Raw genomic sequence first — 57,671 nt, 5'->3', positions numbered from 1 at the left:
GCAAGTAGGCGCAAATGAAACTATAGTGATTCCTACGTTTCCCGGAGCTACGTATGATTATAGAGTAGATTGGGGAGATGGAACTGTAGTGAGCAATCAAACAGGCGATGCTACACATACCTATACCAATGCAGATGTATATACAGTAAGTATCAGTGGAGTATTTCCAAGAATTTATTTTAATAATGACCTTTTAGTAGACAATGTAACGCCTCGTCCAAACGGATCAAAAGACAAGTTGTTAACGATTGAACAATGGGGGCCAAACCAATGGACAATCATGCACAGAGCTTTTCAAGGTTGTAGCAATCTAGTATTAAATGCAGATGATACACCTGATTTTAGTGGAGTGACAACTATGGGCATTCACCAAATGTTTCAGGGCGCTACCAATTTTGAAGATTTAAAAAATCAAATAGGAAATTGGAATGTAAGCAATGTTGTCAATATGTATGCAACCTTTGCGGGATGTGAAGTATTTAATGAAGATATAAGTAGTTGGAATGTTGCCAACGTGAGTAATTTTCTTCAAACATTCGTAGGTGCACTTCGATTCAATCAAAACATTAGTGGTTGGAATACCAGCAGCGCGATTACCATGTCTACCATGTTTGCCAATACGGAGGATTTTAACCAAGATTTGAGTGGTTGGAATGTGTCTTCTGTAGAACAAATGCAATACATGTTTGCCAACACAACTGACTTCAATCAAGATATAAGCACTTGGGATGTATCTGCTGTACAACGAATGAACAATATGTTTCAAAACGCAGCAGCATTTAATCAAGATTTAAGTAATTGGGATATTAGTAGTTTAGGAACTAGTGTAACGTTTACGGAAACTGCTGAAAATATGTTTCAAAATGCAACCGCATTCACTTCAGAAAACTATGATGCATTGCTCATTGGTTGGGCTACGGATAGTAGTGGGAATGCAACTGACGGAGATGACGATATTCCGTCGGATATTGTTTTTGCCGCAGCACCAGAATATTGTTTAGGTCTAAGTGCAAGGAACATACTTACCAGCACAACGTATAATTGGATAATTACAGATGGCGGACAAAATTGTGATTTTACAAATGCTTTTATGACTACATGGGAAACCACCACAGCGAATGAAAATATTACGATTCCAACCACAGGATCAGGATATAATTATGTCGTAGATTGGGGAGATGGAACCATCGAGTCTGGATTTACAGGAAATGCAACACATAGTTATACAACAGCTGGAATTTATACAGTAAGCGTGATCGGAGACTTTCCAAGAATCTATTTTAACGGTTCTGGAGATAAAGACAAAATAAAATCTATTGAACAATGGGGATCACAAGAATGGACTTCTATGAAAGAGGCTTTTCGCGGTTGTGAGTTTATGGCAATCAATGCAACAGATAGTCCTAACTTAAGTCAAGCTACAGATTTATCTAGAATGTTTGTGATTTGCAAACAAATCGAAACCGCAGATCTTTCCAATTGGGATACGTCTACCATTACAAATATGTCGGCGATGTTTAACCTTTCTCGTTTTAACGGAAATATTTCAACTTGGGATGTAGGGAATGTAACCAATTTTAAAGGAATGTTTAAGAGTGCAACACGTTTTAATCAGGATATTTCACAATGGAATATTGGTGAATTTGTGACTGGTTTTATTGATATGTCTGAGATGTTTCAATCTGCTCTTAATTTTAATCAATCCTTAAATACTTGGGATGTTAGTAAGGCAGATCGAATGCATTTTATGTTTGATAGAGCATTAAGATATAATCAACCTATGAACAATTGGGATGTATCTAATGTCATCTTTATGAATGAAATGTTTGATGGTGCCCGTGATTTTAATCAAGATTTATCTTCGTGGGATATTAGCACTGTAGATACCTTTGTAAATTTCTTAACAGGCTCAGCAATGTCTCAACAAAATTATGACAATACTTTAATTGGTTGGGCTACTATTGATGCTGGAGAAACGGGCCTACAAACAAATGTACGATTCGATGCGGATGCTACCTATTGTTTAGCATTTGATGCCAGAGAAACACTAACATCAGCGCCATATAATTGGGATATTACGGATGGCGGACAATCTTGTGGAATCTTTCTAGCAGCAAAAGTATATTTACAAGGAGCCGCTTTAAATCCAAATACAGGAGAAGAAAATCTCATGAGAGATGATTTACGTGTAGCAAGTTTACTACCAACAACTTCACCATATGCAGACGGATTAACCTGTGATGCAAGTGTTTTTAATACGACTGGAACAAATGCTATTGTAGATTGGATTTGGATTGAATTGAGAGACAAAAATGACAATACTAACATTCTATATAGTACTTCTGCATTATTACAAAGAGATGGAGATATTGTAGCCACAGATGGAGTTTCTGTACTGTCTTTCAATGCTGGTGTAGACACTTATTTTATAGCTGTAAAACACCGTAATCATTTAGGAATTATGACATCAACAGCGATATTGATAAATACAACTTCTGTTGATTTTACAGATGCAAGTAGTCAAATTACCTTTGGAAGCAATGCACAAACGACTTCTGGAATGCCAAGTGGAATAGTAGCAATGTGGTCTGGAAACGCTAATGAAGATACAGTTGTTCAATATTCAGGAACTACGCCAGATACGCCAGCAATTTTATCAGAAATATTAAACGATCCTGGAAACTTCTTAAACTTCCCAACGTATGCAGTGAGTGGATATAATACGAATGATGTAAATATGAATGGAAGTACACAATATTCTGGAACAAGTCCTGATACGCCGCTCATTTTACAAAACATATTAGCACATCCTGGAAACTTTTTAAACTTTAGTACCTATCAAATTATTGAGCAATTGCCTGAAAATTAGATTGTAAGAGTAAAATATAAATAAAATCTTCAAGAGCTATCCCTTTTGAGAATAAAGAGATAGCTCTTGACGTATATAATTATAAAGTTTTAAAAGGAAGTAATAGAAAATGTTTCATCAAAATTATTGAAAAATAAAGTAGTTAACTTAACTCTATAATCAATTTTTCGATGATTTCAACACAACGATCTAGTTGTTCTTGAGTTACAAATTCATTAGCGCGATGCGCTTGATCTATACTACCCGGACCGCAAATAATACTTTCGTATCCAGCTTCATGAAACTGTCCAGCTTCAGCTGCATACGCAACAGTTTTCCAACTATAGTTTCCTGTTAGCTTTTGTACTAATCCAACAATACTATCAGTTTCTTTGGTGTCTAGCGCTGGAACTGGTGGATGCACCAATGTATTTGTTATTTTAAATGAAGCAAACTTTTTACGAACTTCTGCTTCTCTTTCCGCACAGAAAGCAAAATAATCTTCAAATATTTGGTGAATATCATCTTTTGGAATCACACGAATATCCCATTCAAAGCAGCAATAATCAGCCACAATATTGGTAGCTACGCCGCCTCTAATTTGTCCTACATGAATGGTGGAATGTGGCGGATTAAAACGATCATCCACAGAAGTAGTAGCAATTGTTTTCATTTTATTTTCCAACCATACTATTAAACGTGTACTTTCATGAATAGCGCTTATTTCTTTATGAATTCCGCTACTATGTCCAGCTGAACCATTTACTTCTGTTTTTACATAACACACTCCTTTTTTACCAATAACAGGTTCTAACATAGATGGTTCACCTATAATTGCATATTTAGGAATTTCTGTATATGTTTTTTGGATGTGCTTGATTAAATCGGGAGCAGCTAAACATCCTATTTCTTCATCATAGCTAAACGCAAAATAGATCGGTTTTTTTAAATCTGCCTTTACCATAGCTGGTAATGTTGCCAAACAACAAGCTACAAACCCTTTCATATCACAACTTCCGCGTGCGTACAATTTGCCATTCTTTTCGGTTAGTGTAAAAGGATCTGTATCCCAAGTCTGTCCTTTTACGGGCACTACATCTGTATGACCAGAAAGAATAGTGCCGCCATCAACAGCAGGACCAATTCTACAGTGCAAAGAAGCTTTTGTATGCTCTTCGTTTGGAACAAGTGTTGTCGATACTCCATGAGATTCAACATACGCTTTAATCCAATGAATAATACTCAAATTACTTTCGCCTCCTAATACAGGAAAACTTACTAAATGACTTAATATTGTAGTTACGTTCATAGTTAATTATAGCCTATTAATACTGCTATTACAAGTGTGATTGCTGAAAGAATAAATACCATTAAGGCGACAGGAAATATAAAACGAAACCAACGATCTATAGGCACACGGCACATGCTAAGCATGGCAATGAGTCCGCCAAGTGTTGGGTTGATTAAATTAGAAACTCCATCTCCTATTTGAAATGCCAAAATAGTTGTTTGACGTGTTAATCCGATAACTTCTCCAGACGGAATCATAACAGGTAAAGTTGCCAATGCTTGTCCGCTTCCAGAAGGGATAAAAAAATTGATAACACTTTGTGATATGGACATACCGACAGCAGAAACATGTAATGGCAAATCTTTTAATAATTCTGATAAGTGAAATGAAATGGTATCACTAATATGTCCCATTTCCAATAATATTTTTATAGTGGTTGCAAAACCTACCATAAAAGCGCCTGGCGCTACATACGCTACTGATTTTAATAGTGTGTCACTAAAAGTATTGGTATCCATTCTACCTATAATTCCCGCAGCAATAGCGACCATTAAAAATACAGCAGAGATTTCGTTGAGGTACCATTTCAGGTTAAAAACACCATATAAAATGGATGCTAAACCTAGTATAAAAACAGAAATTACGAGCCAGTTATTTACTGATATTGTATACTCTTTAATAGGTTTGGAAAGTGAAATACCATCTATGTTTAACCCTTTTCCAAGACCTTTTTCTGGGTTTTTAGTGATCTTTTTTAAATATCGAACATTATAAAAGGCTAAAAAACTAAGTGCGCTCAAACATAAAATACTTCGTAACAAAGCGCCAGAAAACAAAGGAAGTTCTGCAATCTTATGTCCAACACCAACTGTATAAGGGTTTATGGGCGACAGTCCAAATCCAATAGTGATGGCTCCAACTGAAATTCCAGCGGCCAATATTAAATCGCCACCAAGTGCTAATGAAACTACAGCAGCAATAGGAACCATAGCGATGTTGTGTTCATACCCTACAAAAACACCAAGAGCTCCATAAATAAAGGTCATAATGACTACGGCAAGATATTTCTTTTCCTGTCCAAGTATCTTTACAAAGGTTCCAACGGCATTTTCAATCGCTTTGGTACGTTCCATAATACCAAACATAATACCGCCAGCAAAAACGACAAACATTACTTCAATGGCTGCCTTAAAACCTAAAGGAATGGCTTTAAACATGTCTAAAAAACCTATGGGTGTATTTGGAATAGTTGTGAATGAATCTGGAATCACACGATTACGACCATCAACTACCATACGCTTAAACTCCCCAGCAGGGATAATATAACTAAGCAGTGTTACAAAAATTATAATTAGGAATATAATTACTACAGCATGAGGAATATGTTCATACCATTTTTTCCTGTTTTTTAAAGTCGTATTCAAAAGTTGGTTATGTTTGAAAATAAATAAAAGTGTAATGTAATCAAAAACTCAAATACTTTCGATTTTTCAAGGAAATAAAATGAAAAGAACTCCAGAATTACTAACTATATATAACATATAAAATGATGGTTAGTATAATTGCTAAAATAAAGAAGTAAGACCAAAATAAGGTACTACAACTATAGCCATCTCTTATTTTATCAGATAATTTATCTCTGTATGTACTCATAGCTTTCGTTGTATATATTTTTATGATAAAGAAATGAAAAAAGAACTTATAAAAACACCGTTAAAAAGCCCTATTTATTTAGAGAAAACACTTGAATAGTTACTATTCTTAAAGTTTTGGTTGAATGTGAATTACGTTGAACTACTGTTAATTACGGTCTTACCGTAAGCAATTCATGAATCGTTTCTATATTTTTTTATCTAACCAAAAACTTTATATCATGTTAAAAAACATTTCAAACCTTAATGGAGTTAAGACACTAGACAAAAAAGAGCAAACAGAAATTAACGGAGGTATTGTCTGCGCTTGTATCTATTGGGGTGATTCCAAAGGATGGTGGGCATGTTGTTAATATGTATTGCAAACTAATCTTATAGAATTTTAAACTACTGATTCGTTTTTTAGAAAGAGCATCAGTAGTTTTTTATTTTGCTACATCAAAATTCATAATAAACATCTTCTAAAGTAATGCCAGTAATAATTGATAGATGTGATGCTTCATGAACAATGATTTCGTCTCCAATATTGATGTCTTGATATACATTTTCGGGAACTGAAATAACCTTATAAGATGTTGTTATTGTATTCTTTTCATGCTTTCCTTTACTGTTTGAAATGGTTGTAAAGAGTTTATCAGTTACCTCTGTACTAATAAGTTGTTTTCTTCCGCTATCTATCGATTTTTTAAAATTAAAATACAGCACTACAGCTTTATACACTTGCACAAGTACAATGATTGGGATAGGAAAAAGAAAGAGAACAAATATGAGCAATCCATTATAAATCAGTCCAAAAACGACTGCGCCTAAAAGTCCAGCAACAAACAATCGAGAACGCATTTTTGTATCGTAAAATGCACGAATAGCATTTTTGTCTTTTCGCGTTAAAGGTGCTTGTCTAATTCTTGAATCAGGATAATTGCTTCTTTTCGATCTATCAATAACAGATGATGAAATTGATGCAGCACTTTTAAGTACTTCATAAAATAGAATCACATGCGATTTTGGCGCGATTTCAAAATAAACAGTATCGCCAACTTTCACATTTCGATACATAGCATATTCTATTTTGTGTTCTATACCATCAATAGTGATATAATAATAGCGTTTTGTGTTGGTTTTACGTCCGCTAGAACTTCGAACGCCAGAACTTCCCGTTCTTGAAGTACTTTGTTTAATATCAAGCCTTTTATCTTCAATAATTCCTTCAAAGCAATCTTTAACTCCTGCACTCAAATCAGTCACAAAAATTGAAATCATATACGCAATGACGCCAATAAAAAACAATCCAAAAACGCCAAAAATAATTAGTGGAATGTATCCGAAACCATCCGTTTCTTGGAAAGAATCACGCAGCGCAAAAAAATAGATAGCTGAAAAAATGCCAATAAAACACAGCACTAAAGCTGCCATAAACCATAATTTCTTCTTTATCTTTTTCCGATCTTGATTTGTAAGTCTTTTTTGCATAGTAGAGGTGACTAAATTACGTTTCAAAAATTGAATTTTTCAGAATAAATAACAATACGAAGAATTGCGTATTTTTTGTATGTGTGAAAATATCATACTTTTTAATTTGATTTTGTATGAAATTCTTTTAGTAACTTTAGAACAATCAATCCACAGAATTATGACAGCAAATAAAGCAGGTATTATTCCGACAATTCAATATAAAAATGCAAAAACAGCCATCGAATGGTTATGTGCAGCATTCGGATTTAAAAAGCACCTTGTTGTCCCTGGAGAAAATAATACAATTATACATGCACAACTGACATATGAAAATTCGATGATTATGTTAGGTTCCGAAAACGATGGCGAATACGGCAAATTGATAAAAACACCCAACAGTTTGAACGGAATGAATACGCAAGCACCTTATATAATTGTTGAAGAAATTGATGAACATTATAAGAATGCTGTTGCCCAAGGTGCAAAAATACTTTTAGACATTAAGGATCAAGGTTATGGAGGTCGTGGCTATACATGCAAGGATATTGAAGGACATATTTGGAATTTTGGCTCATATAATCCTTGGAATTAGCATAAATAGGAAAACAATACACAAACAGCGTTACCAACCATTAAAAGAAAACAATCTTATGCACATTAAACAATTAGAAAGCGTATTCAATCTTGAATCGAAAGAACGTTATGGATATCTGATAAGAAAAATTGCGGATTTTGAAGAAGTTTTTTTGATTGCTGATAAAAAGGGGAATTATGTAACCTTAGGGAGTGACAATGAAACGGTTATTCCTATCTGGCCAGAATTAGAATTCGCTCAAGAATTAATCAAAAAGGAATGGAAAAAATGTGTCATAAAAAAGGTTGATCTGTATGATTTTATGGATTGGATGGACAAATTAGAAACTGAAGATTATCTTATTGGTGGATTTCCAAATCAAAAATTGAATTCTATTGTTGTGAAACCAACCGAAATTAAGAATCATTTGATATTCGAATGCCAACAATACGAATAAATACTCGTGAAATAATAACTAAAAGAAAATTATCATCGCTTTAGTGTAAAATGTCCTGTGTAAATTGTTCCTATCATTGGTCTTTCTACTTTAAACCAATAATCGCCAGAAGGCATTTTTTTGCCATTATAATTTCCATCCCAACCTTTAGATAAAGGATGTAAAGTCGTAATTCTTTTTCCATAACGATCAAAAATGTAAATTTCTAGTGTAGGATCGCTATCGGAAGCAATAATTTGCCAATTGTCATTGAAACCATCATTATTTGGCGTGAAGAATCGCGGATAGTTTAGTAGATACACTGGCTGCGTAACAATTCCGCAATCGTTTTTATCTCTCACATACATTGTGTATTCGCCTGCGAGTAAATTTTCAAACAGATTCAAATCGGTATAATTAATACCATCTAACGAATATTCGTAATCACCCAAACCTTGTACAACAACGGCAATGGTATTTTGGTAATTAGTCCAATCGGTAATAGTAACATCAATACCTGTAGCTGGACCAGATTCTATGACAGTAAACGTTTTTGTATTGCTGCAATTTTGTTGTTCGCCAAAAACAGTATAGCTATTTCCAACTTCAACAGTATAGGTTCCTGCGGTATCTACAATAATACTTTCGGTACTTTCTCCATTAGACCAATTATAAAAATCGGCAGGAACGCCAGAAGACAATACAACAACTCCATCTGTACACAAATACAACGTTTCATTTTCGTTTATAATAGGTGTTGCGAGTACATTAATCGAAAAGTCTATAATATCAAAACAACTTGCATTCGTAGTATCTTCTATACGTACGTAGATTTGCTGCGGATTGGTAGTGTTTGTATGTGTACTACTAATCGGATCTACATTCATCATTGCATTTTGCGGACTTAGATGATAGGTAATAGCATACGTTCCAGTAAGACCGTCTAAAATTTCATCATTTTGTGAAGCTAAATTAAACGTTGCCATATTTGGATTGTCTAAAAAACTACACTCAAATAAATCATTTACTTCATTGGCAATAATGGCAGGAGTAATGGTAATTTCAAAATCGGTTGTATCAAAACAGGTCGCATTTCCTGCGGCTTCAATTCGTACAAAAACTTGCTGCGGATTGTCTGTAGTTTGAAAATTAATAGGCAATGCACTAATATCATCATCTGCATCTTCTTGCGTTAAATGATACGTAATTACAAAGTCACTGGCATCTTGATTTAATAATACAGCACTATCAAATTGAGTTGTCGTAATAATTTCAAAACCATCATTACTTTGATCGTCACAAATATCATAATCATCAACTGTATTTGCTACAGGCAAAGGATTTACGATAAGCGTAAAACTCGTAATATCATGACAACTAGCTTGCGCTGAATTAAATACTCTTGCAAAAATTTCCTGATTATTAGTTGTATTGTCAAAAGACAACGGCAATTGATTTTCGTTATTTTCTGCATTTTCTAAGGAAGCATAAAAGGCTACATTAAAATCTACATCAGACTGTCCGCCAAGTGCTTCACCAATTTTTGTAGAAAGGTCAAAATTTTCTATTTCATTATTAGAAATATCATCACACAAAAGATAATCAGAAACTGGATTGGCTGTTGGCACTGTATAAATCGTAATCTCTCGCGTGGTTACTCTTATTTCTCCATCAACAGTAATGGTAACAGCTACTTCATAAGTTCCAGTATTTGCATAGGTGTGACTAGGATTCATTAGATCAGAAGTACCACCATCTCCAAAATCCCAAGCAATGGAAGTGATATTTTCTTCTGTAGTATTTAAGGTAAAATTAGTTTCATCGCTCAAACAGACATTTTCAAACTGAATACTCCCCACAAAGAACGATTGAATAAAAGTGGGAAGTCCAAACCTAGATTGTCTGCCTTGTAAATTAATTTCTTGATTTAAATACGTGGCGGCAGTACCAATTTCATTAGGAAATTCTATAACGTCAAGAAATGGATTTCCTGTATTTGCCAAATATAACTTTTCGTCAACAGCTAACTGAATCGCACCAATAATATCAGATCCTTGATATAAAATTACATCTGAATTTTCAATATCTGCTTGATTCCCCAAAGTAATATTAAACTGATGTACAGTACTTTCAATGGAAGAACCAAAGCTTAAATCTGAAACATAAAGCAATTCGGCATTTGGAGAAAACTCAAGTCCGTACGCGCCATTTTGTGCTCCAGGGTAAAAAACGTTTTCTAATTTTATGGGATTGGAAATAATTCCTGTAGCATCGTCAAAATCAAAAATTTCTACAAAGCTACCCGAAGACCATTGTGCAATTGCTAGTTTATCTCCCGTAGAAGAAGTTTTCATATAGCCAATTGTTTTGCTACTATCGCCACTATGATCTGAACCGATATTTTGTACAGTTGCAGTTTCATTAACACCTGCCGAAGTCACTTCGAATATCAAAAAACCATCGCCGCCCCAAGCGTGACTTAATACCCAAAAATCTATACCATTGGCATGTTGAATAGCTGTAATTTTCTCGGCAGTTGGAGTCCAAAGCGGTACATTTTTAAAAGTGGTTACATCACCATTCCCGCCGTTTAAGGTAAGATCAAATTCAGAATAACGAAGTCCATCATTGGCAGCTTCATTATCTACCGTAAAAATGTAATAAATGTTAGGATCGTTTGGTTTTGGAACTATAATAGCCGATTGAGTACTAGAACTATCGCCCGTTAAACCTGTACCATTTGGAGTTATTTGATGATTTCTGTCCCAAACAGATCTTCCATCAGTATAAAAAAGTAACTGACCAGATTCACTTGAAATGGTTGCTACACCTTCATTAGTTTCTAAAGCGCCATCTGTGAGTGCAGTAGGAGGCGAGGTATTAAAGTCTAAGCCTGCAGTGGAACCAAAATACCAATTGACACCTTCCCCTTGTCCAAATGCAACATTTAGACAAAAAAAGAACACACCAAAAACAAATTTGTAATATTTCTTCATACAATTTTATAGATAAATAATACTAATTTCAATTTAAAATAACTGGGCAAAATAGTTCGTTTTTACGCTGTAACTTGCAAGGAATAATGGTTTTAGGCTGAACCATTTTTTCTTGGTGTAATGAAAAAATCATTTTCTGTTACAGTTATTTTAAATTTATCTTGGGGAGATTTTCACCTAAATATACAAAATACTGTTATACGGAGATTGTTTTTTAGCTAAAGATCGGATAGAATTCGTGGAATTATCGTTTTTTATTGCAAACTATTCAATTCAGTTTCCAACTCATCAAGCGAAAACTCTTTAAAATTTGTGAGTTCAAAATTTTCAGTATCAGTCGTAGCCGTTTCTACTGACAATGTTGGTTTTCCGTTTGCATAACTAATTCCTATCACTTTAATCTCTTTCTCTTTCGGGATGTTTTTAAAAACCAAAACGCCATTTTCATACGTTCCAGTCATAATGCTTTTTATGTCTTTAAAAATGATTCGAATTTTGGTTTCTTTCGGATTCGTTGTTTTGACAATAAAATCGGTTTTTTCATTTGCATCAACATCCCAAAATCGATCACAATTTATCCAACCCATTTCTGTTGCTGAAAACATATAATATTCTAAAGCATTTGGGTCAATTTTTTCAATAGCCGTATTTGTGTAATTGGCATATTTTTCTCTAAATTTTTGTTTAAACTTTTCTTTATTAAGCATACGCTTAGAGCTAATACCTAATGAAAAACGCCAATCGCTGTTACTCTCGTCTAAGTCAATAAGAGGAAGCGATTTAAACAATTCAGTTGTTATTTTTATCGCTTGTTCATTATATTTTTCATCAGAATAAAATCTTGGCTTGAAATTATGCATTTTGCCATTTTTATCAATATTGAAATCTAAATTAATGTACCAATTATTTTTGTAAAATAAATAGGCGTCTGTGCTGTCAATATCTTTAAGAGTCTCAATATAATCAATAATGGTTTTATTAGTTCCCTTAAATTGTATACGATCAAATCTCGATGTCCATGTATAAGGTGAATATCCGTAATAATATAAATCGTCAGTCATTTCAATTGGATATTCAATGTTATAAAAACTATCTCCTTCTCCATCTGTAGTATTTGCTGCCCTTTCAGCAGTAAACTCAAATAATTCATAATTTGGAATCCAAGTTTTAGTACTGTCATTCAATTGTACTTCATAAAATAAGTCCATTTCTTTGTCAGCATTTTTCTTAGGAAATCCTATAACAACCGCTTTTCCCTCTTTAACAGAAAGCTTTTTTCCATTCGATTCTGCATTCAAATAAATCATTCCATTTGTTTCAAGGATTTGATCTTTTGAAGTCGTTTGCAAATCTTCAAAAATCATGTCTGTAAGACTATAACATTCTTTGATTTCAATAGTTACAGCAGCAGTTGGCGTAGTTCCATCTTCAAATTGAAACGTATTTGCAGGAATATAAATAGAAGTTCCTTTTTTTCCTTTCAAAATGGTTTCTTCGTTTACTTTTACTTCAAATTTTTCTACTGTAGGTGAAAGTACAGTGGTAATTTCTGCAATAGAATTGACAGGAATAGTTCTCTTCTTTTTTTCGTCTGATGCGCAATTAGTGAATACGAACGAAGTGATTAAGATTCCTAGAATTAATTTGAAAGTGTTTGTCATAAGTATTTCTTTTTCAAAACATTATATATAAAAATCTAAATGTTAAGGAGTTGATTTTTAATTTTTTATGATTCTTTTTAAATGCCCGAAAAAATAATTCTCACCATCAAAAGGACGTGTTTTTATAAACTGTAACCAATCTTTTGCAGCTTTTAAAAAGCTTGAAAGTGGAATAGTACCTACTACATTTTTAACTTCATAGTCAGTTATTTCTATTCCGTTCTCGATAATAAAAAAGCCTCCAGATTTTGGACTTACATATATACAAGAATCTTCTTTTTCAAATGAATTCCAGGACTTATCTTGTGCTTTTTTTATAGAATCAATTATTTCTTCTATTTCATCAGCTGTTTTAAGTGCTGAAATTATTTTGAGTGAATAACCATAATCTGTTTCACCATTTGTTTCTACAGTCTTTTTGATAAAACCTCTATCATACTTATTTTTAAGAACTATTTTTTTACTCATTTTGTGTATGCTAACATGTCAATATATGGCTCTTCGTATTTAAAATTGAAGTTAGCAAAAAAAGAAGTATGAATATAGAACATCTTCAAAATTTCCCATATCAAAAAATCATTCCAAAACCGAATAATATTGTGTTATGAAACGCACATATACATAGGCTGTATCTGCTTGTACTTTGAAACGCAATTGTAAATTTTTCTCATCATTCTTAAAAACGGTAGAATCTCTTTTATAACTTTCTTCACCACCAAAAATCTCTTGCATAATTCCTTCTTGATAACGCTTATTGTAAGTCCAAACAATCCAATCGTCGTCAGTAGCTATTTTTGTAAACTTTTTCGGTTTTTCAGCTTGCCATTTGTTCAGAATCACCACTAAACTATCTTTTTTCATTTTCAGAATAGTTCGGTTTGCTTCAAAAGCAACATCTTCATTGAGTTCTATATCACTCTTTTTAATGCTATGACTCCAAATAACCCAAACGCCTACCGTAAATGCTACAAGGACAACTATTCCTAGTACTTTGAATATAGGATCTATTTTTTTAGTTCTCTTTTTCATCAGTAATTTTTTATTTTATGAAATTTGTCAGATAGATGACTCATTTCATAAATCATAATACAATTTAAAGGATTCTGAGTTTACAATTAAGTCAATGAGTTTTCGCTGTTTTGCCTGATATTCTGAGTTTTTTACACTATTAATCGTCAATAGCATCGTGTACAATTTAGGTTCAGTTTCATAAGTAGGCAAGGTTAAATCGACATCACTAATAATGACTACCAACGATTTATCATTGACTTCATTTCTCTTGCTATTATGCGTTCCTGTTTTGGCATATATATAAAACGTGACTTCTTCTTCTGTTTTTGTGTTTTCAACTTTAAACGTATTCTTGTATTTAAACACACCTTGCGCAGTTCCTTTTTTAGGAACATTGTGCATTGTTTCATAAATGTTTTTCTTTACAAAATCTTTATAGGCAGCATCTGTCCAATCATTTACGGCGAAATTTACCTTTGTATATGTGCTATCTTTTTGTTCTTGTACAGAAGCTTTTACATTTGAATTTAGTTTGTACAAGCGAACAACATTTTCTAGCATTCCTAACTGTGTCAACTCAAAAGGACTTCCACCTTTGGCAGGATTGATTATGTTGTTTCTTAAATCTTCTCCAGCAATATTAGTAGAGTTTTTAATAAATGCTTGCTTTTCAGGAAAAACCCATTGATAGTTAAAGTTACTATTTCGAATGGCTTTGCTAAATAACTCTTCCGTTTTGTAAAATGTATTGATTTTATTTTCACTATTAAAAACCACATACGAAGAATCGGTGCGTGTATTTCGCTTCTCGCGAGACGTATCAAAACTAAAATTATTAATTAGTCCAGATCGCAATACATAATCGGTGCTATTCAAGTCTCTAGGAAGCTTATCGTAAAAATCTTCCGAAAGCACATAATGCCTTTTTCCAATTAAAAGTCTCGGGAAACGTTCGCGCATTTTAATCGTATCTGAATCTGGTCGTAAAATTTCTTTTTTATAATTTTTAAGTCTTTTGTTGGAGTAACTACCTAGTAACATCATAATTCCGTTATACGCGTTTCTAGATTTTAAAATATAGGTTTTGTTGTCTATTTCTCCTTTAAACTCACCAGTAGCTTCCAGCCAAGGTGCCACCAAACGTTTGTTCCCAAAATACTTGACTTGTTCGCCTTTTAAACTTTTCTTTTTTGGAGCAGAATAAATTTCATCACTATACATATTGTTTAGTTTGATAGCATTCCAATCAAGTTTCTGCTGTGAAGTAACTGCGCTGTATACAATAGGTTTTATGGTAGATCCAAATCCTCCAGAAGCATTCATTTTACGAATATTTCTTGTGCCTAATGTTAAATCTTCTTGTCGTGTATTAAAGTAGATTTCTTCATAAATCTGACTCAGTTTTCTATAATCATTTGGGTTGATTTTATAGTTTTCTTTCCCACGATTGTAATCAAACATTGCACGCACATGTCCTTCGCCATCCATCACCGTTAAAAAGAAATCGTCATGAATTTCTTTATTAATTGCTAAATCGTATAAATCTTGTTGCAATTGATAATCAAACGTAGCTCTTTTGGCTTCTTTTGGCGGCGTTTTTTCATAATTTTTCTCTAATAATTTTGAATAATTATATGCCCAAATCATCCCTTTTCCTAACGGATAGAAGAAACGCTGCTTTCCATTATAATTGTAGTTTAAGGCTAAGTAACTCTCGGAGTTATAGCTCACGCGTAATGGTCTGTAATCTTCAATTTTGAAAATATCTCCATTATTCAGAATGAAATCTGAAAAGCTAGTCGTATTATCTTTTTTGTAAATGCGCGTTCTGTTTGAAAGTGTAACGCCTTTTACTTTCTTTTCGTTGCTAATTTTTGCTACAATAGCGTCATCGTCTGTAAAGAGCCATTTGCTCGGCACACGATATAGTTTGATGAGTTTCGATTTTGCAAACGCACTTCCAAACAACTTTCTATCCAATGCAATAGGTTCATAATCTTTGGTACGCCTGTTAATGAGTTGTCCACGTTTAAAAATTGAATCACGCTTTTTCTGCTGTACAGGTTGCAAATAGTATTGATTCGGAGTTTCCATCGCTAACAAATCGCCACGCCAATCTGGATTTTCCTTCGAACTTTCAAAAATAGGTTTGATGCGGTAATAACTACTATTCACTACAAATTCAAACTGATCTGAATAACGTTTTTTACGAATGTGTAAAATATGTTCTAAATTTTTAGCTTCGTTCATGTCGAAACTTTTTAGTGCCGATTTTAAGTAGTTTGCGTCTCGTGGTTGCTTCACGTAATTGTTCACCATTGTGTCAATTTTCTTAAATCGAGCTTCTTCAGTATCGCCCAAGTAAGTATCTAAAATTTCAGGAATATGCTTGTAATTTAAACTTCCCAATCGCTTGGAACGTTTGTATTCTTTTTGAATGGTTTTAAAATCCGAATTCATAATATCTACAAAGCCTTTCAATCGCTCAACAGGCTGTGTTGCTTCATGCGTAATCATATTCGGGTCGTCCATGGCGCTCACTGCACTCCAAACTTTTCCACCAATGATAAACGTAAGTACAGTTGTTAAGACAAAAGCAGGAATTCGAATGTTTGCAGGTGCTTTTTGTTGTACGTTTTCAATGTTTTTATAATTCAGATGAAAGATCAAATATCCAATTAACACAAACGGAATTACAATGGCTGCTTTTCCTGTTAAGGTTAAGAATGGAAAATCTTGCCCAATAAAAATGACACTATTGATACACACCAAATACATGATGATGCTTAAAATTAGAAACAGTGAAACTGCGCCTAAGGTTTTAAAGTAGTCAATTGGATCTGCGTGCTTTTTCGGATAATAATAATAGCCTACAACGAGTAATAGAGCTAAAAAATGTGCGATTAATAAGATTGGCAACCAAATATTATGTTCAAAAATTAAATAACGTAAAACGACAAATTCTCGTGTTTGCACCGTAAGACTCACACCTCTAGAATTGTACTGCGTACGAATATTTGGAAAATGATACCCAGCTTTGTTTTTTACACGTTCATACAAATGGTTGTTGGCAAACCAATGACTTTCAGAAGCCCACAAAATACGTCTTGCTTTGGTCGAATTAAAATCTGCATCCAACAGCATTTCTCCAGGTGTTGTGTAAATAATTTTTCCTCTGGCGGCAATTCGCCCATTACTTGCATTTTTTAAACCTGGAATTTGCGGAATGATGTAATGTGCAAAGAATACACAGAAAAATACGAACAAATAAAACCCTGTGAGAATCGCATATTTTTTACGTCGCCACGGTTTCTGTTTCAATAAGAAATACGTGTTTTTTATCAAAAAGTAAAAAGAACCAATGGCAAGTGCAATCAAACAAAACCCTGCATCAAAGGCCAAGTAGATTCCAACATAAATTCCGAAATTAATCAAACGTTTTCCAAACATTGTCCAAATAGAATCGTTCGGATCTTCAGGAATTTTACTGTCAATATATATAAATGTAAATAACGGCAGTAGGATGGAAGCCAAGATGAATACAAAACCGATGGCAACTTTTGCTATAAATAAAAAGGTGAAAACTGCAATCCAAATTCCGAAAAGGATTCCAATTTTAACGTATAACGATTTTAGGTTGATTTTATCTACAAATGCTTCTAGCAAATGCGTAAAAGGAATTGGAATTTCTTGTGTTTTTATATAGAAATACGCGAATCGGAATACTAAGAATCCAATCAATGCAATGATGCTCCATGTAAAAGAAGCCATGTTTTGAAGTTCTTGAAATTCAAAGAAGGTAATGTCTTCCAATGGCGGAAACGCGTACATTCGCCACAATAAATAAATACGAACGGTTAAGAAAACCGTAATGACCCAATAGATAGTGTATTCAATTTTGAGCGCATTGAGTAATTTACTTTCAGAAGCATCACTTTTCCCTGAAAAGCCAATGCTTTTTCTCCATTTGTGAATTAGAAAGTAAAAGAATAGCGCCGCAATACACAAGATGAAAAACGGAATCCAATACCAGCTTGTCAAGGTGTTGTTATTGTAGTTTTTGACTTGCACGATATAATCAACCGCTTTGGTGTTTGTTTTGAGTACAAACGGTTGGTTTTCTTGAATTTCTTCTAGTTTGAGATCGCCCGAATTGTTATCAATTTTAATCGCGTTTAATTGTGTTTGTCCATCTTCAATGGCATATTTTAAAGACGCGTTGATGTGATATCGATTGTTGAAGGTGCTTCTTCCTTCAAAATTGATGACTCCGCTGTATTCGCGCGAACTTTTTATGATATCATCTACAGAAGTGGAAATGAGCAATTCTGCCGTAGCGATAGAATCATTGAAGTATAACGGATAACGAACAGGCGATTTATGATTGAGTCGCGAACGATTTGGTTGGTAGTGTACTTGTAACTTTTTACTTTTATTTTGACCAATTCCGATGTAGAAATAGCTTTTGTCTTTCAGTATAATTTTTTGCTGTTTCGGAAGTGGTTGTAGCGTTTGCGAATTTAAACGTACGTTTTTTACCTTCTCTAACAATTTCCCTGTGTACAAGTGTAAAGGTGCAGCCGTTTTTCCGCTAGGATTGCTGTAAATGGTATGTCGTACAATATAAGTTTCCTCTAAAGTTTCAATTTCCGATTCGGTCAATTCAATGTCAAAACTAGCTTCTACCATATCCAATATCGGATAGCCAATAGTAAGTTTGCTGCGTTTGATTGTATCGATTACTTGTTCTCCATTTTTGATGTTTTCATTAAATTTAAAAATGAAAAAATGCTCTTTTTTGTCGTTTAAATAATAAGAACAAGATAATTTTCGATTGCTAGAAAACGGAATGTCTAAATCTTGTTGTGGATTCCAAACAGGAAGTGATTCATTCGCGATTTTATAGTTTGTTCCTGCATCATTTATAGAAACCAACAACGGTTTTCCTAAATCTTCATAGGTGAGTTCAAAAGGTGTTTCTGTATTTGTTGAATCTACTTTGATGGTAAATTTCCCTTGTTCTTCATCAAATAAGGCGTTTGCAGGTTTGTCTGCATTCATCAAATTTAACTCGTGTGTATTGGAAAAATCGTAGCCTAAATGTTCTATAGCATGTGTTTCTACATTTTTATAGAACTCTGTATCGCTCGATCGAATATAACGCGCCAAAACCCACACGCTTACTATTAATAATGCTGTAAGCGAAAACAGCATGATCTTTTTTCCGTTGTTTTGTGACGACGAAAATAGCAAGACTGCAAGCAAGCATACAATACTGAAAAGTAAATAAAAACTGAGCATGGGATTTCCTTTTTTTAGTGTAAACCTTTCAATTCTTCGTTGATGTCAATTCCGTCAATCAAATGTTCAATTTCGTTGACGCCGTTTTTGTGGAGAAACGCCACAATGGTGTTTATATAACTCGTTGCCGTATTTGGATCAAAGTTTTCTTTTGGAACTTCTGTAAGCGATTCTCTCTTTAAAATTCGTCGAATATTACCTTCTGTTTTGTTGTCTGCACTCCAATTATCATTGACAAATTTTGCCAAATCCATCGCGTTAAACGCAATAAAAGCTAAACGTTTCGTTAATTCTGCATTGTCAAAATCGCGTGCTTTGTTTTGGAATTCTTTGATATGCGGATCGTACAAGTTTGCAAAGTACTTTTCGGCTAATTTATTGTTATTGTCAGTCGCTTTCTTAGAAACTTCCAACGCTTCATAGGCTTGTTTTGCTTGCGATTTGATAGTTGCAATTTGATCGGAAGCGGTTTTTTCTGCCATTTGAATTTTGTCTGCGGAAACTTTTTTTACAGCTTCAACTTGTTGTAAACTGTCTTGTTGCAGTTTTTGTTTTGTTTCTTTTAGTAGCGATAACAATTTTTCGGTGTTCTTTTCTTTTCCGTTGAAAACCAAATTGTATGCTTCTTCAATCTTATGTAATTTATCAGGCGTGTTACTTTCTGTTTGAACTGCTTGTTGTTTTTTAGAAATATCGTCAATGACAGGTTTCCATTTAGAATCTCTATTACTAAAGGATTTATACCAAGTATTTAGGTGTTGCAGCAACTCACTAATAGAATTCGCTTTGTCGGCACCGTTTCGTAAACTCGAATTACTACTCAACGTAGCAGTAATAATTGTATCAATTGAATCGTTCGGATATTTTTCTTTCAGTTTCAATAATACTTCTACATCTTTTTTGAATTTCTTGTCTTGTTCCAGTATTTTCAATGCTTCTGCAAATGTTTTAGCATTGTCAATAGATTCATATTTAAAACCAATTTCTAATAGATTTGGCAATCCTTTAATGACTTCTTTTTTCTTTTTTAAGAAACTTTTGAGCTCACCTTTATCTTTTATTGAAGTAAATGCATTCCACAATTCAGCATTCTCTTTTTGTGAAGCTAATTTTTCTATTTGTGAAGGATATACTTCTTTTAATGTCTTAAGAAAAGCAGTTTCATCTTTGTCCTTTGCGGAAATTATCTTTTTAGAAGTTTCTTGATGTTCGATTAAAAATCTCAATTCCTTATCTACACCAGATTTCCACGGAAGTTTAGAAACTTCATGCAATGAGTTGATGCCGTTTAGTTTCTGTTGAATGATTTCTGCGTCTGTTTTTGTAGGTTTCGGAGTTTCTGTAACTACCTCACGTTCTTGTACATTTCCAATCGTTCTATCTTCAGTCTCGGCTTCAACTTCGCTTTCAGTTTCAACTTTAGTTTTGTTGAATACATTTTCTTTCACCAATAAAAACAACGAAGTCAAGACTCCTAATCCGAGCAATAAACGTGTGAGTAGCGAATTTCCAACAGTAGAAAGTGTACTAGTAGTTTCATGCGAAATGGTATTGGCTTCAAGCGTTACAGTGTTGTTATTGGTTTCATCTAGCTGAAAAGCAATGGTTTCCATAAAGAAGTCAAACAAATCTTCCGCTTTGTTTACTGCTATAAATTGTTTCCATCTGGAAGTACTAATAGGTAAATCGAGCGCTTGAGAAAATGATTCTTTTTTGTATTGATTTTGGTTCCAATCTTTAAAGGAAGCATTCGTTTTTTTCAAATTCGTTAATATAGGCGCTAAGACTTTTTTTGTAGTTTCTTCAACTGTCGGATCTACTTTTCCAATAGTAGTAATGCTTGTGGCATCGCCTGAACGAATTGGAATTGAAATGGTTTCATCGTTTGCAACCAATGTAAGTTCAGCACCATTTTTTGTAAACACAAAGCTTTTTAAAGTTGCATTTTTGAATTTATCCTTGTAGTCTTTTATTTGTTGTATAGAGTCATTTTTGTGATTGACTTTTGGCTCTTTATGATCAAATTCAAAGAATTCAGAAGTAACAGTATATTTTTCGTTGTCTTTTGCTATTGTGTAATGAAATTTGTCTTTGCTTTCAGATTTCATGTATTCAATCGTACTCCAAAGAAAGAAATGAATAGATTTTGTATTGTTTGCATTTACTTCTGCATTGTTTTGAGTTACTTTTTGTTTACGAAGCGTTTTAAACTTTTCAGCGAAAGCGGCATTCCAACCAAGTAATTTTGGAAAGTTTGCAGAAGCATATTTACTTTCTGTCCATTTGGAATTTGCTGTTAATGCTACATTTCCAATGTTTGAGTTTGTAAGCATGGCAAAATTACCGTTGCTATATTCAGAGAAGTTAAAGTTATATGCATCGGTAGCATTTAATGTTAGTACAATAGGTTGTGTAGCAGTTCCACTATTATCAATTAGTTGTACAGTTACCGTTTTTCCACTTTTTTTAAAGTAGAGCACATTGGTAGAATCGTTTGCTTTTGCTTGTAAACCTGCAACTTCGTTTTGAAGTTCGTTGTATGGTTTTAATTGGAGCTTCTCAATAGCTTCAGCGTTAGATATGCTTTGTTCTGCAGAAGCGGAATTCAGCTGTTTACTTATACTTTTTGACGATCCTGTAAAAATAAACAACAGGATAAAAAGGAGTAAAACTACTGCGTAAAGTATGGTATTTAGCGTTTTTTTATTCATCATCGGTGTATGCTTATTAATTTAATCGTCTAAAAGATCGCCAGAACTTTTCTTATTGTTGCTATCTTTTATTTCTTTTTTTGTTGTCAGTAAGAAGTTTTCAGTACTGTCTTCTTCTTTTCTTTGTTGAGTTTCGGGCAAAATGATTGTTTCTGATTCTTTTTTCTTAGGAATTTCAAATTCGACATTTGTCTGTTTCGATTTCTGTACAGTTTTGTTGATTCCTAAGTATGAGATTTCTTTGATAAATCGGTTGTACATTTCTGGATCAGAAGTCATAGATTTCCCTGGTCCAAAGAGTGTATCATTTAAAAAGTTTCTATAATCGTTGTATCTATCTGCTTGTGCAGGATAAAACGCATTTGCATCACTTTGTAATAAAAAGGCAAAATCCGATTGCATTCCTAAATAGTAAATACTCGTAATTTCATCGTCAGAATGATCTTTGTTTTGACTTCTGTCTGCTGAATAGTGATAATTGAATCGTTTTAACTGATCTTTATCGATGTCTACACCAGAAAATAACGAATTGTTTTCCGATTCATTGTCAAACGTAATCAATAAATTACTGTTTGAGTTCACGGAGAAGTTGGTAATACGCTTTAGGTTTACGGCTTTTTTCTTTAAATCTTTCGAACTCATAAAATCAGGAAAAATCACAGATTTGTAGTCTTTCACTTTTCCTAACCAGTTTTTTATTGGTGTGTATTTGATGCGCTTTTCTAATGTTGTTTGCAGTTGCGATCGGAATAAATCGAATTTCATTCCACGACCACTTAGTACAATATATTTAATGTCAGTTATAAGTGCACCTTGATTTCCTTCCACCAAATTTTCAACGAGTGCTTCTACCAAATGCAGCGATTGTGCTTCAATAAAATCCTTTGGTCTGTCTAAGGTGAAAACCCATGCATTGTCTTTGTCCAACTGATCAAAACTCTTTTGGAGTACTTCAATAGCGAGGCGATCATCAGCATTGTCAATATGTTGTAAAAACTGCTGAAAGAAAGGTTCTTCTTCAATATTTTTATGATATTCTATGGAATAGTTCATTTTTAAACGCTCGTAGAATTCTTCCAAGGCAAGTGCTTGCACCATATCTACACGTTGAATGAATGCACTATATTTTTCGGGACTTCCATATTTTTCGGTAAATAAACTTCCGACAGCTTTTAAGAAGATATTCGTCAAATATTGTCCTGCGCCAGCCATTCCACCACGATCTATACAACTATAGGATTCACTTCCTTGAAATTCTAAAATTGAATAATCGATTGTTCCTCTTCCGGCATCAATGATTAAAAAACGATCGTTGATAGTAATGTCTTCTCGTTTTTTATCGACTCGTAATGAGTTGTTTCGCAAATACCCAATTAAAGAAGCATCACTTTCCGAAATAGCAAAAGCTTCGATGACAATTGGTGTTTTTACCATTTCTATTTTGCCGCGTTTTGTGAAATATTGTTCTATGAATTTTTTATTGAATTTTTCATTCAGACTCCTTAAAATAGTATTCACACGATCTTGATCGTACACATTTGGCATTAATAATAATAAACGCATAAACAAGGCATTTTTTCCTTTCTTCATTTCGCGTGTTCCAATTCCGATCAAAATTTGATAGATATACGAGATGAGTTCTACCAGATTGTCTTCACTTTTGGTTCCGCCTGTCATTCCTTTGCCATCCAACTCAATATTGATACCAGCAGAAGGATCTAAGTACGCGAGTTTCAAGTTGCCAATCATTGTTAAGTTGTCCTGAATTTTTTCAAGATAGGTTTCCTTTTCGTTCAATACGTTTGCAGTTCCTGTGTATTCGCGTTCGTGCGTTTTCCAATTCCAAAGCATTGCATTGTTGGCTTGGTTATAGTTGGCAATACGCGTAGGATCGAGAAATGTACGATCGGACAATAAAGCCATTACACATGAAGGATCGTCATAACTTGGAGATAAAGCTCCTTGTTTTTTATAAATGATTTTCCCTGTTTTGTATAAATCTTCATCCGTTTTGTCACGTTGAATATAATCGGTTTTATGATCACCTACGTTAAGTGCTGCGTATCCTTTTTTGATTTCATTAATGATAGAAATATTTGTTGCCACTGGGCTAATACCTGGCGAATGTTTTTCAATAGGTAAATACGCCATTTGTGTAGCTTCTGATCCTAAATCAATATTTAAACTACCAAATTTGTTTTCTTCTTTGCTTACAATTAAATAGCAAGAACCAAAACGCATTTCTTCGTCTTTTTCTTTATATGTAAAATGTACATGAATTGCGCCCCAATCGGATAAAGTTCGAATGCTATTTCCTGTAAAGTTGAGCTTTAAACCTTGTTTTCGAGCATTATTCGTTTCTCCAGTAAAATACGTACCTATTTCTCCTTGTGCATCTTCGGCATAATCTCCCAAACCAATAGTAACTTCCCACACAGGAACTCCATCAACGTCTAACAGTTGTTCATTTAAAACGCTAGGGTTTAAGGAGGTTTTACGATTTGTTTCTGGAATAATAGACGTTTTTTCAGGAATGGAAAGCAGCAATTTATTATTGCTATTTACCACTACAAACGCTGGATCATACCAAGACTTCGGATCAATACTTAAATTGATCGATAATTCTTTGTTGGCGACTTTAATAGGCAAAAATCTATTATTCATTTGTATATATTGATTTATAAAAATAATCTTGGACGTTTGTTTGCAACGTGTGTCCTTGACATTTTATGATATATTGGTCATTATTTTTTGTCACGTCAAGCGTGATCGTATCTGGATTTCCGATATCTAAGTAATTTTCTCCATTGATCGCATATTCTTTTCTATCGGTCAAATGCATGTCATATACTTCACTGTGCGGATGCCAAAGTAATTGAATAGAATAGGGTTCAATAGTAGCATCGCTTGGTCGTTCCATTTTAATACGCAATGTATTTTTTTCTACAGCTTCTTTGTGATATGTTACTGAATTGTACATTGCTACTTGTACTTTGGTAGCGTAATCTTCTTTAGAACAAAGCGATAAATTTACAGGGAAAAACGGATACTCAATCGCTACTAAATGATTTGAATCGCTTTCTTTTCTATAATACGCTTTCAGTTTTACTTTTTTATGTTGTTGCTGTTTGAATTCTTTTTCTATGGCTGCCAATTCATGATTGATGATTTCTTCTAAATTATCAGTTGTATTCAATTTAATTTTATAGTGCTTTAATACCTGAATCGGTAAAAATGTTTTTAAGCTGTATGGACGAATGACATTTATATATAATAGACTAGTGTCATCGGTTTGAATTTTGTTACACAACAGTATATAATCTGCTGTAGTTGGAATATCATTTTTTAGAAATAAATCGCTAATCATTCGCTCATTTTGCAATGTCTCTAAGCTTTTGTGGACATTTTGCTCAATCACAGCAGCTAGAATATTGTACTCATTTTGAGAAGCATCTTCTTTCATGGTGAAATTTAACACAGTATCAACTGTTGGATATGGAATAAAGTATATCGTATAGTTTTTACCATATCTTTTTCGAATTTCTGTGTGATATTCGGTTTCTACACCTTGAATGTTCTTGGTATCACCTTTTTTAAACACGTGTACTTCTACATCATTTATAAATAATACGTTCTTCTTAGAAATTACTGTAACCCATTTTTTTGAGGATGAAGTATCAACTGCTAACTGTTGGTTTGTTATAAAATGATTTTTGAGTTGTACAGTTGTAATAGTGTCATGTTCTTTGGTGAATCCTGCGTATTGGATTTTTTTCTTCTTTTCAGAACGTTTAAAACCATTTTTAATAATTGTGGTTTCTCCCGATGGACCAATTATAATACATTTTGGTAGATGTAACTTGTAAATGATATATGCAATCCATAATACCAATAATCCTAATAGAATGGCTCCAATTTTATAGAGTGTTGTTCGATTTAGTGGAGAGTTGGCTGCATATACATTAGTATGTTCTTCATGAATGCGTATTTTATGAATGCGCTCACCCAATAAATCATCCCTATACATTTGTTGTCCAATTCCGCGAAGTGAAACTGTGTTGGCAAATACACTATTTAACACGACAGGAATTTTTTGAATGCTATCTTTTTTTAGAACGATAGGATAAGAAAGTGGTAGTAATTCATCATTTACAAGAATAGAATCTAACTTTACCAAATGATTCTTAGTTATTTCTGAATTTATCTTTAATTCGATAGCATCGCTTTCTGGCGTATTAATTTCAATGGCTGAAGTAGTTTGTGCTGGTTGTAACAAACCTTGTCTTGTAGTATATGCATACGCAAAAAGTTTTGGTTTTCCATTTTTTTCAATAGGAGGAAAGACCGCTGAAAACGCACCACGACCTTTACTATTTACATTAAACGGACTGTAAATAAGCGCACTTAATGTACTGTCGATTTCTTTTTGTTTGTTGGGAACAAACTTTCGAATCGTTTTATAATCTTGCAACCATTGATCGGTTTGATCGGCATCATCAGTAATACTGCACAATATGATTTTATTGTAATTGCGTAAATTCAAATCTTTATAATCTTCCAAAAAAGAAGCCAGTGTCAACGGTTGAATTAATGATACAAACGAAGTTGCATACGGAAAGTTTTTAGTATTCCAAACGCCATACATTGCTTTAAAACGTCGTTCAAAAATACCTGCGTTTTCAAATGTATACGGAGTTGATTTTTTAGTAGCTTTTCTAATAAAGCGATCGCGGAAATTGGCACTTCTTCGATTTTCTCCTTTTAAATATGCTGGCACTTTGCTAGGAACAAATGATTTGCCAGGCATATATACAACACCACTATTATAAAAGATAAATTGATCTTTAGTGAAATCTATTTCAGAATAGAGTTTCTTATCTAAAAGTTTCTTAAAAACATAGTCTTTAAAGCCCAAACCTTTATCGGTCATCGATCTGCTTTTATCTAAGGTGAAAATCCACAAATTTCCTAGCGAATCAACATCTTGAGCTTTGCATACAGAAGTAGACATGCAATACACTAAAAGTAAAGCAACTATTCTAAGAGATTTGTACATTAAATTCAGCGGTTTTATAATTTAAATTTTTGGATTAAGAGTTCGCTTATATCTTGTACTTTAGACTTCATGTAATACGAATCTGAACTAAATATAAGAAAATGTTTTTAATGTTAAATTTATTGAGTCATTCGGGTGTATGATCGTACACTTATAACGTAATTAATTAGGATTATTTTATCTCAAATTTAAAACAATTAATACATGAAGTTTTACGGTTTCCCTTATTGAATTTTTTTTAGACTTTTAATAGAAAAAATAGTATTGAGTATATAGCTTTTTTGGAACAAAATTTATTTAGAAAAACTCAAAATATACATTCATTTTATATTTTCAGGTAAAAAATAATTTTAAATTCACGAACTTTTAAGACAAATATGCCTTCTAAAAATGATGGTGTTATTTGGTATAAAAATGACTCATTCTAGTCAATAGAATGCCTTAAAAATAGAAAATAACCTACAAAAATTTTACTTAGTCGAAGAGTTGTAATAATATAACAATCCCTTTGTTTATCGTAAAATAAAGAATGTTATATTTATAAAAATGAGTTTTTTCCTACTTTATTTTTTCGATTTTTTGAAAAAGACTAATTTCTTGTAAAATAATGAGAATTTACATTTAATTCTATTCATTTTTTTGCTAATATTACTAGGTAAAATACAAAAGCTACCCTTTTGTGTAGTGACAGACATTCGGCACGGTATTACCTTTGAAACAAAAATCATCAAGATGAGCGACAGATACTCTAGAAACAGAATCTACTTAACAGAACAAGAGCAAGAAATCATTAAAAATACCCCCATAGTTTTAGGTGGATCTGGTATAGGAAGTGTTATTGCTGAATGTGCATTACGATTAGGATTTGAAAACATTACAATTATTGATGGAGATCATGTAGAAAAATCAAATTTGAATCGTCAAAACTACACAGAAAACGATATAGACGTTGATAAAACAGAAGCTATTAAAAATAGATTATTAGCAATTAATTCTGAAGCAACTATTAAAGTTCACAATACATTTTTAACAGTTGACAATGTTGAAGAATATATAAAAGGTCATAAAATTGCCATTAATGCACTTGATTTTTCAACAGATGTTCCATTAGTGTTTGATAAAATTTGTCAAGAAAATGATATACCTGTATTACATCCTTACAATTTAGGTTGGGGAGGATTGGTAACTGTAATTGCACCAAACGGTTTATTGTTAGATAGTATTAAAAAACCAGATGGAAGTCCATTTAGTGAAGTAAATGTGGTTGAATACGCGTCTAACTATTTGAAATTTTGGGGAACACCACATGTATGGATTGATGAAATTATTGCCAAATATAAAGCGGAAACGGAAATACTTCCTCCACCGCAATTATCAGTAGCTTCTTGGACTGTAGCAGCAATGTGTGCACATATTGCATACAATATTGCAACAGGGAAAGAGTACAAAAAGTTTCCTGAATTCTATTTATCGACAATATTAAATTAAATCAACTTATTATTGGTAGCATAGGCAATTGCCTCAGATATATTTGTAACATCTAATTTGTCAAAAAGTTTTCTTCTGTGAAACTTCACAGTATCTGGAGACACGAAGATCGATTCGGCAATTTCGTTAATAGTATATCCTCTAGTAGAGAATAAAAGAATTTCTTTTTCTCTATTGGTTAACTTTATTCGTTCTGAAGTTCTCCAAAAGTTACCATCTAAGTCGTATCTAAATAATTTGTTATCACCTTTTTTATAAATAGTGATATTTCCTGCTTGTTGTTCGGCAGACAATGAAATGATACATAATGCTTTCCATATTTTACCTTCGTTGGTTAAAAACATGGGAGTCAATTTTTGATTTATTAATATGGTCTTGCCTTCTTGATTTTTAAGATGGTAATCATACGAGATTGTATAATTTTTACGATCCTCTAATGGAATTCGTTCATAAAACTCAAATCCAGCTTCATTAATTTTAAACAAAAGATTCAAATCCTCCTCTATGACATATTTAAAATAGAATGCATATCCCATTTCTTCCACTTCTTTGGCTGAATGGCCACAGAGAAATAGTGGATTGTCGGAAACATATTCAAATCCTTTTTGTTGGTAATCAATAATGTAGATACTTTTGTAAGTGGTTCTGGCAAAAGCCATGACTGGCTCTAAGTAGTTAGCAGTTTTCTGCTGATCATTATTAGAAATATTATTTACAGTATTCCTAAAAGAAAAAAAATCATTAACATCGTTCATAGTAAAATATTTAATGTACTAAAAAGTATACAACGCTATTTTTCGCTTGGTTAGGACGAAGTAAACACGCTTATTTATCATACAACTAATTATATGATAAACATACTTTATAGAACAATTCCCAATCCCTTATTTATTTGGGAAATCTATAATTATTTTATTCTGGTTTTTTTTAGGTTACTTTATTTATTCAATTTTTTAATATTAATTATACATTACTAATTAACCATTAATACGAGCTACGAATATTGGTTAAATATCATAAAATTCTTTTTTCATCATATACTATAAATGTCAATACTACAAAATTTAGTAAGATTTATATGTTTTACGTGAAAAATGATACATAGATGTGATCTTTTTCATGGCTACAATCACAACTTTTCAATGATGTAAAGAAAAAACAATATGGAGGAGTTTGTTATTTTTCTTACAGAATGAAATTCTGTATCAAAACAAATATAGTCATTGCTATTAACATGACCAATTAAACATTTTATAAAGCATAATTTCTTCACTCCTTATAATACCTGGCTTCAGGTTAAAAAACAATAATTTTTTAGAAAATAACAATTACAAAAGTGCGCAAATGCGCACTTTTTTTTATGCCTTTTTTCTGCTTCTAAAAGCCTACACAAAAGGGTAGGATTTCAAGTTTTTTTCAAACCTACCCTAAAGGGTGGTTTTTAGGTAATACGCTAGTTACTACACTTTTGTGTAACGAATTCGGGTGCTCTTAGGGATAGTTTTGAATCAAATATTTAACCATGAATCTTGAAAGAAACTACCCAGAAAATTTAGGAAAAGGACAAATCTTAGACCTAGCAAAATTTATCGTAACTGAAAACTTTAAACATCACTCAAATAATGTTTTGCCACAAAATTATGAGGATGATATTAACTCAATTTGCGACGAAGAAATTAAGTACGCTGAAAACTCAGAAATTTTTGTAGTAAAAAATGATACTGATGATATTACAGGTGCTATTAGAGTGTTAAAATGGAATTATTCTGATGTATTGCCAATTCAGAAAATTTTCGGAATCAATCCGTTACTTGCCATAACGAATTATGATGTTAACGAAATCTATCACATCGGAAGATTTGCCATCCAAAAAGAATCAAAAGACGTAAACTTATTTAAAAAATTAATGGTTTGTGCCATTGCACCAGTTTGTGCGCAAAAAGGAAATATTGCTTTTGCTGAAATAGATAGCAAATTGTTACGCGTATTACGCCTTTTAGGTATCAAAGCATCAGTTATTGGAGAATCTATTGAGTACTTAGGTTCTGAAACAATCCCAGTTGCTTTTACGTATGATGGATTGATTGAATTCTATAATAAAAACAAAGGGTTAGTTTCTGAAGAAACATTGGCATCTAACAGCTTAGTTCCTGAACTACAAGAAAGTGTAGTTTCAGAAAATATTAGCTACAACTACTCTTTAGTGTAGCAGCAACAAGCACAGTAGCTTGTATTTTTACATTGTAATTAGAAAGAATACCAGAAGACCATTATATAGTCAGTTTAGACTTAGGACTTCTAAAAAGATTACCAGGAGGACTTAATAAGTCAATATAGATTAAGGAATCCAAAAAGAATACCCGAAGACCTTACTAAGTCAATATAGACAAAGGAATTCAAAAAAATTGCTAGAAGACCTATAAAAGTCGGTTTTAGACTTAGGAATTCAAAAAACATAAATTTTTAACAAAGAAGCTTCATGTGACTGAGGGAAGCGAAGCTATATTCAAAAACCACTACTTATGAAAACTACATCAAAATCTAAATGGCATGTACTTTACGTTAACTATCGTTGGGAAAAGAAAGTTTACGATCGTATTCAGGAAGCAGGTGTTGAAGCCTTCTTACCATTAGTAAAAAAAGAAAGAGCTTGGAGCGATCGCAAAAAGATTCTTTTAGAGCCTTTATTCAAATCGTATGTATTTGTACACGTTAAGTCGCCTATGGACTTTCACAAAGCATTATCTGTAAATGGAGCTGTAGCTTACATACAATTTGGAAGAGAATATGCAGTAGTTAAAGATCACGAAATTGAACAAATCAAACTTTTAGTTGGAGACGATGAAATCTTAGACCTTACCACTAAGGAGCATTTACCTAACAAAGGAGAGAAAAGAAGAATTATTTGTGGAGCCTTAAAAGGATTAGAGTGTGAAGTACTTCGCGCTGATACAAATAGTAAAATCTTAGTACGTATCGAATCTTTAAAACAAAACTTAGTTGCAACTATTCCATCATTTTATTTAGAAGAAAAAGCATTAACCGCATAAAAATTTACAACCATGAAAAACATAGAAAATAAACTTACCGCAGATTACTGGACACAAAAAGTAAAAAACAGTTCGCCTGTTGCCGAAGAAACATTTGTACCTAAAACTACAGAACGTTTGTTCATCACAAATGAAGAACTTGCTTACTTCCTTAAAATAACCGCTCAAAATCAAATAGCAGAATACACAATATTATTTGCTATTTACAGCGCATTAATAGACAGATATTTTGAAACTTCTGACTTTATCTTTTCTACAAAGCTTGGACAAAACAATATGCCATTGTTATTCCAACAGCCTGAATTAAAGGGGAAAGAATTCAAAGCCTTGTTACAAGAAACAAAATCAGAAATTCAAGAAGTATATAAATACACAAAATTTGGAGAAGACTTCGAATTAAGAAATGCATTTAAAAATTATTCAGCTTTTGGGTTCAACTATGGCGTAACAAACTTTAACCTGCCATTTATGTTGAACGTTGAGAAAGGAAGCAATGGATTTACCATTGGAGTTTCATTCTCAGAAAACTTTACAAAAGATACTATAGCAAACCACTTTGTGCGTAATGTAAGATCGTGGTTGATAAATTTAGAAACAAATATTGCACAAAGAACGGACTTAATTGCTGTAGTATCTGAAGCTGAAGAAGCGTTAATTTTAAATGAATTCAATAATACAGATTTCAACTTTCCGTTAAACGAGACAATTATTGATCTTTTTGAAAGACAAGTTGAAAAAACACCACAAAATACAGCAATCGTATTTGGAGATAGAAGGTTTACGTATGAAGAAGTAAACAGAGAAGCCAATAGATTAGCTCGTTTTTTAATAGAAAACTATAACATCAATACAACAGATTTTATTGGTGTAAAGCTGGAAAGAGATGAAAAACTAGTTATTTCTCTTATTGCAGTATTAAAAACTGGTGCAGCATATGTGCCAATTGACAAAAATTATCCACAAGAACGCATTGAGTACATCGAGAAAGATAGTAATTGCCGACTCGTTATCGATGAAAACTTAGCGTACTTCAACAATAATACAGCGGCTTATGCTGATACAAATCTTGATGTAGTAAAAGATGCTGACGATTTAGCATACATTATATACACATCAGGAACGACAGGAAATCCAAAAGGAGTGATGATTACGCATAGGAATGCTGTGGCAATGATATACTGGGCATTTCAAGAATTTAAAAACACTAACCACGACATTACCTATGCGGTTACATCACATTGTTTTGACCTTTCAGTGTATGAGTTTTTCTATACATTATCAACAGGAAAACACATTCGTGTAATGCAAAACGCCTTAGAAATTGCACAATATGTAGAAGAAGATCAAAACATTTTGATCAATACAGTGCCTTCAAGCATGCGTAATTTATTGGCGAAAGAATGTAGCTTAGACAATGTTGTTGCGATTAACCTTGCGGGAGAACCGTTTCCAGTAGACATTGCAAATACATTATTAGAAACTACCAACGCAGAAGTTCGTAACCTATACGGTCCGTCGGAAGATACTACGTATAGTACATACTATCAATTATCTGAAGGAAATGATTACAGTACAATTCCAGTTGGAAAGCCTTTATTAAATACACAAGCATACATCTTAGATGAAAACTATCAACTAGTTCCAGTTGGAGTAGAAGGTCGTTTATACCTTTCGGGGTTAGGTGTTACAAAAGGATATTTAGGTAGAACTGAATTGACAAACGAAAAATACATTCAAAATCCTTTCAATACATCAGAGCGTATGTATGACACAGGAGATCAAGCAAAATGGATGGCTGATGGAAACATTGCTTTCTTAGGAAGAAAAGATCACCAGGTAAAACTAAGAGGATTCAGAATTGAATTAGAAGAAATAGAAACAGCTATTCAACGTTCATCAGAAGCTATTCAGCAAGTAGTAACGATCGTAAAAACACACTTAAATGAAGAAGTTTTAGTTGGATATTACACAGCTACAGAAAATATAGATAAAGCGGATTTAAGAGCAACGCTAACCTCAAAATTGCCGGGTTACATGGTTCCTAGTTATTTTATAGCGTTGCCTAAAATTCCACTGACACCAAATGGGAAGTTGGACAGAAAAGCGTTACCAGAAATTGACGCTTCTACAGTAGTAAAAGAAAACTTTGTAGCACCAACAAACGAAACGGAAGAAACATTAGTTCGTATTTGGGAAGACATTTTAGGAATTGAAGAAATTGGAATAAAAGATCATTTCTTTGAATTAGGAGGGCACAGTTTAATGATTTCTCAAATGATTAATCGTGTGCACAAGGAAATGGACAAGCGAATTCCATTCAAAATCTTTTACACAAACCCTACGGTAGAAAGCTTATCGCAATCATTATTAGACGAAACGTTTGAAAATATTGCAGCAGCACCAGAAGCAGCAGCGTACGATTTATCGCCATCGCAAACACGTTTTTGGTTGTTACAGAAGATCCAGGGGAAATCGAAAGAATTCAACATTTACAATGCATTCAAAATGCAAGACGATTTAAATCACTCAATGTTCGAAGAAGCATTCAACATTTTTAGAGATCGTCATGAAATATTAAGAACGGTTTTCATTGAAGAAAACGGATTGCCAAAGCAGAAAATCCGAAAATTTGCACCAGTAATCGTACCTTACTATGAAGTGGAAGATGTAGCTACGATCAGAGAAGATATCTTCGATCATGCATTTAGTCTTGACGAGCAACCATTGTACGAAATTGCAGTTGCTAAAGATGCTACAGGAATGTATTTATTCTTTAACATGCACCACATTATTGGTGATGGATGGTCGTTAGAAATTGTCTCAAAAGAATTAATGGACATTTACGATGCATTAATCAACGGAAAAGCACCAAACTTAGCACCGTTAACGGTTCACTATAAAGATTATGCAAACTGGCAAAACCAATTATTAGAAAGCCCAGAATTAAAAGCACAAAAACAATATTGGGAAGAAAAACTTTCAGGAGACATTCCATACATCCAATTACCAACGGATTATGCTCCGAAAGCAAAAACGCCTGAAACTGCATCAGCATTCTATACGGTTCATTTAGATGCTACAATGCAAGGGAAAATCAAGCAATTAACCTCTCAATATAAAGTAAGCGCATTCTCAATATTTGCAGCTTCTTTAAAAGTATTAATCAACAGGTTAACAGCAACTGAAGATGTAGTAGTAGGAATTCCAGCAGCCAACAGAAATCACTATCAATTAAAAGATATGATTGGTTGTTTCTTAAACACGTTGATGTTGAGAGATACGATACGAAAAGAAGCTTCTTTTGAAGAATTTTTACTAGAAGTAAACAACACATTAACAGATGCATTAAGCAATCAAAACTATCCGTTTGAATATGTATTAGAAGATGTAAACGCATCAAAAGATCGCGATCGTTTCCCAATTAGTCCAATATTCTTAAACATGTTAGACTTTGAAGCGAATAGCAATGCTACAATAGAAGACTTTTCGCCAAAAAGCGGATTATTACATACGCCACCAAAGTTTGACTTTGAGTGCTACTTAAAAAGTTTTGCAAACGGATTTGTAATGAACTGTGTATACAACAACGAAATGTTTTCACAAGAAACAATAGCACGTTGGATGGAAGCATACACAAGCATTATCACACAAGTAGTAGAAAATACTGCAATGAACATCAACGAAATTTCAGTATTTGAAAACTATATTGAAACAGAAGCAGAAGCAAGACCAACAAATGACTTTGTAGAATTTAGAGATGAAGACATATTACAAACTATTGTATCACGTTTTGAAAGCCAGGTTAAAACATATCCAAACAATATTGCAGTACATGCAAACGGACGAAACATTACCTACAAACAATTAAACAGCAATGCAAATGCGTTAGCCAATATAATTGTAGAAAACAACACAGGCAATTCCACAAGAGTAGCATTATTACTAAGTCATAATGAAACTTGTGTAACAGGAATGTTAGCGGCATTAAAATCAGGAAACGCGTATGTGCCAATTGATGCAAACAATCCAGTAAACAGAATAGAGTTTATTGTAAATGATGCAGAATGCGATGTATTAATCTGTGATAGAAACACACGTGAAAAAGCATTGGAATTACAAAAGCAAGTTCCAAACTTAAAAGTAATTAAGTACAGAGATTTTGAAAAGTTATCAAACACACCAAACTTAAACATAGAAATAAATCCATTATACGAAGCATACATCTTGTACACTTCAGGATCTACAGGGAAGCCAAAAGGTGTGATTCAAAATCATAGAAACGTATTACACTACATTCGTGTGTACACAAACAATGTGCGAATCTCAGAAAATGACAACTTAAGTGTATTCTCAACCTATACATTTGATGCTTCTGTAAAAGATATTTATGGCGCTATTTTAAACGGTGCAACGGTAAGTATGTTCGCTGTGGCGGAAAAAGGATTAGACAAGTTGGCCAACTGGTTACAAGTACAAAACGTGTCTATCATTCACATGGTGCCAACGGTGTACAGATACTTCATGAGATCACTAGGTGAAAGAGTATTATCTACTGTACGATTGATTGATCTTGGAGGAGAAGCATGTCACAAATCAGACATTACATTATTCAAAAATCATTTTCCAAAACACGCATTCTTGGTAAACGATTACGGACCAACAGAAGCAACCATAGTTTCACAAAAATTCATTTCGCACAAAACGGAAATATTCACCAACAATGTGCCACTTGGAACTTCGGTAACAGAAACAGAAGTATTCTTATTAGATGAAGAAAACCAAGTGCTCGGAATGTATGAAAAAGGTGAAATTACCTTTAAAAGTGATTACTTATCATTAGGATATTTGAATAGAGAAGACCTTACAAACAAAGTATTCATCAACGACACCGATGGAAAACGCATGTATCGTTCGGGAGATATTGGACGCATGCTGCCTACTGGAGAAATTGAATTCTTAGAAAGAAAGGATACGCAAGTAAAACTCAACGGACTACGAATTGAATTGGCAGAAATTGAATTCCAATTAGAAAGAATTTCAGCCATTACAAAATCGGTAGTTGTACTAAAAGAATTGAACGCAAACTTACACATTGCAGCATACATTCAAAAAGAAACTGAAATTTCAAACGATGAAATCTATCAAATTCTAAAAGAACACTTGCCAGCATACATGATGCCATCAGTATTTGTGAGTATGGACGAATTTCCACGTACACGTACAGGGAAAATTGACAGAAAAGCATTGCCTGCATTAGATGCCGCAGATGTAAAACAAACAGAATATATAGCGCCAACAAGCGATGTAGAAAAGCAATTAGTGACATTCTGGTCAGAAACATTACAAATTGCAGGAAGCAGTATTGGAGTACAAGACAACTTCTTTGAACTAGGAGGAAACAGTTTACAAGCCGTAATTCTTGTAAACAAAATAAACCGATTCTTTGAAACATTCTTAACCATTGAATACTTGTATGATACGTTGACAGTAAGTGCTTTAGCTGAACTCATTGAATTCTCAATACAGCAAAAACACATTGACATCATCAACCAAGATGTAGACCAAGACGAATTCATCCTGTAAAACGGAGATCGAAAAAAATCACGAACTCATTAAAAACTAAAGCGTTGAAAAAAACACTCTTACATACCTTAAATTTTCATAATGTTAAATTAAATGTGGTTAACGGTCAGTTAAAAGTCAATGCACCAAAAGGTGCATTGACAACTGATCTTTTAGAGCAGATTAAAAGTAATAAAGACTATTTAATCAATTTACTCACATCTAATAAAAACATTCCAAAAGCAGTCGAACAAGAAAGCTATCCAGTAACGCCAGCACAAAAGCGTTTATGGATTATGAGCAACTTTGATGGAGGAAATCAAGCCTACAACATTACCAATGAATTGGAGCTTACAGGAAATTTCAATACAGAACTTTTCTCAAAAGCATTTCAGTCATTAGTTGCAAAATATGAAAGCTTACGTACCTACTTCAAACAAACTGAAGCAGGTGAGTTACGACAATATATAGCTTCAGTAGAAGCAATGAACACAACTGTTGAAGTTCACGATATTAGTGCGCAACCAACAGGTAAAGCCGAATTAATATCGGCACATTATCAACATACATTCGATTTATCAAAAGCACCTTTATTCAAACTACAAGTAGTAAAAACTGGTGCAGAAAACTTCTTAATACTATTCAACTTACATCACATTATTGGTGATGGTTGGTCGTTAGAATTAATTTCTAAAGAACTAGTAGCAATGTATAACGCATTGGTAAATGGAGAAGCAATCAATACTGAAAACACAGCAATACAATACAAAGATTATGCAGTTTGGTTACAAGAAGACAAACAACAAGAAAAACTAGTAGCTTCAAAAGACTACTGGTTAGAACGTTTTGAAACTGTACCAACATTAGAAATTCCAACTGTAAAAAAGCGTCCTACCATAAAAACATACAATGGCGCAACACTAAGTCATCAGTTTTCAACAGAATTGTACGAAAATGTACAAGCTTACTGTAAAGAACAAGGAATTACAACGTTTATGGCGTTAATGGCGGTAATCAACGGTGTCTTTTACAGATATACCAATGCTTCAGACATTGTATTAGGAACTACAGTTGCAGGAAGAGAGCATCCAGATGTAGAAAATCAAATTGGATTATTCATCAATAGCTTGCCAATTCGTACTACGTTCAATGGAGCTGAAGGTTTCAAAAACTTAGTAAACACACAAAAAGAAACATTAGTTGAGGCATATAAACACCAATCGTATCCTTTTGATGAATTGGTTGCGGAGCTCGACATGAAAATGGAATTATCAAGATCAGCATTGTTTGATGTAATGGTCATTCTACAAAATCAAAAATCTGTCATCAGTAACACGGTGGAAATGGCAGGTAATATTGAACTCACACCGTATAAAAAAGAAAAAAAATACAGTCAGTTCGACATCACATTTTCATTCGTGGAAACGAGCGAAAATTTACAATTAACATTAGAATATAATACAGACATCTATACGGAAGAATTTATACAAAATTTAATTCAACATTTGGATCAATTCATTAAAAATGGAATAGCAGATGACAAGGTACCGCTCTATGCGATTGATTATCTCACATCTGACGAAAAGCAAGAATTGACGAAAGGATTCAATACAACTGATACAGCTTACGACCAATCACAAACGTTAGTTTCACTCTTTCAAAATATGGTTAAAAATGAATCACGTGGAATTGCGCTAGTAGCTGGAGACGTTCGCTATACGTATCAGGAAGTAGATGAAATATCCGATCGTTTGGCAACTTTCTTGCTTGCCGAATACAATGTAAAAACTGGAGATCGCATAGGGATTCAGTTAGAAAGAGATGAATGGTTACCAATATCATTACTCGCTATTTTAAAGACGGGAACCCCTTATGTTCCCGTCGATCCAAATTTTCCTCAAGATCGAAAAGAGTATATCATATCAAACAGCAATTGTGCTTTAATGATCGATGAAACAGTAATAGAAAAATTTAAAAATTATAAAAACGAACCAACCGTACAAAAACCAACCGTACAACCATCAGATACATGTTATGTAATTTACACTTCAGGTTCAACCGGAAAACCAAAAGGAGTAATGTTATCACATCAAAATGTAACATCATTCTTAGCCAACGCAGAAACCACTTTAGGATTTGGCGGAAGCAATAGAGTTGCCGCAACAACCAATGTAGTATTTGACATATCTGTATTAGAAATTTTTGGAGCGCTTTGCAGCGGAAGAACGCTCGTCCTCTTCTCTTATGACGAATTAATGTCTTCGGAATTATTCTTAGAAAAACTAGAAACAGAAGCAATTGAAGTGTTACAACTAACACCATCACGTTTTAGCTTAATAGCTGATCAAATTAGCAAAAGAAACTTTCCAACATTAAAAACTATTTTAATCGGAGGCGAGCCGTTCTCTAAAAGTGTATTCGAAAACAAAAACAAGTACAAAGGAATTCAAGTACTAAATGTCTACGGACCAACAGAAACTACCATATGGAGTACAGTTTCATCTATTCATGAAGCCGATTCTTTACACGTAGGAAAACCATTAGCAAACGAAGAAGTATTCATTCTGTCAGATCATTTACAAGTACAACCAAAATGGCTAACAGGAGAACTTTGTATTAGTGGTGATGGCGTAGCGCAAGGATACTTAAACAGAGAAGAACTCACTGCAGAAAAATTTATTCCGCATCCATACAAAGAAAACGAACGTTTATACAAAACAGGAGATGTTGCCCGCTGGATTGACAACGGAAATATTGAATTATTAGGTAGAAAAGACGATCAAATTAAATGGAATGGATATCGAATTGAATTAGGAGAAATTGAAAGTGCTATTAGACGTTTCACTTCAGTAGAAAATGTAGCAGTATTACTCAATGTAGTAGGAACGCAAAAGCAATTAATCGCATATGTAATTGCTTCAGAAGTAGTAACAGCAAGTGAGTTAAGAGACTTTTTACGCACCATATTGCCGCAATACATGTTGCCATCGCATTATGTACAACTGGAAAAATTGCCGTTAAATGCTAGTGGAAAAATTGATCGCAAAGCATTGCAAAAAATACAACCGCAAGAAGCTGTAGAAGATACTCCGTATGAAGCACCAAGAAACGAACTAGAACGTACGCTTACCACAATATGGGAAACTGCTTTTGAAAGAGATACAATTGGAATTCACCATAACTTTTTCGATTTAGGAGGACACAGTTTACTAGCAATTAAAATTATCTCAGAAATACAAAAACAACTCAATGTACAAGTTGAATTAACCGATTTATTTTTAGAGCCAACCATTGGAAAATTGGCAGAAGAAATAGAAGATAAATCTTGGCAAAGACAAGCCGTACAAGAAGAATTGGTCTCAGACAGAATGACCATATAACACAACACCTTCTGCGCAATAAAACTCAAAAAATACTGCGCACACTATACATTATTCACAAAACAAATTAAAAACAATAACCTATCGGTACTCCATATCGATAGGTTACTAATTTATGTAATAAGAAATCTTATGGAACAACAAAATCATTACTTAAAGTTAAATGTTGCTTTAGAAGCACTTATCGACAGATGGTACGCATGGTCACACTTGGTTTCACCTGCAACAGCAGCGATGAACATCAAAGAAAGACATTTAAAAATTATGCAATCATATATAAAAAGTCCTAAAACGCATGCTGCAGCTGTAAAAAGACCAGAAATGCTAGGTGGACCTTTTATTGATTATGAAGGAGGAAGAGTTAATGAAATCAAAGATTTATATGAAGATACACTTGACAAACGTCAAAACATGCTTGAATTATATGAATCAATTCATGAGCTAAATTCAATGTTGCAAAAAAATGCAATCGGATACACATTAGATCCATTATACAAAGATGTTCCAGAATCATTACAAGGAATGGTAGAATTGTATTATGACTTAAACAACCGACCAAACTTCCGATTTTTTGAATCATTACTTTACAACAGTAAATTTTATGACGAATCAACGCAAACAATCACTTTACAATTGGTAGAAGCTGATGATGCGCGTTCATTTGTATTAAGTACACCACGTTTGGACGATGAAAACCTAATTCATTTAGACTTACGATTCAACAATGAATTGATTGATGAATTATTCAAAATGAAAAGAATACCTGGCAACATTACAGATATCATGCAAAAATTGGCTGTAAAACCAGAACAGCAAGAACTTTTCAAATCATTCTTTACAACAGAAGCACCAAAAAAATATGAAAGATATACTGGAGACGGTGTACGAACACGTTATTTCGGACACGCTTGTGTATTAGTAGAAACAAGTGAAACTTCAATATTAGTAGACCCTGTAATTAGTTATGATGGTTATGAAACTGATGTAAATCGTTATACAATCAATGACTTACCAGAAGAAATTGATTATGTATTAATAACACACAATCACCAAGATCACGTATTGTTAGAAACCTTAATGCAACTACGTCACAGCATTAAAAACATTGTAGTACCATCTTGTGGAAAAGGAGACATTCAAGATCCATCATTAAAGTTAATGTTCAATGCTATCGGTTTTGATAATGTAATTGAATTAGACGATATGGAAACGATCAAGTTAGATCGTTGTACCATTACTGGATTGCCATTTATAGGAGAGCATTCAGACATTGACATTCGTTCAAAACTATGTTTTCACGTAGAACTTCACAACGAGTTCAAAGTACTATTTGCAGCAGATTCTTGTAATGTAGAACCAAAAGTATACCAGCGCATTCACGATGTCGTTGGAGACATAGATATTTTATTCTTAGGAATGGAATGTGATGGTGCTCCACTAAGCTGGTTATACGGACCATTAATGTTTGAAAAATTACCTAGAGAAATGGATCAATCGCGCCGACTAGCTGGTTGCGACTACAAACAAGGAGAAGCCTTAGTAGATATTTTTAATCCTAAAAATGTCTTCGTATACGCTATGGGATTAGAACCATGGCTCGTATTTATTAGCTCAATAAAATACACAGATGAATCAAAACCAATTGTAGAATCAAACAAATTGGTAGACGAATGTCGCAGTCGCGGAATTGACGCAGAGCGACTATTCGGAGAGAAAACTATTGAATATTAAAAAACGCAATTCGCATCAGATAAACACCATGGAAAATATAAAAGAAATACTTCGTAAGCTTAAAAAAGAGCAAGTAAAATTAGTGCTAAATGGAGATAATATTGAAGTTGTATCATACAATAACAAATTGACTCCAGATCAAATCAATCTAATCAAAACCAACAAGTCTGATATTATATCTTACTTAAAAGGAATTGATGGGACTGATGAGGTTGAGCAAATTCCCGCTCTAAAAGAAGCAAACAACTATCGTTTATCTGATGCGCAAAAGCGAATGTGGATTATCTGTCAGTTAGAGTCATCTTCAGTAGCATACAACATGCCATTGCAAATGCCTTTAGATGGTGAATATGACATTAACGTGTTCAAACAAGCAATCGATGCAACTATTGATCGTCACGAAATCTTACGTACCGTATTCAAAGAAGACGAAAACGGAGAAGTAAAACAGTGGATTTTAGATCGTGAAACTTTAGGATTTAAAGTAAATCAATACGAATTGCAAAACGAAAGCAATCCTGAAGCTGTTGCAAAACAAATCATTGAAGACGATACATACAAGCCATTCGATTTAGCTAACGGACCATTAATTCGTGCAAGCATCTTTCAAATAGCAGCCAACAAATACATCTTTTACTACAACATGCATCACATAATTAGTGATGGTTGGTCGTTAAATGTATTGGCAAATGATGTAATGCACTATTATACAAGCTTTACAACTAACACAGCACCAACACTACCAGAACTAAGAGTTCATTACAAAGATTACAGTGCCTGGAGAGAAGCAAAGCAAGAAAAAGGCGTAGATTCAAAAGACAAAACATACTGGACAGAAAAGTTAGGAGGCGAATTAACATTGCTAGATTTACCAAAGCAAAAGCAACGCCCAAAGTATAAAACCAATAACGGAAACAGCTTACAAACCTACCTTTCGGCAGATATAGCTCAACAATTAAATACGTTCAACCAAAAATCGCAAGGAAGTCTATTTATAGGAATCCTTTCTACGTTGAATATATTATTACACAAATACACCAACAAAAAAGACATCATCATTGGTTCGCCAATAGTGGGAAGAGATCATCCAGATTTGCAAAATCAAATTGGTTTCTACGTAAACAGCATTGTATTGCGTAACCAAATAGAAACTGGAAACGAGTTCGCTACTTTCTACAATGATGTAAAAGAAAATGTATACGAAAGTTTCAAGTACAAATCATATCCGTTTGATCGTTTAGTAGAAGACTTAAACGTTCCGTATGATATGAGCAGAACGCCAATATTTGATATCTCACTTACATTACATGAAACTATTCGTGGAGTAGATACAACTACTTGTTTAGACGAAATTACAGAAAGAACAGGAGTCGTAAGTAAAAATGATATCGAATTCCACTTTCAGCAAGTAGGAGATGTTATTTCATTCAAAATCAATTACAATTCAGACCTATATGATGCGGAAACGTTTAAAATGTTCATGAAGCATTTCAAGCAATTAATCGCAAATATTTTAGACAATCCGAATACGCCAATTGATGAATTACACTACTTAAATGATGCAGAGCAACAACAACTAATCTATGATTTCAATGCAATTACTTTAGACTATGATAGCAATGCAACTTTACTAAGCGAATTCAACAAGCAAGTAGAAAGTAAGCCAGATGTACCAGCAGTTGTATTCAACAATACAACGCTTACCTATAAAGAATTAGATGAAGTTTCCAATCAATTAGCACGTTGTTTAGTAGAAGAATATGATGTGAAAAAAGGTGATTTTGTTGGAATTCACTTAGACAGAAGCGAAATGGTATTGGTTTCCATGATGGGAATCTTAAAAGCTGGCGCGGCGTATGTACCAATTGATCCAACATATCCAGAAGATCGCAAAGACTACATGATGTCTGACTCAAACATTTCGTTACTCATCAGTAGTACGAATTACATGTTTGATTTAGATTTCTTTGATGGAACCGTATTTTCTGTTGATGTAGAATTTGAAGCAGAAACATTCAGTACAGAAGCTTTAAACATTGATGTACAACCAACAGACGGCGCGTATATCATTTACACATCAGGATCTACAGGAAAACCAAAAGGAGTATTAGTTCCGCACAAAGGAATTGTAAATACGGCATTGGCATGTATCAACTCAATGTACTATGGCGAATGTAAAAAAAGCTTACAATTTGCTTCCTTTTCATTTGATGCATCTGCGTTTGAAACGTTTAATGCGTTGCTTGCAGGTTCAAGTTTGTACATCGCTGATGAAAGAGAGCGTAAAACACCTGAATTTTTAACAGCATTCATAGAAGAAAATGCGATTGAATCGGCTACGTTGCCACCATCGTATTTCAAATTTATGGATACGGACAAATTAAAAAGTTTAAAAGTACTCATCACAGCAGGAGAGCCACCAGTATTAGAACAAGTAAAAAAGTTTTTAGCAAACGGAGGTATCTTTTTCAATGCTTATGGACCAACGGAAACAAGTGTATGTAGTTCTGCATACAAAATGACTTCAGAAAATAGTACAGATGGCATCATTCCAATTGGATTTCCAATTCCAAATGCGCAAATGTATGTATTGGATGAAAACGACAACTTAGTCGCGCCAGGAATCATTGGAGAAATTTGTATTGGTGGATTAGGTTTAGCAGATGGGTATTTAAACAGAGAGGAACTAACTGCGGAAAAATTCATTGAAAATCCTTTCAGAACAGGAGAAAGACTCTACAAAACAGGAGACTTAGGAATCTTATTACCAAATGGAACCATTGAATTTCAAGGCCGTAAAGACGATCAGGTAAAAATAAGAGGTCACCGAATTGAATTAGGAGAAATCAGTGCAAAGCTAGAAGCAAAAGAAGATATAGAAGAAGTAGTATTATTAATAAATGAATCAGAAGATGAAAAATTATTGGCAGCTTACATCGTCGCGACCAAAACGCAAAGGATCTCAGAATTACGTCAGTACTTACTCAAAAGTTTGCCGGAATACATGGTGCCAAACCACTTCATCCAAGTCGATTCAATTCCATTAACAGTAAATGGTAAAGTAGATAAGAAAACCTTACGAACACTTGGTGTAGACAAGGTAACTGACGAAAAAGAATATGTAGCACCAAGAAATGAAGTTGAAAAAAGAATCTCAGAAATTTGGGCACAAAGTCTAAAAGTAGACCAAATAAGTGTAGAAGATGATTTCTTCTTATTAGGAGGACAAAGTTTAAAAGCAACCTCATTAATAAGTGTGTACGAACGTGAATTTCAAGTGCGTATCAGCTTAAAGCAATTATTTGAAAACACAACTTTAGAAGGACATGCAAAACTAATTGAAAACGGTAGAGAAGAAGCATTTACAAGTATTCCAGCTATAGCTGAAGCTGAATGTTATGAAATCTCAGATGCACAACGCAGATTATGGGTATTAAGTAGATTTGATGGCGCTTCGGTAGCATACAACATTCCTTTCTCTATGGAATTAGAGATTGAAGATGTAGCAACATTCAAAAAAGCAATCTTTACTGCAATAGATCGCCATGAAATATTGCGCACCATCTTCAAAAAAGATAACACAGGTGAAGTAAAACAATGGATTTTACCTTCAAACGAAATCAACTTCAACATCAACTCAGTAGATTTCAGAACAAACGAAAATCAAGAAGAAGCTGTAAAAGCATACATGACACAAGACGCGTATGAGCCTTTCAATTTAGAAAATGGACCATTAATGCGTGCAAGCTTATTGCAAGTATCCAATTCAAAATATGTATTCTATTGCAATATGCATCATATCATTAGTGATGGTTGGTCAATGGAAGTATTAATGAAAGATGTAAACAGTTATTACAATACTTTAATAGGAGGATTGGCAATATCGCAAGAAGCCTTAAAAATTCAGTACAAAGACTATGCAGCTTGGAATTTAGACCAAATCACAAACGAGGCTTATTCAAAAGAAAGAAAATACTGGAAAAACAAATTGCAAGGAACCATTCCTTCAATTGATTTACCATCACAAAAGCAACGTCCGCAAATAAAAACGTACAATGGTAGAACGCTAAAAACAAAGATCAATGCAACTACCACAACGGCTATTCGTAACTTCATCAAAGAAAATGGAGGAAGTTTATTTACGTTTGCTTTGGCAGGATTTAACGCAATGATTCACAGATACACAGGTGAAAAAGATATTACGATTGGAACACCTGTAGCTGGAAGAAATCATGCAGATTTACAAAATCAAATCGGATTCTATGTAAACACATTAGCATTAAGAAACTCAATAGCTTCGGAAGAAGATTTCTCAACATTTTACAACAGAGTTAAAACGGATACAATAACCGATTTAGACAATCAAATGTATCCTTTTGATCGTTTAGTGGAAGACTTAGAAAGTACAATTGATACATCGAGAAACGCCATTTTTGACATCATGTTGATCGTTCAAAATATTGGCGATATCAAACAAGAAAATGTTGATTCACAGGAAAATGCAGCTATAATTCAAGACTTAGGAGTTACTAGAGCAAAATTTGATGTATCACTTACGTTGGAAGAACGTGCCGATACAATTGAAATGCATGTAACATTCAATACAGACGTATACGAACAAGAATTAATAGCACAATTTGCAACGCATTTTACTCAAATGCTTGCTGAGGTAACTGCAACACCAAGTTTACCAATAGGAGAATTTAACTATTTACTTGAAGAAGATACTGAACAGTTAGCAGCTTTCAATGAAACAAATGTTGACTACCCAAGATGGGAAAATGTAGTAGACTTATTTACAAAACAAGCACAGAAAAACCCTGATAAACCAGCAATAATATTTGATGGATATGCATTGACATACAAAGAACTGGATGAAAAATCAACGCGATTAGCAAATTATATCAGAACCTTATCATTAGAAAACAAACTCATTCCAATATGTGTCGATCGTTCTTTTGAAATGCTAATCGGAATATGGGCAATCTTAAAATCAGGAAATGCGTATGTGCCAATTGATCCAGAATATCCACAAAACAGAATTGACTATATCTTAAACGATACGCAGGCAAACTTTGTATTTACAAATGCAGCTAGTAGCAAAATATCTTTTAAAAATGTAGAAAAAGTTGATATGGACAGCTTTGCGTACGATGTGTATAGCAAAGAACCATTAGACATTTGTGTTACAGGAAACACATTAGCATACTGTATTTACACATCTGGAACTACAGGAAATCCAAAAGGCGTATTAAATGCACATGCAGGATTAATGAACCGTGTATTTTGGATGCGTGATGAGCTTAATGTCAATGAAAACTCAGTCCTATTACACAAAACTCCGTATGTATTCGATGTTTCTGTGTGGGAATTAACAATGCCATTCATTACTGGTAGTAGCTTAGTAATTGCACGTCCAGGCGGACACATGGATCCAGCGTATTTACAAAATACAATTCAAGAACAAAACGTATCATTAGTACACTTTGTTCCATCCATGTTAAACATCTTCATAGATGTAGCGAAGGCTGAAAAATTAGAAAACTTACAATACATAGTATGTAGTGGAGAAGCTCTATCATCGCCAACGGCAGAAAAAACAAAAGCACTGCTTCCAAATGTAGAACTGTTTAACTATTACGGACCTACAGAAGCTGCTATTGATGTAACATCTATAAACCTAACAGACGTAAACACTGCGGAAGTTGGTGTTAGTATCGGAAAACCAGTAGCAAACACACAATTATATGTTGTAAATAACAACATGAATTTACAACCAGTTGGTGTTGTGGGAGAATTGTTAATTGGAGGAATTCAAGTTGCAAAAGGATATGTAAACAAAACATTGCTTACCGCAGAAAAATTTATCAAAAATCCATTTAAAGCGGAAGGAAACGTTTACAAAACGGGCGATTTAGTTCGCTGGTTGCCAAACGGAACTATTGAATTCATTGGAAGAAAAGACAATCAAGTCAAAATAAGAGGAAATCGTATAGAACTTGGAGCTGTTGAAAATCAATTATTACGAAAAGACAGTATCCAAGAAGCAGTTGTCAATGTATACACAGATGCTAAACAAGAAAAACAATTAGTAGCGTATGTTGTGTCAAACACAGAAGAAAACATTTCGGATGTACGAACACATTTGGCAGCAAGTCTTCCATTATACATGTTACCAGAAGCATTTGTTCAACTAGATGCAATGCCATTAACCGTTAACGGGAAAGTAAACAGAAAAGCGTTACCAGATCCAAACGGAAACAGCTTACAAGTAACAACTGTATACGAAGCGCCAACCAATGAAATGCAATCGACTTTAGTCATGCTAATTGCAGACGAACTAAGTAGAGAACTAGACACCATTGGAATAGCAGATAACTTCTTTGACTTAGGAATCAATTCCATGAAACTGCTAAGAATCTTAGAATTCTTCAACACAAAATACAACTTAACTGTAAAGCCAGTTGCAATGTTTCAATATCCAAACATCAAAAGCTTTGTAGACAGTTTGGACAATGCAAAACAAACAACGCAAGTTGTAGCAAAAGAAGAAGAAAACCTATCGGAAGCAGTAGATGAACTTATAGATTTACTATAAGACGAAACACACACATTTAATAAAACTAAAATAATCCCTGTCGCATTGAAACACATACGACAGGGATTGTATTAACAGCATACATTCTCATGAAAAAAGAAATCAGAAAAAAAGATATCGCCATTGTTGGATTTGCAGGTAGATTTCACGGCTCGAAAGATGTTCGTGAATTCTGGGAAAATCTTGTGCAAGGAAAAGAACTTTTACATCGTTTTGATGAAGAAGAACTCATTGCAAAAGGTATTGACAAAGGAACACTAAACAATCCAGATTATGTTCCAGTACAATCTATTGTGGACAAAGCAGAAAGTTTTGATTATGCATTTTTCGGATACACAAAGCATGAAGCAAATGCAATGGATCCACAAACGCGTTTAATGCACGAACTTGTTTGGACAGCTTTAGAAGATGCAGGATGTAACCCAGATACCTACACAGGTAAAGTCGGTTCTTTTCTATCAGCTTCAGAACATACAAACTGGTTAGCGCACTCAGCAACTTCTGCTTCAGATGCGGTAAATCCATTTTTTCTATCGCAATTGCGTAACAAAGATTTTATCAGTTCTTTAATTTCATACAGTTTAAACTTAAAAGGACCTAGTTATCATACAGCAACAGCATGTTCTAGCTCATTGGTTTCTACACACATTGCATGTAGAAGTTTATTACTAAGAGAATGTTCGGTAGCATTAGCTGGTGGTGTAAGTTTAGTAACCGATACCAATACTGGATACTTATACGAAGAAGGAATGATTGTGGCAAAAGATGGACACTGTCGTACATTTGACGAACAATCTTCTGGATGTATCAAAGGAAATGGAGGCGCAGTCGTAGTCTTAAAACGTATGGAAGATGCCATTCGTGACAAAGATCATGTATATGCCGTAATTCGTGGTACAGCAACTAACAACGATGGAAAAGAAAAAGCAGGATACACAGCACCTAGTGTTGATGGACAAGCTAACTGTATCAAACTAGCACAAAAATTTGGAAACGTTCCGCACGATTCTATCTCATACATAGAAGCACACGGAACTGCAACACGTTTAGGAGATCCGATAGAAATTTCGGCACTAAATCAAGCCTTTGAAAATGATACAAATCATACCTGTGCTATTGGTTCTTTAAAATCAAACCTAGGACACTTAGATGTTGCGGCAGGAGTTGCAGGATTAATGAAAGCTTCATTAGCCTTAAAAAACAAGCAAATTCCAGCTTCTTTACACTTTACAACACCAAATCCTTTAATTGATTTTGACGCAGGACCATTCAAAGTAAATACAGCGCTTACCAATTGGAAACGTGCCGAAGATCAGCCATTACGTGCTGGTGTAAGTAGTTTTGGAATTGGAGGAACAAACGCACATGCTGTTATAGAAGAATTTCAACCAGAAATGACTTCTAATTCAGAAAAGTCATTCCAACTATATCCAATGTCGGCAAAAAGTGAAACGGCGTTGGAAAACTATCAAAATGAATTCAAAGCATTTGTACAAAATACAAAAGACAATGCAGCAGATGTAGCATATACACTAGCAACAGGGAGAAAAGAATTCACAAACAGATCATTCGTACTGTCTGATACCGTTGCCGGAACAATAGCTCATGAAGCAAATGAAATTCAATTTGCAATCGAAAATCCAAATGTGGTTTTCATGTTTCCAGGACAAGGAAATCAGTATATAGAAATGCTGAAAGATGTATACGAAAAAGAAACATTTATAAAAGAAATTATTGATAACGGATTTGAAACACTTCAAAAATTAACTGGAGAAGATTACAAAGAAATTATTGGATATACAGAAACAAGCAATCGTGATTTAATCAACGATACAAAATATACTCAACCAATTTTATTCTTAATAGAATATGCACTAGCAAAATACTTAATGCACATTGGAGTGCAGCCAAGTAAAATGATTGGGCACAGCTTAGGAGAATATGCAGCAGCTTGTATTGCAGGTGTATTTTCTTTTGAAGATGGATTGAAAATTTTAGTAAAAAGAGCTGAGTTAATGAATGAAGTGGAAGCAGGAACGATGCTAGCACTTGGCGTTTCTGTAGAAGAAATTAAATCATTACTCACAGATGGAATTGATGTAGCAGCCATCAACACTAATAGCACTTGTGTTGTTTCTGGAGATGACAATCACATCAACATCTTTAAAGAAATATTAGAAGATCGCGAAATTCCTTTCTCAGTATTAAAAACATCACATGCATTCCATTCATATATGATGGAAAGTATGTTAGAAACATTTGAAAGTGAATTACAAAAAATAAACTTACAAGCACCAAGCATTCCGTTCATTTCGAACTTAACAGGAAAAGAAATTACAGCGGAAGAAGCTACTTCGCCAACATATTGGTCAAGTCATTTAAGACAAACAGTTAAATTTTCGGAAGGACTAGCAGCCATTCAAGCAACAAACGAAACTGTATTTGTGGAGGTTGGACCAGGAAAATCAATGCGTTCTTTCTGTAAGCAAAACCCAGAAACAAGAGAAAATGTTACCGTTGGTTTAGTACGTCATATAAAAGAACAACAAAAAGATACATTCGCACTCACAAAAGCAATCGGATTGCTTTGGGCAAACGGAGTGCAAATTGATTGGGAACGTTACTACGAAAACGAAACACGTTGCAAAGTATCAGTACCAACGTATCAATTTGATTACTATGCATTAGACTTTACAGTAGATCCTTTCTCAGATATTTTCCTAAAAGGACTTTCTGAAAAAGCAGTACAACCTTTTGAAAATTGGTTCTATCACCGAAACTGGAAAAAATCAGTCTTAGCGAAAGAAACAAAATTTGACATACAAGATGGAGTTGTATTATTCTCTGAGAAAAACGCGCTATCACGTGTACTTAAAAACAATCTAATTGAAGAAAAACAACGTGTTTTTGAAGTATTTAGAGGAAAACGATTTGAGAACTTCGAAAAATTACAATTCGGAATCTTACAAGAAGAGGAAGCAGATTACATGCAACTCTTTAACACTTTAGCTGTTCAAAACATTTCATGTGGACACATCGTATACAATTGGAGTTTTGAAGGAGATACGCAAGAAGACATTACAGAAGCATTTTTGCCATTACTAAATATTTGTAAAGCGCTAGCTAACTATAAAACAGATGTAAAAAAGAAACTAACAATCATAACCAACTTTGGAAATGATATTTTGGGCACTGAGCAACAAAACATCCTAGCAACTACGGTAGCAACAATAGGAAATATACTTGCACAAGAAAGCGCCACTATTTTTACACAAACAATTGATATTGTTATTGATGAAACGCATCCTGATGATTTGCGTGTAATTTGTGATGAACTCAATTACAATACAAGTAGCAATGTTGCTTACAGAAACAATCAACGTTGGGTAGATTTCTATGAAAATCTTCAAGTAGTTGAAAAACCAAAAACAACAATTGAAGCCGAAAAAGTATATTTAATTACTGGCGGACTTGGCTTTTTGGGAAGAACGCTCGCATTGCACCTCTTAAAAAATTACAATGCAAAAGTTGTACTCACAGGACGACAAAAATTACCAGAAGCAACACTTTGGGATACGTTCGATACCAGTAAAGATACTGCTGAAGCAAAAAAAGTAAGCATTTTAAAAGAACTCAAAAACGAAAGTGAAACAGTTTACTACTATCCATTAAACCTAACAGATGGTGAAAAAATGATGGAGACTATTGCTGCAATAGAAGCAGAAGTAGGAACAATTTCGGGTATAATTCACGCTGCAGGAAACATTGATAAGCAAACATTCAAATTCATTGAAAACATTGATGAAGAAAGTGTTCAGGCACAATTTGATCCAAAAATTCAAGGAACCATCAATCTTGCAAAAGCCTTTGAAAACAAATCAGTAGACTTTGTTTGGGTAGCATCGAGTTTGGCTTCTGTCTTAGGCGGATTATCGTACGGAGCATATGCAACAGCCAACCGATTTATTGATGCCTTTGTACAAGAACAGAAAAACTGGCTTGCGGTAAATCTTGATGGACTCGGAAAAGGTGCTATGGAAGACTATCAAATAGTTGATGTCTTTGAGCAAACATTACACTACAAATTCTTAAAACAATGTGTAGTATCAATGAAAAATCCGAATGCTGTAATTGAAGCTCAAAATCAACCAGCAGCCACTGAGGAAGAAAACAATTCGGAAGGCAAAGTCACATCGCGAAAAGCAAATTATGAAGCACCGCAAACTGACACAGAAAAAAGTTTAGCAAAAATATGGGAGAATTTCTTCGGATACGATCAAATAAGTGTCACTGAGAATTTCTTTGAACTTGGAGGAGATTCCTTAAAAGCAATGACGCTCATTAAGAGAATTCAAAAACACTATAAAATTGAAATAAGTCTGCTCGACTTTTTTGCCAAACCAAGCATACAAGAATTATCAGGTGAAATAGACATTACACTTCAAATAAGTGCACCTAGTACAGAAAACGAAAAAAGAACCAACGTAATTAAAATATAAAAAAATGTTACAGCTTATAAACAAACTTAAAGAGGCTAATATCGATGTATTAGTAAAAGGAAATGACCTTGAATTACATTTTGATAATGCCGAAATTAGCGAAGAACTATTAGGAGAACTAAAAGAAAATAAGCAAGAATTAATTCAATTCTTAAAAAAATATAGCACTCAAACGGAAACTAATGAAATTGTAGCAGTAACTGAAGCTGAAAATTATGAGTTATCTGATGCACAAAAAAGATTATGGATTGTTAGTCAAACTGGAGACGCTTCAAGAGCTTACAACATGCCTACATACAAGCATGTAGATCGTATTGATGATCTTGAAAATTTTGAAAAAGCGTTGGGAGCTGTTGTAGAAAGACATGAAATTTTACGTACAGTATTTAGAAAAGATGAAAATGATACCATTAAACAATGGATTCTTCCAACAGCAAATGTTGCATCTACAATCACACAAAAAGATTTCAGTGCAGAGTCAGATGCGCAAGCTGCAGCATTTGCATTTGCAAAAGAAGACTCTTTCAAACCTTTCGATTTAGAAAATGGTCCGTTATTTAGAGTGAACTTATTAAAAGTTTCAGACGATCATACCATTCTATATTACAATATGCACCATATCATCAGTGATGGTTGGTCTATGGATGTATTGGCAAAAGACTTAATGGCATTTTACCAAGCATTCAAATCAAATACAACTCCAAGTTTACCAGAACTTAACATACAATACAAAGACTATGCTGCTTGGCAATTAACGCAGTTAGAAAGCGAATCTTTAAAAGAGGATAAAACGTACTGGAGAAACAAATTAGCAGGAGAATTACCAGTATTAAACTTGCCAACTACAAAGTCGCGCCCACTTGTAAAAACGTTTAACGGACGTAGTTCAAGTATGTACATTAACTCGTCTGTTGTTGAAAAACTTAGAAAGTATACGCAACAAGAAAAAGGAAGTGTATTTATTGGACTATTGGCTACGCTAAACATATTATTACAAAAATATACAGGGCAAAAAGACATCATTTTAGGAACAGCGTTGGCTGGACGTGATCATGCCGATTTAGAAGACCAAATCGGATTCTACATACAAACATTAGCACTAAGAAATCAAATTGATGAAAGTGCTACGTTTGGCGAATTTTTCAATGCTGTAAAAGAAACAACCTTAACAGCATACAAACATCAAATGTATCCGTTTGACAGACTTGTAAAAGACTTAAACGTAATGCGTGATGCTTCTAGAAATGTAGTTTTTGACATGATGATTACGCACCAAAATATTGGTGACAGAGATAAAAAAGCAGTTTCCAATGCAATTGACATGGATGCAGTGACCGATTTAGGTGCATGTATGGCAAAGTTAGATATCTCAATCACGTTTGAAGAAGTTGGAGATGTACTTTCAATGGTAACCGTATACAATTCAGATGTATATGATACGGATACGATTGAAAAATTTATGAGAAGCTTCAAAACATTACTAAACAATGTAGTTGCAAATCCAGCACAAGCTATCAGTGAGTTAACGTACATATCTACAACTGAAAAAGAAACATTAGTACGTAAATTTAACAATACTGAAGTAGCTTTTGAAGCGCCAGAAACATTTGTAGAAATGTTTCAAGAGCAGGTAATAAAAACACCAAATGCAGTTGCGTTAGCCCACAGAGGAAAAGAAATTACGTATAAAGAACTAGACCAACAATCCAATCAATTGGCAAACTGTTTACAAAGCAAAATGTCCATTGAAAAAGGAGATGTTGTTGGTTTGCAAATGGATCACAGCGAATGGTTAATGATTTCGGTATTGGCAATCTTAAAAGTAGGCGCAACCTATGTACCAATAAACCCAACATTACCAGAAGCAAGCAAAACACACATTGCAGACGATACGCAAATGAAGTTACTTATATCTTCTGCGTATTATGCGTTTGAATTGGATTACTATGATGGAGAAACATTTATCATTGATTTAGAATTTACTGCGGATGATTTTGAAACAACACCTCTTGCTACAGAAATTACAAAAGATGATTTAGCATATATGATTTTCACTTCAGGTTCAACAGGAAAACCTAAAGGTGTAATGATTAGCAATGGTGCATTTACAAACTATCTAAACTGGGCAAAATCGTGCTACAGAACGGATGATTTAAAGAATTTCGACTTCGGATTCTTCACATCAATCTCTTTCGATTTAACAATTACAAGTATGTTCTTACCATTAGTAAGTGGAAGTACATTACAAATATTTGGAAAAAGTGCCAACGTACTTGAAACCTTAAAAACATATTTTGAAAGCAATACAGCTTGTATAAAACTTACGCCAGCACACATTAGCCTATTAAAAGGAATGGATGTGTCAGCTACAAAAGTACAAATGGCAATTGTAGGTGGTGAAGCAATGCAAAATCATCATGTAGAAATTTTACGTTCGTTAAATCCGACAATGAAAATCTACAATGAATATGGACCAACAGAAGCAACTGTAGGATGTGTAGTAAGCGAAATAAAAGATGCAAACGATAAAATCTTAATCGGAACACCAATTGCAAATACAGAAATATACATCTTAGACGAAAATAAAAACTTAGTTGTCGAAGGTGTAGAAGGCGAAATGTACATTGGAGGAAAAGGTTTGGCAAAAGGGTACTTAAACAGACCTGCATTAACAGCTGAAAAATTTGTGCAAAATCCTTTCAACACAACAGATATATTATACAGAACAGGTGATATTGCAAAATGGACAAATGAAGGTACTATCGATTATATTGGTAGAATTGACAACCAAGTAAAAATAAAAGGATACCGAATTGAATTGGGTGAAATAGAAGCAAAAATGCTTACTAAAACAAACATTCAACAAGCAGTAGTAACGGTATTAAACTATAACGATGAAAAAGTAATTGCAGCATACTTTGTGGCTTCTAATGAAAATGAAGCTGTTGACAAAGCAGAATTACGTGAAGCGCTTAGCAAAGAACTTCCATTCTACATGCTTCCAAACTATTTCATTGAAATGGATAGCATTCCATTAACATCAAATGGTAAAGTAGCCATTGAAGATTTACCAGGAATCACAGAAAATGATGTTATCAAAGAAACATACATTGCACCAACTAACGAAGAAGAAGAAATTTTAGCTTCGGTATGGAGAGACGTATTAGGAAGAGACAGAATTAGTATCAAAGACAACTTCTACAACCTTGGAGGTGACTCTATCAAATCAATTCAAATTGGTTCTCGTTTAAATCAATTAGGATACAAACTAGGAGTAGAGCACATGTTAAAAAATCCTGTATTGGAAGATTTAGCTAAATACCTAGAAGTAAACTTAAAAGTTGTAGATCAGTCAGTAGTTTCTGGAGAAGTAGCTTTAACACCAATTCAACATTTCTTCTTTAACGAACCATCAATTCCAGTTGTAAATCACTTCAATCAAACTGTATTATTAAAAAGTGAAACAGCAGTAACTACGGAAGTAATTTCAAAATGTATTGCAACGCTTGTAGAGCATCATGATGCATTGCGAATGGTGTACAAACAAACAGATGGAACGTGGACACAGACAAACAACGAAATGTCGGCAGACACGTATGAAGTTCAATTCCATGATCTTACAAATACTGAAGATGCTTTAGCAGAAATGCAACGTATTGGAGGCGAAATGCAAGCAACCATCGACCTTGAAAATGGACCATTATTTAGAGTTGGACATTTTAGAATGGCAGATGGAGATCGCATCGCACTAATCATTCATCACCTTGTGGTAGATGGTGTTTCTTGGCGAATTTTACTTGAAGACTTTACAACAGTCTTTGAAGCATTCACACAAGAAAAAACTCCAGAGCTTCCATTAAAAACAGATTCGTTCCAGTTATGGAGTTCAAAACTGCAAGTATATGCAGCGAGTGAAACCATGCAAAAAGAACGCAGCTACTGGGAAACGGTTTGTGCACAAGAAATTGCGCCAATTCCTGTAAACGAAGAAGTAAATACGGAGTTACTAAACTATAACAAAACGCTTTCTTTTCAATTAGATGAAAACGCTACAGAATTATTGCTTTCTAAAGTACACAATGTATACAACACAGAAATCAATGATGTATTACTAACCTCTTTAGGATTGGCTATACAAAATACGTTTGGGCTTGACAAAGCTGTCGTAAAAATGGAAGGTCATGGTAGAGAAAACATCATAGAAAATGTAGACATTAACAGAACACTTGGATGGTTTACTTCGGTATATCCTTTTGTTATCGATGTCTCGGGATGCGCTAAAGAAACTGATGCACTTGTACAAGTAAAAGAAGACCTTCGTAAAATACCAAACAAAGGTGTTGGATACGGAATCTTAAAATACTTAACAACAGA

The 57,671-nt window shown here is 33.9% G+C and carries 25 protein-coding genes (2 of these 25 running past the window's edge); 13 read left to right on the top strand and 12 right to left on the bottom strand.

Features of this window, described 5'->3' with window-relative positions; all coding sequences use genetic code 11:
* Positions 1-2,869, top strand: the end of a protein-coding gene (locus ACRBBL_RS18910) for a BspA family leucine-rich repeat surface protein (RefSeq protein ID WP_431370648.1). The gene continues 5,627 nt to the left of window position 1, outside the view; only the last 2,869 of its 8,496 coding nucleotides appear in the window; its start codon lies off the left edge, out of view; it ends in the stop codon at positions 2,867-2,869.
* A gap of 142 nt (positions 2,870-3,011) precedes the next feature.
* Here ACRBBL_RS18910 and argE read toward each other — a convergent pair whose 3' ends face one another.
* Both argE and ACRBBL_RS18900 read right to left on the bottom strand, forming a co-directional pair.
* Complete coding sequence (argE, locus tag ACRBBL_RS18905; protein ID WP_431370647.1) at positions 3,012-4,157, bottom strand: acetylornithine deacetylase; 1,146 nt, start codon at positions 4,155-4,157, stop codon at positions 3,012-3,014.
* A 2-nt stretch (positions 4,158-4,159) separates the two neighbouring features.
* Entirely contained in the window at positions 4,160-5,563 is a 1,404-nt protein-coding gene (locus tag ACRBBL_RS18900) for a YfcC family protein (protein WP_431370646.1), read from the bottom strand.
* Positions 5,564-6,012: 449 nt separating this feature from the next.
* Here ACRBBL_RS18900 and ACRBBL_RS18895 point away from each other — a divergent pair, with 449 nt between their 5' ends.
* The gene (locus tag ACRBBL_RS18895; protein ID WP_431370645.1) at positions 6,013-6,144 is read left to right on the top strand and encodes a hypothetical protein; all 132 of its coding nucleotides are present in this window, start codon (positions 6,013-6,015) and stop codon (positions 6,142-6,144) included.
* 85 nt (positions 6,145-6,229) lie between these two features.
* On the opposite strand, the gene ACRBBL_RS18890 is transcribed toward ACRBBL_RS18895, so the two are convergent.
* A complete protein-coding gene (locus ACRBBL_RS18890) occupies positions 6,230-7,261 on the bottom strand; it encodes a hypothetical protein (protein ID WP_431370644.1) in 1,032 nt (343 codons plus the stop codon).
* Positions 7,262-7,421: 160 nt separating this feature from the next.
* Here ACRBBL_RS18890 and ACRBBL_RS18885 point away from each other — a divergent pair, with 160 nt between their 5' ends.
* Together ACRBBL_RS18885 and ACRBBL_RS18880 are read left to right on the top strand one after the other, a co-directional pair.
* Complete coding sequence (locus tag ACRBBL_RS18885; protein ID WP_431370643.1) at positions 7,422-7,835, top strand: VOC family protein; 414 nt, start codon at positions 7,422-7,424, stop codon at positions 7,833-7,835.
* Between the two features lie 58 nt (positions 7,836-7,893).
* The gene (locus ACRBBL_RS18880) at positions 7,894-8,274 is read left to right on the top strand and encodes a DUF2750 domain-containing protein (RefSeq protein ID WP_431370642.1); all 381 of its coding nucleotides are present in this window, start codon (positions 7,894-7,896) and stop codon (positions 8,272-8,274) included.
* Between the two features lie 32 nt (positions 8,275-8,306).
* Here ACRBBL_RS18880 and ACRBBL_RS18875 read toward each other — a convergent pair whose 3' ends face one another.
* From ACRBBL_RS18875 to ACRBBL_RS18840, 8 genes are all read right to left on the bottom strand, one after another.
* Complete coding sequence (locus ACRBBL_RS18875; protein WP_431370641.1) at positions 8,307-11,249, bottom strand: T9SS type B sorting domain-containing protein; 2,943 nt, start codon at positions 11,247-11,249, stop codon at positions 8,307-8,309.
* A gap of 254 nt (positions 11,250-11,503) precedes the next feature.
* The gene (locus tag ACRBBL_RS18870; RefSeq protein WP_431370640.1) at positions 11,504-12,910 is read right to left on the bottom strand and encodes a hypothetical protein; all 1,407 of its coding nucleotides are present in this window, start codon (positions 12,908-12,910) and stop codon (positions 11,504-11,506) included.
* Between the two features lie 57 nt (positions 12,911-12,967).
* Positions 12,968-13,378 (bottom strand): hypothetical protein, encoded by a 411-nt coding sequence (locus ACRBBL_RS18865; RefSeq protein ID WP_431370639.1) that lies wholly within the window; start codon positions 13,376-13,378, stop codon positions 12,968-12,970.
* Positions 13,379-13,486: 108 nt separating this feature from the next.
* On the bottom strand, positions 13,487-13,939 hold the full coding sequence (locus ACRBBL_RS18860; RefSeq protein WP_431370638.1) for a hypothetical protein: 453 nt from the start codon (positions 13,937-13,939) through the stop codon (positions 13,487-13,489).
* A 45-nt stretch (positions 13,940-13,984) separates the two neighbouring features.
* Positions 13,985-19,222 carry a hypothetical protein gene (locus ACRBBL_RS18855; protein ID WP_431370637.1) on the bottom strand — a complete coding sequence of 1,746 codons (5,238 nt, stop codon included), beginning with the start codon at positions 19,220-19,222 and terminating at the stop codon, positions 13,985-13,987.
* Between the two features lie 14 nt (positions 19,223-19,236).
* Entirely contained in the window at positions 19,237-21,936 is a 2,700-nt protein-coding gene (locus ACRBBL_RS18850; protein WP_431370636.1) for a hypothetical protein, read from the bottom strand.
* A gap of 18 nt (positions 21,937-21,954) precedes the next feature.
* The gene (locus ACRBBL_RS18845) at positions 21,955-24,597 is read right to left on the bottom strand and encodes a hypothetical protein (protein ID WP_431370635.1); all 2,643 of its coding nucleotides are present in this window, start codon (positions 24,595-24,597) and stop codon (positions 21,955-21,957) included.
* The gene (locus ACRBBL_RS18840; RefSeq protein ID WP_431370634.1) at positions 24,590-26,989 is read right to left on the bottom strand and encodes a hypothetical protein; all 2,400 of its coding nucleotides are present in this window, start codon (positions 26,987-26,989) and stop codon (positions 24,590-24,592) included. Before ACRBBL_RS18840 ends, ACRBBL_RS18845 begins: the two co-directional genes overlap by 8 nt.
* Positions 26,990-27,721: 732 nt before the next feature.
* Here ACRBBL_RS18840 and ACRBBL_RS18835 point away from each other — a divergent pair.
* The gene (locus ACRBBL_RS18835; RefSeq protein ID WP_431370633.1) at positions 27,722-28,477 is read left to right on the top strand and encodes a ThiF family adenylyltransferase; all 756 of its coding nucleotides are present in this window, start codon (positions 27,722-27,724) and stop codon (positions 28,475-28,477) included.
* Here the strand turns inward: ACRBBL_RS18835 and ACRBBL_RS18830 are convergent.
* A complete protein-coding gene (locus ACRBBL_RS18830) occupies positions 28,474-29,232 on the bottom strand; it encodes a response regulator transcription factor (RefSeq protein ID WP_431370632.1) in 759 nt (252 codons plus the stop codon). The genes ACRBBL_RS18835 and ACRBBL_RS18830 overlap by 4 nt on opposite strands.
* Before the next feature lie 767 nt (positions 29,233-29,999).
* On the opposite strand from ACRBBL_RS18830, the gene ACRBBL_RS18825 reads away from it, so the two are divergent.
* The 8 genes from ACRBBL_RS18825 to ACRBBL_RS18790 all read left to right on the top strand — a co-directional run.
* Positions 30,000-30,686, top strand: coding sequence for a hypothetical protein (locus tag ACRBBL_RS18825; protein WP_431370631.1), 687 nt, complete (start codon positions 30,000-30,002; stop codon positions 30,684-30,686).
* Between the two features lie 313 nt (positions 30,687-30,999).
* The gene (locus tag ACRBBL_RS18820; protein WP_431370630.1) at positions 31,000-31,527 is read left to right on the top strand and encodes a UpxY family transcription antiterminator; all 528 of its coding nucleotides are present in this window, start codon (positions 31,000-31,002) and stop codon (positions 31,525-31,527) included.
* Between the two features lie 12 nt (positions 31,528-31,539).
* Positions 31,540-37,110, top strand: a complete 5,571-nt coding sequence (locus ACRBBL_RS18815; protein WP_431370629.1) for an amino acid adenylation domain-containing protein — start codon at positions 31,540-31,542, stop codon at positions 37,108-37,110.
* Between the two features lie 44 nt (positions 37,111-37,154).
* Positions 37,155-40,469 carry an amino acid adenylation domain-containing protein gene (locus tag ACRBBL_RS18810; RefSeq protein WP_431370628.1) on the top strand — a complete coding sequence of 1,105 codons (3,315 nt, stop codon included), beginning with the start codon at positions 37,155-37,157 and terminating at the stop codon, positions 40,467-40,469.
* Positions 40,470-40,601: 132 nt separating this feature from the next.
* Positions 40,602-42,200, top strand: a complete 1,599-nt coding sequence (locus ACRBBL_RS18805; RefSeq protein ID WP_431370627.1) for an MBL fold metallo-hydrolase — start codon at positions 40,602-40,604, stop codon at positions 42,198-42,200.
* Between the two features lie 28 nt (positions 42,201-42,228).
* A complete protein-coding gene (locus tag ACRBBL_RS18800; RefSeq protein WP_431370626.1) occupies positions 42,229-48,798 on the top strand; it encodes an amino acid adenylation domain-containing protein in 6,570 nt (2,189 codons plus the stop codon).
* An 89-nt stretch (positions 48,799-48,887) separates the two neighbouring features.
* Positions 48,888-53,297: an SDR family NAD(P)-dependent oxidoreductase gene (locus tag ACRBBL_RS18795; protein WP_431370625.1), complete on the top strand. Its 4,410-nt coding sequence runs from the start codon at positions 48,888-48,890 to the stop codon at positions 53,295-53,297.
* 4 nt (positions 53,298-53,301) lie between these two features.
* Positions 53,302-57,671, top strand: the 5' portion of a protein-coding gene (locus tag ACRBBL_RS18790) for an amino acid adenylation domain-containing protein (protein ID WP_431370624.1). It continues 3,523 nt past the right edge of the window; only the first 4,370 of its 7,893 coding nucleotides appear in the window; the start codon lies at positions 53,302-53,304; its stop codon lies off the right edge, out of view.

The sequence above is a fragment of the Kordia sp. genome, assembly GCF_050633145.1.
In the GTDB taxonomy this organism is placed as follows: Bacteria; Bacteroidota; Bacteroidia; order Flavobacteriales; family Flavobacteriaceae; genus Kordia.
The sequence above is the reverse complement of the archived record's forward strand: the minus strand, read 5'-3'. Positions and strand labels throughout refer to the sequence as shown.

Excerpts from the sequence above, each read along its gene's own strand:
- ACRBBL_RS18800 (WP_431370626.1), top strand. The coding sequence starts at position 42,229 with ATGGAAAATATAAAAGAAATACTTCGTAAGCTTAAAAAAGAGCAAGTA.
- ACRBBL_RS18815 (WP_431370629.1), top strand. The coding sequence starts at position 31,540 with ATGAAAAACATAGAAAATAAACTTACCGCAGATTACTGGACACAAAAA.
- ACRBBL_RS18870 (WP_431370640.1), bottom strand. The coding sequence starts at position 12,910 with ATGACAAACACTTTCAAATTAATTCTAGGAATCTTAATCACTTCGTTC.
- ACRBBL_RS18865 (WP_431370639.1), bottom strand. The coding sequence starts at position 13,378 with ATGAGTAAAAAAATAGTTCTTAAAAATAAGTATGATAGAGGTTTTATC.
- ACRBBL_RS18880 (WP_431370642.1), top strand. The coding sequence starts at position 7,894 with ATGCACATTAAACAATTAGAAAGCGTATTCAATCTTGAATCGAAAGAA.
- ACRBBL_RS18845 (WP_431370635.1), bottom strand. The coding sequence starts at position 24,597 with ATGAATAATAGATTTTTGCCTATTAAAGTCGCCAACAAAGAATTATCG.
- ACRBBL_RS18855 (WP_431370637.1), bottom strand. The coding sequence starts at position 19,222 with ATGCTCAGTTTTTATTTACTTTTCAGTATTGTATGCTTGCTTGCAGTC.
- ACRBBL_RS18885 (WP_431370643.1), top strand. The coding sequence starts at position 7,422 with ATGACAGCAAATAAAGCAGGTATTATTCCGACAATTCAATATAAAAAT.
- ACRBBL_RS18895 (WP_431370645.1), top strand. The coding sequence starts at position 6,013 with ATGTTAAAAAACATTTCAAACCTTAATGGAGTTAAGACACTAGACAAA.
- argE (WP_431370647.1), bottom strand. The coding sequence starts at position 4,157 with ATGAACGTAACTACAATATTAAGTCATTTAGTAAGTTTTCCTGTATTA.
- ACRBBL_RS18820 (WP_431370630.1), top strand. The coding sequence starts at position 31,000 with ATGAAAACTACATCAAAATCTAAATGGCATGTACTTTACGTTAACTAT.
- ACRBBL_RS18860 (WP_431370638.1), bottom strand. The coding sequence starts at position 13,939 with ATGAAAAAGAGAACTAAAAAAATAGATCCTATATTCAAAGTACTAGGA.
- ACRBBL_RS18830 (WP_431370632.1), bottom strand. The coding sequence starts at position 29,232 with ATGAACGATGTTAATGATTTTTTTTCTTTTAGGAATACTGTAAATAAT.
- ACRBBL_RS18875 (WP_431370641.1), bottom strand. The coding sequence starts at position 11,249 with ATGAAGAAATATTACAAATTTGTTTTTGGTGTGTTCTTTTTTTGTCTA.
- ACRBBL_RS18890 (WP_431370644.1), bottom strand. The coding sequence starts at position 7,261 with ATGCAAAAAAGACTTACAAATCAAGATCGGAAAAAGATAAAGAAGAAA.
- ACRBBL_RS18840 (WP_431370634.1), bottom strand. The coding sequence starts at position 26,989 with ATGTACAAATCTCTTAGAATAGTTGCTTTACTTTTAGTGTATTGCATG.
- ACRBBL_RS18805 (WP_431370627.1), top strand. The coding sequence starts at position 40,602 with ATGGAACAACAAAATCATTACTTAAAGTTAAATGTTGCTTTAGAAGCA.
- ACRBBL_RS18835 (WP_431370633.1), top strand. The coding sequence starts at position 27,722 with ATGAGCGACAGATACTCTAGAAACAGAATCTACTTAACAGAACAAGAG.
- ACRBBL_RS18795 (WP_431370625.1), top strand. The coding sequence starts at position 48,888 with ATGAAAAAAGAAATCAGAAAAAAAGATATCGCCATTGTTGGATTTGCA.
- ACRBBL_RS18850 (WP_431370636.1), bottom strand. The coding sequence starts at position 21,936 with ATGATGAATAAAAAAACGCTAAATACCATACTTTACGCAGTAGTTTTA.
- ACRBBL_RS18825 (WP_431370631.1), top strand. The coding sequence starts at position 30,000 with ATGAATCTTGAAAGAAACTACCCAGAAAATTTAGGAAAAGGACAAATC.